The 55,830-nt window shown below is 65.8% G+C and carries 55 protein-coding genes and 1 tRNA gene (1 of these 56 cut by a window edge); 26 read left to right on the top strand and 30 right to left on the bottom strand.

Annotation, left to right across the window (positions count from 1 at the left end; translation table 11 throughout):
- Nucleotides 1-149 carry the 3' end of a DUF2189 domain-containing protein gene (locus tag DFR39_RS16035; protein ID WP_133604770.1) on the top strand. It extends 634 nt beyond the left edge of the window, so only the last 149 of its 783 coding nucleotides appear in the window; its start codon lies beyond the left edge, outside the window; its stop codon occupies nt 147-149.
- The gene (locus DFR39_RS16030) at nt 149-367 is read left to right on the top strand and encodes a DUF2788 domain-containing protein (RefSeq protein ID WP_133604768.1); all 219 of its coding nucleotides are present in this window, start codon (nt 149-151) and stop codon (nt 365-367) included. Before DFR39_RS16035 ends, DFR39_RS16030 begins: the two co-directional genes overlap by 1 nt.
- A 13-nt stretch (nt 368-380) precedes the next feature.
- Here the strand turns inward: DFR39_RS16030 and DFR39_RS16025 are convergent, their stop codons facing one another.
- Nucleotides 381-1,256, bottom strand: coding sequence for an alpha/beta hydrolase (locus DFR39_RS16025; RefSeq protein WP_162849557.1), 876 nt, complete (start codon nt 1,254-1,256; stop codon nt 381-383).
- Nucleotides 1,257-1,441: 185 nt separating this feature from the next.
- Between DFR39_RS16025 and DFR39_RS16020 the strand changes: the two genes are divergently transcribed.
- Nucleotides 1,442-1,517, top strand: a tRNA-Ala gene (locus tag DFR39_RS16020).
- A 462-nt stretch (nt 1,518-1,979) separates the two neighbouring features.
- Here DFR39_RS16020 and DFR39_RS16015 read toward each other — a convergent pair.
- The gene (locus DFR39_RS16015; RefSeq protein ID WP_133604764.1) at nt 1,980-3,161 is read right to left on the bottom strand and encodes a hypothetical protein; all 1,182 of its coding nucleotides are present in this window, start codon (nt 3,159-3,161) and stop codon (nt 1,980-1,982) included.
- Nucleotides 3,162-4,175: 1,014 nt separating this feature from the next.
- Here DFR39_RS16015 and DFR39_RS16010 point away from each other — a divergent pair.
- A complete protein-coding gene (locus DFR39_RS16010; protein WP_133604762.1) occupies nt 4,176-4,493 on the top strand; it encodes a DMT family transporter in 318 nt (105 codons plus the stop codon).
- A 96-nt stretch (nt 4,494-4,589) separates the two neighbouring features.
- Here DFR39_RS16010 and kdgR read toward each other — a convergent pair whose 3' ends face one another.
- The 9 genes from kdgR to kduI all read right to left on the bottom strand — a co-directional run bounded on the left by kdgR (nt 4,590) and on the right by kduI (nt 15,170).
- Nucleotides 4,590-5,405: a DNA-binding transcriptional regulator KdgR gene (gene kdgR, locus DFR39_RS16005; protein WP_133604760.1), complete on the bottom strand. Its 816-nt coding sequence runs from the start codon at nt 5,403-5,405 to the stop codon at nt 4,590-4,592.
- Nucleotides 5,406-5,433: 28 nt separating this feature from the next.
- A complete protein-coding gene (locus tag DFR39_RS16000; protein WP_133604758.1) occupies nt 5,434-7,815 on the bottom strand; it encodes a pectinesterase family protein in 2,382 nt (793 codons plus the stop codon).
- A complete protein-coding gene (locus DFR39_RS15995) occupies nt 7,812-8,975 on the bottom strand; it encodes an oligogalacturonate lyase family protein (RefSeq protein ID WP_133604756.1) in 1,164 nt (387 codons plus the stop codon). The genes DFR39_RS16000 and DFR39_RS15995 overlap by 4 nt, the downstream gene beginning before the upstream one ends.
- A 4-nt stretch (nt 8,976-8,979) precedes the next feature.
- Nucleotides 8,980-10,266: an ABC transporter substrate-binding protein gene (locus DFR39_RS15990; protein WP_133604754.1), complete on the bottom strand. Its 1,287-nt coding sequence runs from the start codon at nt 10,264-10,266 to the stop codon at nt 8,980-8,982.
- A 139-nt stretch (nt 10,267-10,405) separates the two neighbouring features.
- Nucleotides 10,406-11,536 (bottom strand): ABC transporter ATP-binding protein, encoded by a 1,131-nt coding sequence (locus DFR39_RS15985; protein WP_133604752.1) that lies wholly within the window; start codon nt 11,534-11,536, stop codon nt 10,406-10,408.
- Between the two features lie 30 nt (nt 11,537-11,566).
- Nucleotides 11,567-12,529: a carbohydrate ABC transporter permease gene (locus tag DFR39_RS15980; protein WP_133604750.1), complete on the bottom strand. Its 963-nt coding sequence runs from the start codon at nt 12,527-12,529 to the stop codon at nt 11,567-11,569.
- Nucleotides 12,526-13,413: a carbohydrate ABC transporter permease gene (locus tag DFR39_RS15975; protein WP_133604749.1), complete on the bottom strand. Its 888-nt coding sequence runs from the start codon at nt 13,411-13,413 to the stop codon at nt 12,526-12,528. The genes DFR39_RS15980 and DFR39_RS15975 overlap by 4 nt, the downstream gene beginning before the upstream one ends.
- 141 nt (nt 13,414-13,554) lie before the next feature.
- Nucleotides 13,555-14,316 (bottom strand): 2-dehydro-3-deoxy-D-gluconate 5-dehydrogenase KduD, encoded by a 762-nt coding sequence (gene kduD, locus DFR39_RS15970; RefSeq protein ID WP_133604747.1) that lies wholly within the window; start codon nt 14,314-14,316, stop codon nt 13,555-13,557.
- Nucleotides 14,317-14,333: 17 nt separating this feature from the next.
- Nucleotides 14,334-15,170, bottom strand: a complete 837-nt coding sequence (gene kduI, locus DFR39_RS15965; protein ID WP_133604745.1) for a 5-dehydro-4-deoxy-D-glucuronate isomerase — start codon at nt 15,168-15,170, stop codon at nt 14,334-14,336.
- A gap of 234 nt (nt 15,171-15,404) precedes the next feature.
- Between kduI and DFR39_RS15960 the strand changes: the two genes are divergently transcribed.
- The 11 genes from DFR39_RS15960 to DFR39_RS15910 all read left to right on the top strand — a co-directional run bounded on the left by DFR39_RS15960 (nt 15,405) and on the right by DFR39_RS15910 (nt 29,168).
- Nucleotides 15,405-15,761 carry a cupin domain-containing protein gene (locus DFR39_RS15960; protein WP_133604743.1) on the top strand — a complete coding sequence of 119 codons (357 nt, stop codon included), beginning with the start codon at nt 15,405-15,407 and terminating at the stop codon, nt 15,759-15,761.
- A gap of 162 nt (nt 15,762-15,923) precedes the next feature.
- Complete coding sequence (locus DFR39_RS15955) at nt 15,924-18,785, top strand: TonB-dependent receptor (RefSeq protein WP_133604741.1); 2,862 nt, start codon at nt 15,924-15,926, stop codon at nt 18,783-18,785.
- A gap of 2 nt (nt 18,786-18,787) precedes the next feature.
- Nucleotides 18,788-20,815, top strand: a complete 2,028-nt coding sequence (locus tag DFR39_RS15950; protein ID WP_133604739.1) for a GDSL-type esterase/lipase family protein — start codon at nt 18,788-18,790, stop codon at nt 20,813-20,815.
- A complete protein-coding gene (locus DFR39_RS15945) occupies nt 20,812-22,416 on the top strand; it encodes a family 43 glycosylhydrolase (RefSeq protein WP_133604737.1) in 1,605 nt (534 codons plus the stop codon). The genes DFR39_RS15950 and DFR39_RS15945 overlap by 4 nt, the downstream gene beginning before the upstream one ends.
- Nucleotides 22,417-22,456: 40 nt before the next feature.
- Nucleotides 22,457-22,972: a YgjV family protein gene (locus DFR39_RS15940; protein WP_133604735.1), complete on the top strand. Its 516-nt coding sequence runs from the start codon at nt 22,457-22,459 to the stop codon at nt 22,970-22,972.
- A gap of 125 nt (nt 22,973-23,097) precedes the next feature.
- On the top strand, nt 23,098-24,615 hold the full coding sequence (locus DFR39_RS15935; RefSeq protein ID WP_133604734.1) for a methyl-accepting chemotaxis protein: 1,518 nt from the start codon (nt 23,098-23,100) through the stop codon (nt 24,613-24,615).
- Nucleotides 24,616-24,779: 164 nt separating this feature from the next.
- The gene (locus DFR39_RS15930; protein ID WP_133604732.1) at nt 24,780-26,138 is read left to right on the top strand and encodes a hypothetical protein; all 1,359 of its coding nucleotides are present in this window, start codon (nt 24,780-24,782) and stop codon (nt 26,136-26,138) included.
- A gap of 10 nt (nt 26,139-26,148) precedes the next feature.
- Complete coding sequence (locus DFR39_RS15925; protein WP_133604730.1) at nt 26,149-26,586, top strand: phosphate ABC transporter substrate-binding protein; 438 nt, start codon at nt 26,149-26,151, stop codon at nt 26,584-26,586.
- Between the two features lie 145 nt (nt 26,587-26,731).
- On the top strand, nt 26,732-28,591 hold the full coding sequence (locus DFR39_RS15920) for a putative bifunctional diguanylate cyclase/phosphodiesterase (protein ID WP_162849556.1): 1,860 nt from the start codon (nt 26,732-26,734) through the stop codon (nt 28,589-28,591).
- A 99-nt stretch (nt 28,592-28,690) separates the two neighbouring features.
- A complete protein-coding gene (locus tag DFR39_RS15915; RefSeq protein ID WP_133604727.1) occupies nt 28,691-28,873 on the top strand; it encodes a hypothetical protein in 183 nt (60 codons plus the stop codon).
- Nucleotides 28,866-29,168: a cache domain-containing protein gene (locus tag DFR39_RS15910; protein ID WP_133604725.1), complete on the top strand. Its 303-nt coding sequence runs from the start codon at nt 28,866-28,868 to the stop codon at nt 29,166-29,168. Before DFR39_RS15915 ends, DFR39_RS15910 begins: the two co-directional genes overlap by 8 nt.
- A gap of 69 nt (nt 29,169-29,237) precedes the next feature.
- On the opposite strand, the gene DFR39_RS15905 is transcribed toward DFR39_RS15910, so the two are convergent.
- The 5 genes from DFR39_RS15905 to DFR39_RS15885 form a co-directional block, all read right to left on the bottom strand.
- The gene (locus tag DFR39_RS15905; RefSeq protein WP_162849555.1) at nt 29,238-31,484 is read right to left on the bottom strand and encodes a winged helix-turn-helix domain-containing protein; all 2,247 of its coding nucleotides are present in this window, start codon (nt 31,482-31,484) and stop codon (nt 29,238-29,240) included.
- A gap of 123 nt (nt 31,485-31,607) precedes the next feature.
- Nucleotides 31,608-32,897, bottom strand: a complete 1,290-nt coding sequence (locus DFR39_RS15900) for a TRAP transporter large permease (protein ID WP_133604722.1) — start codon at nt 32,895-32,897, stop codon at nt 31,608-31,610.
- On the bottom strand, nt 32,888-33,376 hold the full coding sequence (locus tag DFR39_RS15895) for a TRAP transporter small permease (protein ID WP_133604923.1): 489 nt from the start codon (nt 33,374-33,376) through the stop codon (nt 32,888-32,890). Before DFR39_RS15895 ends, DFR39_RS15900 begins: the two co-directional genes overlap by 10 nt.
- A gap of 50 nt (nt 33,377-33,426) precedes the next feature.
- A complete protein-coding gene (locus DFR39_RS15890; protein ID WP_211343895.1) occupies nt 33,427-34,383 on the bottom strand; it encodes a TRAP transporter substrate-binding protein in 957 nt (318 codons plus the stop codon).
- 46 nt (nt 34,384-34,429) lie between these two features.
- Complete coding sequence (locus DFR39_RS15885) at nt 34,430-35,320, bottom strand: NAD-dependent epimerase/dehydratase family protein (protein ID WP_133604718.1); 891 nt, start codon at nt 35,318-35,320, stop codon at nt 34,430-34,432.
- A 119-nt stretch (nt 35,321-35,439) separates the two neighbouring features.
- On the opposite strand from DFR39_RS15885, the gene DFR39_RS15880 reads away from it, so the two are divergent.
- From DFR39_RS15880 to DFR39_RS15865, 4 genes are all read left to right on the top strand, one after another.
- Entirely contained in the window at nt 35,440-36,357 is a 918-nt protein-coding gene (locus tag DFR39_RS15880; RefSeq protein WP_162849554.1) for a sugar kinase, read from the top strand.
- 118 nt (nt 36,358-36,475) lie between these two features.
- Complete coding sequence (locus DFR39_RS15875; RefSeq protein ID WP_133604715.1) at nt 36,476-37,258, top strand: MipA/OmpV family protein; 783 nt, start codon at nt 36,476-36,478, stop codon at nt 37,256-37,258.
- Between the two features lie 109 nt (nt 37,259-37,367).
- The gene (locus DFR39_RS15870) at nt 37,368-38,129 is read left to right on the top strand and encodes a substrate-binding periplasmic protein (protein WP_162849553.1); all 762 of its coding nucleotides are present in this window, start codon (nt 37,368-37,370) and stop codon (nt 38,127-38,129) included.
- Entirely contained in the window at nt 38,126-38,602 is a 477-nt protein-coding gene (locus DFR39_RS15865; protein WP_133604711.1) for a thioesterase family protein, read from the top strand. The genes DFR39_RS15870 and DFR39_RS15865 overlap by 4 nt, the downstream gene beginning before the upstream one ends.
- 27 nt (nt 38,603-38,629) lie before the next feature.
- Here the strand turns inward: DFR39_RS15865 and DFR39_RS15860 are convergent, their stop codons facing one another.
- Nucleotides 38,630-40,102 carry a sensor domain-containing diguanylate cyclase gene (locus DFR39_RS15860; protein WP_133604709.1) on the bottom strand — a complete coding sequence of 491 codons (1,473 nt, stop codon included), beginning with the start codon at nt 40,100-40,102 and terminating at the stop codon, nt 38,630-38,632.
- A 240-nt stretch (nt 40,103-40,342) separates the two neighbouring features.
- Between DFR39_RS15860 and DFR39_RS15855 the strand changes: the two genes are divergently transcribed.
- The 5 genes from DFR39_RS15855 to DFR39_RS15835 all read left to right on the top strand — a co-directional run bounded on the left by DFR39_RS15855 (nt 40,343) and on the right by DFR39_RS15835 (nt 44,449).
- On the top strand, nt 40,343-41,383 hold the full coding sequence (locus DFR39_RS15855) for an ATP-binding protein (RefSeq protein ID WP_162849552.1): 1,041 nt from the start codon (nt 40,343-40,345) through the stop codon (nt 41,381-41,383).
- Between the two features lie 110 nt (nt 41,384-41,493).
- Nucleotides 41,494-41,973: a protein-tyrosine phosphatase family protein gene (locus tag DFR39_RS15850; protein WP_133604705.1), complete on the top strand. Its 480-nt coding sequence runs from the start codon at nt 41,494-41,496 to the stop codon at nt 41,971-41,973.
- A complete protein-coding gene (locus tag DFR39_RS15845) occupies nt 41,973-42,569 on the top strand; it encodes an RluA family pseudouridine synthase (protein ID WP_211343889.1) in 597 nt (198 codons plus the stop codon). Before DFR39_RS15850 ends, DFR39_RS15845 begins: the two co-directional genes overlap by 1 nt.
- Before the next feature lie 47 nt (nt 42,570-42,616).
- Nucleotides 42,617-43,381, top strand: a complete 765-nt coding sequence (locus DFR39_RS15840) for an SDR family NAD(P)-dependent oxidoreductase (protein ID WP_133604701.1) — start codon at nt 42,617-42,619, stop codon at nt 43,379-43,381.
- A gap of 120 nt (nt 43,382-43,501) precedes the next feature.
- Complete coding sequence (locus DFR39_RS15835) at nt 43,502-44,449, top strand: Tim44 domain-containing protein (protein ID WP_133604700.1); 948 nt, start codon at nt 43,502-43,504, stop codon at nt 44,447-44,449.
- Between the two features lie 129 nt (nt 44,450-44,578).
- On the opposite strand, the gene DFR39_RS15830 is transcribed toward DFR39_RS15835, so the two are convergent.
- The 6 genes from DFR39_RS15830 to rpsP all read right to left on the bottom strand — a co-directional run bounded on the left by DFR39_RS15830 (nt 44,579) and on the right by rpsP (nt 48,576).
- Nucleotides 44,579-45,568, bottom strand: coding sequence for a CobD/CbiB family protein (locus DFR39_RS15830; RefSeq protein ID WP_133604698.1), 990 nt, complete (start codon nt 45,566-45,568; stop codon nt 44,579-44,581).
- A 49-nt stretch (nt 45,569-45,617) separates the two neighbouring features.
- A complete protein-coding gene (locus tag DFR39_RS15825) occupies nt 45,618-46,313 on the bottom strand; it encodes a CoA pyrophosphatase (protein WP_133604696.1) in 696 nt (231 codons plus the stop codon).
- Nucleotides 46,314-46,384: 71 nt separating this feature from the next.
- The gene (gene rplS, locus DFR39_RS15820) at nt 46,385-46,738 is read right to left on the bottom strand and encodes a 50S ribosomal protein L19 (RefSeq protein ID WP_133604921.1); all 354 of its coding nucleotides are present in this window, start codon (nt 46,736-46,738) and stop codon (nt 46,385-46,387) included.
- Nucleotides 46,739-46,898: 160 nt separating this feature from the next.
- On the bottom strand, nt 46,899-47,684 hold the full coding sequence (trmD, locus tag DFR39_RS15815; RefSeq protein ID WP_133604694.1) for a tRNA (guanosine(37)-N1)-methyltransferase TrmD: 786 nt from the start codon (nt 47,682-47,684) through the stop codon (nt 46,899-46,901).
- Nucleotides 47,685-47,724: 40 nt separating this feature from the next.
- Entirely contained in the window at nt 47,725-48,318 is a 594-nt protein-coding gene (rimM, locus tag DFR39_RS15810; protein ID WP_246030867.1) for a ribosome maturation factor RimM, read from the bottom strand.
- A 6-nt stretch (nt 48,319-48,324) separates the two neighbouring features.
- Nucleotides 48,325-48,576, bottom strand: coding sequence for a 30S ribosomal protein S16 (gene rpsP, locus DFR39_RS15805; protein ID WP_133604692.1), 252 nt, complete (start codon nt 48,574-48,576; stop codon nt 48,325-48,327).
- Between the two features lie 260 nt (nt 48,577-48,836).
- Between rpsP and DFR39_RS15800 the strand changes: the two genes are divergently transcribed.
- Entirely contained in the window at nt 48,837-49,370 is a 534-nt protein-coding gene (locus DFR39_RS15800) for a GNAT family N-acetyltransferase (RefSeq protein ID WP_133604691.1), read from the top strand.
- Nucleotides 49,367-49,852, top strand: coding sequence for a TM2 domain-containing protein (locus tag DFR39_RS15795; RefSeq protein WP_133604689.1), 486 nt, complete (start codon nt 49,367-49,369; stop codon nt 49,850-49,852). The genes DFR39_RS15800 and DFR39_RS15795 overlap by 4 nt, the downstream gene beginning before the upstream one ends.
- Nucleotides 49,853-49,942: 90 nt before the next feature.
- Here the strand turns inward: DFR39_RS15795 and gltA are convergent, their stop codons facing one another.
- The 7 genes from gltA to DFR39_RS15760 form a co-directional block, all read right to left on the bottom strand.
- Nucleotides 49,943-51,253 (bottom strand): citrate synthase, encoded by a 1,311-nt coding sequence (gene gltA / locus DFR39_RS15790; RefSeq protein ID WP_133604687.1) that lies wholly within the window; start codon nt 51,251-51,253, stop codon nt 49,943-49,945.
- 9 nt (nt 51,254-51,262) lie between these two features.
- Nucleotides 51,263-51,565 carry an FAD assembly factor SdhE gene (locus DFR39_RS15785; RefSeq protein WP_133604685.1) on the bottom strand — a complete coding sequence of 101 codons (303 nt, stop codon included), beginning with the start codon at nt 51,563-51,565 and terminating at the stop codon, nt 51,263-51,265.
- Nucleotides 51,566-51,590: 25 nt separating this feature from the next.
- Entirely contained in the window at nt 51,591-52,292 is a 702-nt protein-coding gene (locus DFR39_RS15780) for a succinate dehydrogenase iron-sulfur subunit (protein ID WP_133604683.1), read from the bottom strand.
- 24 nt (nt 52,293-52,316) lie between these two features.
- Nucleotides 52,317-54,092: a succinate dehydrogenase flavoprotein subunit gene (sdhA, locus tag DFR39_RS15775; RefSeq protein ID WP_133604681.1), complete on the bottom strand. Its 1,776-nt coding sequence runs from the start codon at nt 54,090-54,092 to the stop codon at nt 52,317-52,319.
- Between the two features lie 5 nt (nt 54,093-54,097).
- The gene (gene sdhD / locus DFR39_RS15770; RefSeq protein WP_133604680.1) at nt 54,098-54,457 is read right to left on the bottom strand and encodes a succinate dehydrogenase, hydrophobic membrane anchor protein; all 360 of its coding nucleotides are present in this window, start codon (nt 54,455-54,457) and stop codon (nt 54,098-54,100) included.
- 26 nt (nt 54,458-54,483) lie between these two features.
- Nucleotides 54,484-54,927, bottom strand: a complete 444-nt coding sequence (gene sdhC, locus DFR39_RS15765; protein WP_133604678.1) for a succinate dehydrogenase, cytochrome b556 subunit — start codon at nt 54,925-54,927, stop codon at nt 54,484-54,486.
- A gap of 104 nt (nt 54,928-55,031) precedes the next feature.
- A complete protein-coding gene (locus DFR39_RS15760; RefSeq protein WP_133604676.1) occupies nt 55,032-55,805 on the bottom strand; it encodes a GntR family transcriptional regulator in 774 nt (257 codons plus the stop codon).
- Between the last annotated feature and the right edge of the window lie 25 nt (nt 55,806-55,830).

Genomic DNA, 55,830 nt, shown 5'->3' with positions numbered 1-55,830 from the left:
ATCCCGCGCCCGTGGCCCTGTGGGCCCTGCTGCTGCTGAGCCTCAGCCTGCTGGGCATGCTCACGCTGATGCTGGGCCTGATTCCCTTGCTGCCGCTGCTGGGTCATGCCAGCTGGCATGCCTACCGCGACCTGGTGCGAGCCCTCTGATGTTTGGTTTCAGCGAAGAGCAGATTGCCACCTTCGGCCTCAGCTTCGGGGTCGGGGCCTTCATGCTCTATATGGTATTTATCATCATCCAGCTGGCGCGCGAGTCCAAGGCGGGCCGCTTCGGCACCTTCATCCTGCTGCTGGGCCTGGGTTTCGGCCTGGTCGGCTATGCCGCCAAGGGCGTGATCAAGTACTTCCTGGGCGGCCTGGAGCACTGAAGCCGGCCCCGGCTCAGAGCAATGCGCTGTACCAGCGCAAATCCAGCAGCTTGCGCGTCAGCTGGTGACTGCGGCCCTGCGGATCCACCAGATCGCGCAGGATGTCGAAGTGATTCAGGCCCGGCAGCTCCTCGCAATGGGGCACCACGCTCTCGCCCCAGGCCTGGCGCAGCAACTGATTCTGGCGCCGGAACTCCTCGCTCTCCTGGGCGCCGACCACGCAGTAGATGGGCGCCTGGGGTGCCGGGAAATGCACCGGCGAGAGCCGTCGCACCGCGCGCGCATCCAGGCCAAGATCGGCCTGCAGAAAAGGCGTGCGACGAATGGGCGCCAGATCATGCAAGCCCGAGATGGACAGCACGCCCTTGACCAGATGCCGCGGCAGATCCCGCGCCACGGCCTTCCAGTCGCAGCAGGCCAGCATCGCCGCCAGATGTCCGCCGGCCGAATGCCCGACCAGGATGATGCGATTGGGATCGCCCCCGTAATCGGCCACATGGCGCCAGGTCCAGGCCAGCGCCTGGCAGAGCTGCAGGGCGATGTGCTCGATGCTCACCGCGGGACAGAGGGCGTAGTTGGGCACGATCACCAGGGCCCCCTCATCGCTGAACACGGGCGCGATGAAGGAGTGGTCCGACTTGTCCAGGGCTCGCCAATAGCCCCCATGCAGGAAGACCAGGACGGGTGCGGGCTGATCGACCTGAGCCGGAAACAGGTCCAGTCGCTCACTCGGCGCCGCGCCATAAGCCAGATCCAGCTTCGCTTGCGGCGAGAGTTCCCGGCTCAGGGCCGAAGCCTCGGTCCAGCGCGCCATGATGCGGGCGCTGTCGGGCACACGAGCCCGGTTGTTGTACTGCTCATCGAACCACTGCGGCGACGCGCCAGACATGGACACCCTCCTTGAGTCGAGCCCTGGGACGCTCTGCATCGTGCGACCGACGCCATGCGTTTTGGCACCAGGCTCGCCCCGAGTGTCGCAAAGCCAAGCCCGCCGGCAGTGGCAGAAAACCCGTAACTCCCATGAGACCGGGTAGCACAAGCTCGATTTCGCAGCGCTATACTGGCCCGCGCCGTGGGGGGGTAGCTCAGCTGGGAGAGCGTCGCGTTCGCAATGCGAAGGTCGGGAGTTCGATCCTCCTCCTCTCCACCAAACTCTTCTAAGGCCTTGATCTTCAAGGCCTTTTTCTTTTGTTCGATCGACTTGGGCCCGGCTCACCGCCAAACATCCAAGCTCATGCATCCGAACACACCACCGTCTGAGTCCATCACTGAGCTTGAACGGAGCCTTCCTGCCGACGATCTTGCCCTTGTTCCAAGGCTCGCGATGAGCCGCATTGGCAAGGGTGCCCATGATGGTCTGCCGTCGAGTTGAGGGCCGGACAAGATGCGCTGATACACCTCTGGGGATGTCGCCCTGGGTCAAGCTCGACGCCATCGCGTTTGGGCTGTGGAGCTGCTTTCCGGCTCGATCAGCAACCCATGGAACCGGCCAGAAGTGTCAGTTCGCGTGCGTGCCCGAAAGCGGCCACTCAGGCGCAGAAAGCACCCTGATCAGCGACTGTCGACGGCAAACTCGGCGACCGGGCAGGACGCGATCGACCGTAGCTTGATCCTATTGGCCGCCAGGCGGCTCTTTGTCCCGTTTGGGCAAGCGAACCGCCACCTTTTCTTGCGCCCAGGCCAGCCCCCTCTTCGCCACATCGGCCGTACGCTCGGCGGCCAAGCCAGCGACCTCGGCCGCTTGCGTCTTCACCTGTTCCGCGCTCGGCAAGCGCTCGCGCGTCAATGCCGCAGCCTTGCGGGCTGCCGCGAGAGCCTGCGCGCTTGCTTCGCCCATGACCACTTTCACCTGATCACCACTCGGCAGCTGATCTCGGGTCCAGTCGGTCGCTTGCCGTGCGGCAACATAGGCCCGCGTCGCAGCTTCACTCGCACCGGCCTTGATCCGTTCTTCGCTGGGCAAGCGCTCCAGCGCCCAGCCGGTCGCATCGGTGAGCACGGTTTTCACCTGCCCGGCGCCGGCGCCAGCAAGCGTCATGGCCCGCGCCCAGGCCTCAGCCATCTCGCCCGGTGGCGCGGTGGCGACCAGTTGCACCGTAGTGGCAAGCGCCTGCTCTTCGGCCTCACTCAGCGGCCCACCGGTTTCCAGCATCGCGCGCAGAAAAGCGCCCAGATCCTTGGCAATGGCCTGGTGCTTGCAATCCGGGTTCAGATGCAAGAACTCGGCGGCCTCCGCCGCCATCGACTCGATCGAGCCCTCCATCAGCCGCGGCTCGACGGCTGCCACGGCCTGCTCAACGAAACGCCGATTCATGCCCCAGTCATCGACGAGATAGCGAATCAGGAATGCGCGTTCCGCGGCCTCGATCTCGCCATCGACCGCAGCCAGCCGAAGCGCGAGCGGCGCAATCATGTCGAAGATCGCCAAGCCCAAGGTGTCCAGCGGCGTGTTGAGGTACTTGGGGATCTCGATGACCCGCTCGCCCTTGGTGTTGCCCAGCAGCCGGTACATGCCGTAGCAGGCGCCACCGGAAGCCAGTGCCGCCAGCGCCACCCATCCGATCGGCGTGGCCGATGCCCCCAGCAGTCCCGCCACCATGCCGGTCTTGGCCACCGCCGCACCTGCGCCAGCAGCGCCCAGCACATCCCACACCTCGCGGGTGCGGTTGATCATGCGCAGCGAGGTATAGGCATCCTCGCCAATCGCCAGCCGGGCTTTGAAGCGCAAGGGCTCGGCGACGACCTGTTCGGCGTCGACGAAGGATGGTGCGCAAAGCAGGGGCGGAGTGTCCATAGGCGGGTGTCGATCGCTGGCAAGGGGCGAGAGAAGACCGATCGCTACAGTCTAGCGACATCGCAGGGCGGGCTTCGTGTTTGCGGCAGCCGGCTGGGCAGGCGCAAGGAGTCGCTCGCGAGCCCCGGCTCGGCTCGGCTCGGCTCGAGGGACCAGAATTGACTTAACGGCGTTGGAGACGCAGCCATCGATGGGGGCTGTGGTCGGTGATCGACTGCTTTGTATGGACGCTATGCGTCCGCGCAATTCATCGCGAACGACGTGCAGGTGCACGCATGCGATTCATGTCTTGTGCCAACCAGCGACTGGTCCATCGCGGCACCCGCCCAGTGGCTGCCACCCAGGCGAACAAGGTCAGCAGGCCTGCAGAAAGGACCAAGTCCGGGACCTCACCTAGGGTCAGAGGCCAGTGGTTCTCGTGAAGTGCTACCAGGACGTTATTGACCACAGCCACACAGCTGAGAAGTACGACGATGGCGGCAAGCACGCGGACCCACGTCCGGACCTTGTAGGGTGGCTTCATTTGCTCCATGCGCAGATTCTCGCCTAGGCGCATTTCGATGTCAGGTCAGTCGAATGCCCGGCATGTCTTCACTGAACACACCTTGACCTTCGGCTTGGCAGACACCCTCAGGCGAACGGCTAAACGCTCTTTGAGGCCCTACGGTCGCTCAAGCTGGCCCACGCGGCCTCATCGCCTAGTGAATCGCCCAGCACGCCCTGCGTGAAATTCAGCTTGCGGGCGTGGTCGTGCGCATGGCCTACTCCTTTGGCCTGAGTCGAGCACGGGTCACGGCCGATATGGCGGAGCGCTTCAACGCCGCATTCGTTGGCTTGTGCAGGACGGGCCGAGTCGCGGAGTTGCTCAGGCCCTTTGGGATGCAGGCCTCGGCTTGCTGAACCGTTCTCGGCGACAGAACACCGAGAATGTCCGGGGCGACGCCATGTTTGGCGGCATAGGATCGCCGCAACGCCAGCGGCCAGCGCCGCAGGCCAATCAGGAAGGTGCTTGGGATGAGTTGGATTTATCTGGTTCTGGCGGGTCTGCTTGAAATTGGCTGGCCCGTGGGCTTGAAGATGGCGCAGGAGCCGCAGACACGGTGGTCGGGCATCGCGATTGCCGTGGCCTTCATGGCGGGCAGCGGATTTTTTCTGTGGCTTGCCCAGCGCCATATTCCCATGGGCACGGCCTACGCCGTCTGGACCGGCATCGGTGCGGCGGGCACCTTCCTGGTGGGCGTCCTGGTCTATGGCGATCCGGGCACGCTGATGCGCTATATCGGCGTGCTGCTCATCGTGGCCGGTGTGGCCACCTTGAAACTGGCGCACTGACGTCCTTGCCCCAAACGCGGCCTCGTGGCGCCGCCAAGCGCCATGCTGGCGCCGGCGGCGTGCCAGGCCTGTCTGGGCTGGCGATGGAAACGAGGCCTAGCCAGCCTTGCTATCAAGCGGGAACTTGCTGCAACCCAGGCGGGCCGAGATATCGCGGCTGGCGTCCTGCAGCATCTTCACCACCTCGGGGGCCTTGGCCTCGTCGTAGCGGAAGGTGGGAAAGCTCACGCTCATGCCGGCGATGGGCTGGCCCAGGCGGTCGAAGATGGGCACACCCAGGCAGCGGATGTGGTCGTCGAACTCCTCGCGGTCCTCGCCAAAGCCCTGGGCCTTGACGCGTTCCAGCTCGGCGGCAAAGGCCGCGGGCTCGACGATGGTCTTGTCGCGAAAGCGCTTGAACTCCGCGCCCTGCAGCACGCGCTGGCGCCGCTCGGGATGCTCCCAGGCCATCAGCACCTTGCCGATGGCCGTGCAGTGGATGGGCGCGCGCCGACCCACGCGGGAGTACATGCCCAGCATATGGCGCGAGTCCACCTTGTGCACATAGATGATCTCGGAGTCGATCAGGGTGCCCAGGTGCACGGTCTCGCCGGTGGCGTCGGCCAGCATCTGCATATGGTGCTTGGCCAGCTCCACCAGATCGGGGTATTGCAAGGCCTTGGCGCCGAGCTCGAAGGCCTTCATGGTCAGGCCGTAGCGCTCGCTGTCGCTCTCCTGGCTGACATAGCCCAGGGTCTTCATGGTCTGCAGAAAGCGGTAGACCGTGGCCTTGGGCATGGCCAGACGCACCGACAGATCGGAGATGCCGGTATCGCGCTGCTCGGACAGGGCCTGCAGGATGGCGAAAACCTTGAGCACCGCCGCCACCGATTCGGGCTGTTGTTTACCGCCCTCGTTCAGATCGTCGTCCATGCCGTTTCGCTTTGTTTGGTCTGGCGTTTCAATTGGACTGGATTATTGCACCGGCGCCGGCACGCACCCGCTGCGCCACGGCCTCGGCGGGGTCCAGCGGGCCGCGCAGCAGCGGGCTCCAGCCCGGCTCTTCGATCAACGCGGCCTCGGGATGGGCCTCGCGCAGCAGGGCCAGCAGATCGATGGGCCGGCCGTTGTGCGCAGAGCCGCTGTCGCGCAAGCCCTGACCCTTGAGCAGGCGCACGAGCTGGCGGCTGGGGATGTCGGACGAGGTCTCGAAGACATTGGCCTCGCTCACGATGCGCGAACGCAGGCCCACGCCGATGGAGTAGCCATAGGCATAGTCCCCGCCGCCGGCCGCGGCGCTGCGGCCCACGAAGAGGTTGTTGTAGAGATGGACCTGGCCGTAGCGCACCCGCGGCGTGCGTTCCTTCACCGCCTCCCAGAGGTTGTGATGGAAAGTCACGCGCAGCCGGCCCTCGTCCTGGCGGTGGGCGTCGCTGCCGCCCACCAGGGTGGTCTTGTCGTGGCGGCTGAAGCGGTTCCAGGACACGGTGACCAGATCGGACTGCTGGGTGATGTCCAGCAGCCCGTCGTGATGCTGCAGGGGGCGGCCCAGGGCCACGCGGGCCTGGCCGTCCACGCGCGGGCCGTCGTCAAAGCTGCAGTGGTCGATCCACACATGGCGGGCGCCGCGCAAGGACAGGGTGTCGTACTCCGAGTTCCACTCGCCCGCCGCGTTGTCATTCGGGTCCCAGGCGGGGAAGAAGTCGTAGGCATCGGCGAAATGCAGGCCGCGCAGGATCAGGTTCTGCACCCGCTCCAGCAGCACCATGCCGTTGATGAAGCCGGCCTCCGGGCCCACGCCGATCAGGGTGGTGTTGGAGGGCAGGCGCAGCACCACGCGCTCGGCCTGGCGCCGCACCGAGCGCTTGCGCGCCTCTTCCAGCGGGCCCTCGGGCGGACGCCGGCCCCAGCGCGCGGGGTCAAAGGTCTGCACATAGGCCTGGAAGTCGAAGTCCGGGTCGCGGTAGTCCTCATAGCCCAACGGCCGGTCCTGCGCGTCGCGGCTGAGGTCGATGCGGCGGTGCAGGCGGATGATCTTGGGCCGGCTGCCCGCCGCCAGCGCCCGCTCCAGCTCGGCGCGGTTGTGGACCTCGTACACATCCTCGGGCGCCGCCGCGCTGCCGCCCGTGGTGCCGCCCTCGGCCGCGGCCCAGCCATCGTCCAGCGCCAGGCGTTCGCGGCCCCAGTCGCGCGGAGCGGCGCGGTTGTTGAATTCGCTCAGGCGGTTGACGCCGGCCTCGAAAGGGCGGCGCGCGGTGCTGGCCGCCCAGGGCCCCAGATGCGGGCCCAGCTCGCTGTCGCGGATCAGGGCCTGGCCATTGGGCCGTGTGCCCTCCGGCAGATCGGCGCGCCAGCTGCCGGGCTTCACGCCCTGGTCCCAGGCGCGGCCCAGGGAGGCGCTGCCGTCCCGCAGGCCGGGCTCGGCCCGCATGCGCACGCCGCTGAGCAAAAAGCCGTAGGGCTCGCTCGTCAGGGTGCTGGGCGCCAGCACATGGCCGGGCTCGCCCGGCGCACGGCGGCCGGCGCGGCTGAGCACGGTGCCGCCCTCGATCACCAGGCTGGCATTGCCGAAGATGAAATCCACATCGCCGGCGATCAGGCTGTCGCGCACATGGACGCGGGCCGGCCCGGGACGCTGGGCCTCGCGGGCCACGCAGAAGGTGTCCTGGTGGCCCAGCAGCTCCAGCTGCTGCAGCTGGTGGCGGTCGCCCTGCAGCAGCAGGGCCACGGCCTGGGCGCCGCCGCGCTCACCCGCGCCAGGTGGATAGCCCTGGCCCAGGCGCACACCGTCCATCGCGTCATTGACGATGCGCAGGTGCAGCAGCTGGATGCCCTCGCCGATCAGGGCCACGCTGGCGCTGCCGGCCGTGCCGTAGCTCGCAGCCTCGGCCGCGCCCACGCAGGCATTCACCGCCTGCCCCACGGGCTTGGGCTGGGCGCTGTAACGCCCCTCCACCAGGGTGGGCCGCGGCGCGGTCGGGTCGCCGTAGAGCGTGAACGGCGCCTTGCCGCGGGCACACAGGGGCTCGCGGTACACGCCGGGCTTGACGAGGATGTAGCGCCGCCGCCCCTCCCCGGCCGCCCCGGCCTTGGCGGCCTCGGCGGCCGGCAGGGCATCGAGCGCGGCCTGCACCGTGCGGTGCGTGCCGCTGCCATCGGCCGCGACGATCCAGTCCGGCCGCCAGGCGCTGGGGTCCAGCGGCTGCGGCTGCCAGCCCTGCAGATAGTCTGCCGCCTGATGGCGCGCGGCCTGCTCGGCCGTCAGCTGCGGCCGCAGCAGGGCCTGGGCCTGTGTGCTCAGTGCCGTGGTCAGCAGGCAGAGCGCCAGCGCGGCTCGCCTCATGCCGGCAGATCGGCCAGGTACAGCGCCGGCTCGCCTTCGGCGTCGCAGCTGTAGAGCACCTGCTTCTCGTCGGGCGTGAAGCTGGGGTGCGGATGCGTGACCTGGCGGCTGTCCTTGTAGACGCCCCAGCTGCTGTCGTGGCGGGCAATCGGGCGGGTGGTGCCGGCCTTGAGGTCGAAGAGATGCAGATAGGGGTCGCCCGTGAGCATCTCGTTGCTGGCGCTGGCGTCGCCGGTGGCCGGCCCGCAGCCATCGCCCACGATCAGGCTGCCGTCATGGTTGCTCATCAGGTGCGAGCACTGCGGCATCGCGGTGAGCAGCTTGTTCTCCAGCGTGACCGGATCCAGGCTGTAGATCCAGCGCTCGGGCGCCTCGTGCTTGTAGCTCACATAGATCATGGCACTGCCGTCCGGCACCCAGAACTCATGGGTGCAGCTCTCGCCCGGCGCGTGTTCCTTGCCGCAGCGGCGGTTGGTGCCGTCCTCGTTGATGAACCACATGCGCGCATCGATCAGGTCGTGCGGCCCCTCGTGGCAATAGGCCACGGTGTTGTCGTCAAAGGGGCGGTACTGCGGATGGCCCAGCCAGCCGCGCTGCTCCAGGATCACGCGGCGCTCGCCGGTGGCCAGGTCCACGCTGAAGAGCCGGCAGCGCGGCTTCTGGTGGAACATCTCATTGAACTTTTGCCAGGTGTTGAGCGGGAACCAATCGTCGGCATGGATCTCGATGCCCACCATCTTGGTACAGGCGCTGTTGCTGACCCAGGTGCCATAGCCCACCCAGCCCTCGGGCACGGTGTAGACCACCTCCTCGCTGAGATCGGCCAGACTCAGGCGGATCAGCCGGCGCTCCTGGCGCACGAAGTACAGATATCTATCGTCCGGCGAGAGAAAGCCGCCAAAGCTGTTCTCACCCGGCTGGTCCGTCAGCTGCAGCGCCACCTGGTTCTGCAGATCGAGCAGGTGGTAGTTCCAGTCCTTGCCGGCCGGATGGTCGAAGCCACCGGCAAAGAGCAGCTTGCTGCCGTCATTGCTGAAGCACTTCTGATAGAAGTAGTTGCGGTGGCAGGTCACGTCCAGGGGCGTGAGGCGGGTGACGCGGGCGCCGGTGTCGGGGTCCTGGCGGCTGAGGAACTTGAGCTGGCGTTCGGTGCGCTTCATGGCTTCACTTGATGCGGTTGAGCAGGGCATTGCCCTCGTCGACCAGGCGCTTGGCAGCGGCCTCGGCCGTGGTCTTGCGGTAGGCGACGGTCTCGAAGACCTCGCGCATAAACTTGTGCAGCCGCGCATGCTCGAACAGCGGCGAGGGCATGGGCACGCGGCCCGCCCGGCGCTGGGCCTGGATCTGCTCATAGGCCGCCAGCTCCAGCGGCGGCAGCTTGCCGGCCTGCTGCAGCAGCTCGAAGCTGTTCTTGGCGGCCGGCAGGCCGCGGGTGCGGCCCAGCAACTGGGCGGCCTCCGGGTCGGTCAGCAGGAAGTTGATGAAGCGCGCGGCCAGGGCCGGCTGGCGGCTGTTGCGGCCCACGGCATACATCAGCGTGGGGCGGCCGAACATGCCGCTGTTTTTCGCGCCCGGCAGGGTGGGGAACTCGCCCAGCACCAGCTTCTGCTGCTTGTCCAGGGTGGAGTTGCGCAGCGCGATCACCGAGTCCCAGGTGTAGTTGCCGGCCCAGCGGCCTTGCACCCAGTCCTGCTGCTGCTCGGTGGGCTTCTCGGCGCCACCCAGGGCCGCGCGCAGCGGCAGCGGCACGGCCACATGCTCGTTCACCAGGCGCTCGTAGACCTGCACCCATTCCAGGGCCGCGGCCGGGCTCATGGCCACGCGCGGCGCCGTGGGGTCCACATAGGGCGTGCCGTACTTCTGCTGCACCCAGCTCTGGGCCAGCAGAATCATGTCGTAGAGCTCGCCATCGATGGGGTAGGCCTTGTCGCCATACTTGGCGCGGAACACCGGGCCGGCGGCAAAGAGCTCGTCCCAGCTGCGCGGCAAGGCCAGGCCGGCGCGCTGGAAGGCGGCCTCGTTCCAGAGCATGACGCGGGCGCTGTAGGACACCGGCAGGGCATTGAGCTTGCCCGCCACGCGGCCCATGGCCAGATCCTCGGCCTCGAACTGGTGCAGGGCCAGGTCTTGCCGGTGGGCCTCGAGATCGGTGAAGCCATTGCCGCGCTTGCTGAACATGGCCAGCCAGGCCCAGTTGATCTGCATCACGTCCGGCTCGGAGCGGCCGGCGATCTGGGTGGTCAGCCGCTCCAGATAGCCGTTGAAGCCCATGTACTCGGCCTTGATCTTCACGCCGGGATGGCGGCGCTCGAACAGGGCGATGGCCTTGAGCGTGGCCTCATGGCGCGCCGCGCCGCCCCACCAGGAGAAACGCAGCACGGTGGGGGCCTGGGCATACGCAGCCAGGGGCAGCGCGGCGGCGCCCAGCAGGAGATGTCGTCGATCTAGCAAGTCAGTTCTCCATGCGGCTTAGCGGCACATGCGACGCAAGCAGCCGCTCGAGCCAAGCGGCGTCCGAGGATCCGGCTTTGCCGGGCCTGCGGATGCGCCCCCTTGAGGGGGCCGGCGGAGCCGGTAGGGGGTGTTTTTTTCACAGCAGGAGATTGGCGCCGCTGGCGGCATCGAAGACATGGGCCTGGGCCAGCTGCAGCCAGAAGGCATGCGGCGTGCCGCGCGGCTGCTCGGCCAGGTCGCCCAGCTGATCGGCCGGCACGCGGGCACTCATGGGCACATCGCCAATATCGAAGTGCACAAAGATCTCGCTGCCCATGTGCTCGGTGAAACGCAGCCTGCCCTGCACCTGGGTGGCGCCCGGGCGCGGCAGCACCGAGACATGCTCGGGCCGTAGGCCGAACTTGATGGAGGCCGCCGCGGCCGGGCGGCCCTGCAGCCTGGCCGCCTTGGCCGCCGGCAGGGGCAGAACCTGGCCGCCCAGCAGCACGGCCAGGCCATCGTCCAGGGCCTGCAGGCGCGCGTCATGGATGTTCATCTCGGGCGAGCCGATGAAGCTGGCCACAAAGGCATTGGCCGGGCGGTCGTACAGCGCGGTGGGCGTGTCCACCTGCTGGATCACGCCTTCCTTGAGCACGCAGATGCGTTCGCCCATGGTCATGGCCTCCACCTGGTCGTGGGTCACGTAGACGGTGGTGGCGGGCTGGCCCGACTCGCGCAGGGTGCGGTGCAGCTCGGTCAGGCGCACGCGCATGCTGGCGCGCAGCTTGGCGTCCAGATTGGACAGGGGCTCGTCAAACAGGAACACATCGGGCTTCTTGACGATGGCCCGGCCCACGGCCACGCGCTGGGCCTGGCCGCCGCTGAGCTGCTTGGGATAGCGGTCCAGCAGATGCTCCATCTCCAGGAGCTTGGCGGCCTGGCGCACGCGCTGGTCCACCTCGGCCTTGGGCGTGTGCGCCAGCTTCAGACCGAAGGCCAGGTTGTCGTAGACCTTCATATGCGGGTAGAGCGCATAGTTCTGGAACACCATGGCGATGCCGCGCTGCTTTGGCGCCAGCTCGTTGACGGTCTTCTCGCCGATCTTGAGCTCGCCACCGCTGATGCTCTCCAGCCCGGCAATCATGCGCAGCAGGGTGCTCTTGGCGCAGCCCGAGGGGCCGACAAACACCATGAACTCGCCGTCGCGTACTTCCAGGTCCACGCCATGCACGGCCTTGAAGCCGTTGGGGTAGACCTTTTCTATCTTGTTGAGGCTCAGTCGTGCCACGTTCTTGTCTCCGTCCTAATCTTTTCTTCGTCAGCCTTTGACGCCGCTGCTGGTGGCACCTTCGATGAAGTGCTTCTGCGCCGCAAAGAACACCAGCACCGAGGGAATGAGGGCCACGACCGAGATCGCGATCACATTGGCCCACTCCACCTCCTCGGTGGCGCCGATGCTCATCTTCAGCGCCAGCGAGACCGGGTATTTCTCCACCGAGGCCAGGTAGATCAGCGGGCCCATGAAGTCGTTCATGGTCCAGATGAACTGAAACACGATCACCGAGATGATGGCCGGCTTGAGCAGGGGCACGATGATGTGCCAGAGCATTTGCAGGGCGTTGCAGCCGTCGATCTGGGCGGCCTCTTCCATATCGCGCGGAATGCCGCGCAGAAACTGCACCAGCATGAACACGAAGAAGGTGTCGGTGGCGAAGGCGGACGGGATGATCAGGGGCAGGTAGCTGTCCAGCCAGCCGATCTCGCGGAACACCAGGTACTGGGGCAGACGCAGCACGATCAGGGGCAGCATCATGGTGGCGATCATGATGCTGAAGAGGAACTTCTTGCCCCAGAACTCGAAGCGCGCGAAGGCATAGGCCACCAGCACGCAGGAGATCACCGTGACGATGATGCGCGGTATGGTGATCAGGAAGCTGTTCAGGAAATAGGTGGCGAAGGTGTACTCGGTGCTGGTCTTCCAGCCCTTGGCATAGGCGCCGAAATCAAAGCGGCTGGGCCAGAAACCCACCTCGGTGAAGATCTCGGCGTTGCTCTTGAATGACGCCCCCACCAGCCACAGCAGGGGGTAGAGCATGAGCACGGCCACCGCGATCAGCGCGAGATAGCGCAGCCAGGCATTGCCGCGGTCGCGGCCCAGCACCAGGCGGGCCCCTCGCCCGACGGCTACGTCGGTCGATCCCCCGAGGGGATGCGGGCCGGCTTGGGAGCGGCCCGGCGCTCGGCCCGCCACTTCGGCCTTGGTGTCGAGAGGTCGGCTCATCGCTTCACCTCCTTCTCGCCCGAATAGAACACCCAGTACTTGGAGCTCCAGAAGGAGAACAAGGCCAGGCCGCCCACCAGGGCAAAGAGCACCCAACTCAGCGCCGCGCCATAGCCCAGATTGAAGAAGCGGAAGCTCTGGTCATAGATGTAGAGCGCCAGCACATAGGTAGAGCTCAGCGGCCCGCCCTCGGTGATGGCATAGGGCCCGTTGAACTCCTGAAAGGCGTGCACCATCTGCATGATCATGTTGAAGAAGATCACCGGGGTGATCAGGGGCACGGTGATCTTCCAGAACTGCTGCCATTTGCTGGCGCCGTCGCACTCGGCCGCCTCGTAGAGCGAGATCGAGACGTTCTGCAGCGCCGCCAGAAAGATCACCATCGCGGAACCGAACTGCCAGGTGAAGAGCAGCACGATGGTCCACATGCTGTAGTGCTCGTCCGCCAGCCAGGCGATGGGCTCCAGGCCCAGCTTGATCAGGACCAGATTCACCAGGCCGTTCTTGGCGAAGATGAAGCGCCACAGCACCGCCACCGCGATGGAGCCGCCCAGGATGGAGGGGATGTAGAAGGCCGAGCGGAAGAAGTTGATGCCACGCAGCTTGAAGTTCAGCACATGGGCGATGAAGAGCGCGAAGCCCACGCGCAGCGGCACGGCCAGGGTGGCAAACAGCAGGGTCACGCCCAGGGACTTGCGGAACAGCGGATCGGCCGTGGCCAGTTCCTGGTAGTTCTGCAGCCCCACGAACTCGGGCGGGTCGATCAGGTCGTACTGCGTGAAGCTGAGCGCGAAGCTCATCACGAAGGGCGTGAGCTTGAACAGCAGCACGCCCAGCACAAAGGGCAGGACGAACAGAAAGCCCAGTTTTTTGTTCTCGTACATGTCACCGTGTCTCCGTCGGTGATTCTTGGGGGCGCCCCTTGAGGGGGCGGCGCCGGGACTCAAGCAGTCCTGGGGACGGTTTGTGCCTGGCGCCGGCCGAGGCCTCTGGCCTCGGCGCGCGCAACGCGTAGGGGGTGGGCCTTATCTCGCCAGCCAGCCACCGTCCACGGCCACGGTGTAGCCGTTGACATAGTCCGAGGCCTTGGAGGCCAGGAACACCACCGGGCCGGCCAGATCGTCAGGCACGCCCCAGCGACCGGCCGGAATGCGCTCCAGGATGGCCGTGTTGCGGCCCTCGTCGGCGCGCAGGGCCGCGGTGTTGTTGGTGGCCATATAGCCGGGCGCGATGGCATTCACATTGATGCCGTGCTGGGCCCATTCATTGGCCATCAGCCGGGTGATGCCCATGACGCCGCTCTTGCTGGCGGTGTAGGACGGCACGCGCACCCCGCCCTGGTAGGACAGCATGGAGGCCACATTGATGATCTTGCCGCCGCCGCCCTGCGAGAGGTACTGACGCGCCACGGCCTGGGAGAAGAAGAACACCGTCTTCAGGTTCAGGTCGATGACATCGTCCCAGTCCTTCTCGCTGAACTTGATCGCGTCTTCGCGACGGATGATGCCGGCGTTGTTGACCAGGATGTCCACGCGCCCGCCCCAGGCCTTGGCCTCGGCAATCAGGCCTTCGATGCAGCTGATGTCGGACAGATTGGCGCGCAGGTCCAGAAAGCGCCGGCCCAGGCCCTCGACCTCGGCGCGGGTCTCGCTGGGCTCGGACACATTGACGCCCACGATGTCGGCGCCCGCCTGGGCCAGAGCGCGGGCCATGCCCTGCCCCAGACCGGTGTTGCAGCCGGTGACGATGGCGACCTTGCCGCCCAGATTGAAGTTCTCAAGGATCACGATGTAGTTCTCCAGGCTCAGCGCAGGGCGCTCATCGGGACATGGTCCATGTCCTTGAAGACCTGGTTCTCGCCCACCATGCCCCAGATGAAGGTGTAGGCCTGGGTGCCCACGCCGGAGTGGATGCTCCAGCTCGGGCTGATCACGGCCTGCTCGTTGCGCACCACCAGGTGGCGGGTCTCGCTGGGCTCGCCCAGCATGTGGAACACGACCGCGTTCTCGTTCATGTCGAAATAGAAGTAGACCTCCATGCGCCGGTCGTGCGTGTGGCAGGGCATGGTGTTCCACAGGCTGCCGGGCTCCAGCTGGGTCATGCCCATCAGCAGCTGGCAGGTGGGCAGCACATCGGGCACCAGGAACTTGTAGATGGTGCGGCGGTTGCTGGTCTCGGGCGAACCCAGGGTCTCGGGCGAGGCCTCGGCCAGGGTCACCTTGCGGTGCGGGTAGGCGGTGTGGGCCGGCGCGCTGTTGAAGTAGAGCTTGGCGGGCTGGGCCGGATCCAGGCTGCGGAACTCCAGCGCGCGGGCGCCCTGGCCGATGTAGAGCGCCTCGCGGGGCCCGATCTCGAAGCTCTGCTCGTCCACCTTGACGCGGGCGGCGCCGCCGATATTGATCAGGCCCAGCTCGCGGCGCTGCAGAAAGAAGTCGGTGCCGGTGTGGCGGCCCAGCTCCGGCGCGAAGCTCAGCGCCTGATTCACGGGCATGATGCCGCCCACGATGATGCGGTCGATCTGGCTGTAGGTCAGCGTGGTCTCGTCGGGCTTGAAGAGTTGCTCGACCAGGAACTGCTCACGCAGGCCCTGGGTGTCCAGCGTGCGGGCATGCGCGCTGTGGATCGGTTGGCGGATTTCCATCGAAAGGTCTCCTTGGCGCCGGCAGCGGGGTGAAACAAGGGGGGAGCGGTGTGCCGGTCTGGATCGAATGCTTGCTAGCCTAGCGCAGGCTAGAACTTTCCCGGAATTATGGTTTCTATTTAGTGAACCGTCGTTTCATTTTTTAATCTCCGCGCTTATAGTCGCTGCAAATCGAGGCTCGCGACCCATCGCGACACCGCGCCCGACGAGCGGGCATGAGACAGCGGAGACCCCATGAGCACCCCACCTGCCAGCAGCAGCCCTCTGTACTTTGACGACGCCAGCACCCCCTGGACCGAGCTGGGCGACGGCATCCGCCGCAAGATCGTCGGCCACACGCCCGAGCTGATGTCGGTGCTGGTGCAGTTCGACCAGGGTGCCGTGGGCACGGTGCATGCGCACGATGCACATGACCAGATCGCCTTCTGCCTCAGCGGCGCCTTTGAATGCGATGTGGGCGGCGTCAAGCGCGTGATCCGCGCCGGCGATGCCTTCGTGGCCCCCCGCCTGACCCCACATGGCGTGCGGGCCCTGGAACCGAACAGCAGCCTGCTGGACCAGTTCTCGCCCCGCCGCGAGGACTACCTCTAAAACCTCATGGCCCGCGGCCGCACTGCAGCGCCCGCGGGTCCCCTTGCTGACGCGGCGCCCTGCGCGCGCCCTCCGACATCGCGACCCAGCCGGGCCGCGACATGAACCGATGCGCCCCAGCCACGTGAGCGGGGCGCCGACCAACACGTAGGAGACAAGATCATGCAAAGCCGCCGTCGGGCCACCGCACCGCGCCTCAACCCCCTCGCCCTGTGCCTGCTGGGCAGCGGCACCCTGCTCGCCTTCGCGCCGGCGGGGGCCCAGAGCCAAGCCGCCGCGCCCCAGACCCAGGCCATGGAAACCGTGGTGGTCACGGGCTTCCGCGCCTCGCTGGAAAGCGCGCTGAACAAGAAGCGCGAGGACCGCGGCATCGTCGACGTGATCAAGGCCGAGGACATCGGCAAGTTCCCCGACACCAATCTGGCCGAGTCGCTGCAACGCGTTCCCGGCGTGGTGATTGATCGTGATGCGGGCGAGGGCCGGAGCATCACCGTGCGGGGCCTGGGCGCGGACTTCACCCGTGTGCGCATCAATGGCCTTGAGGCTTTGGCCACCACCGGCGGTACGGACAGCTCGGGCGGGGCCAACCGCTCACGCGGCTTTGACTTCAATGTCTTTGCCTCCGAGCTGTTCAGCAGCATCACGGTCCGCAAGAGTGCTTCAGCGGATGTCGATGAGGGCTCGCTGGGCGCCACGGTTGATCTGCAGACCGGGCGCCCCTTTGACTTCAAGCGCGGTTGGACGGCGACGGCCTCCGCGCAGGGGCGCTACAACGATCTGTCGGGCAAGACCACGCCGCGTGTTGCGGGCCTGGTCTCGTTCACGGACGAAAGCCGCCGGTTCGGGGCACTGATGTCCGTGGCCTATTCCGAGCGCAAGGTGCTGGAGGAGGGTTTCTCCACGGTTCGCTGGGCCAATGGGGTGAGCAGCCAGGGCTTGTTTGCCACGGCAGGCTCCGATCCGGCCGCCTTGGCCGCCTCCAACAATGCGGCCAACTTCCATCCGCGCCTGCCGCGCTATGGCCGGCTGACGCATGACCAGAGCCGGCTCGGCGTCACCAGCTCGTTCCAGTTCCGGCCCGGTGAGAACACCCTGGTGTCGGCTGACCTGATGTACGCCAAGCTCGAGGCCACCCGCCAGGAAGACTTCCTGCAGGCCATTTCCTTCAGTCGCACCGGCACCAACGGCAAGCCCCAGACCAGCGTCTTGCAGTCCGTCTACGACGCCTCCGGGGAGCTGGTGCGCGGTGTGTACAACGGCGTGGACATCCGCTCGGAGTCCCGGTTCGACGAGCTCTCCACCGAGTTCGTGCAGCCGACGCTGAGCCTGGAGCACGACTTCAGCGACACCCTGCGCATGAGCGTCAAGCTGGGTCAGGGCAAGAGCCGCTTCCGCAACCCGGTGCAGACCACCACCACGCTGGACGCCAACAACGTCAATGGCTACACGATAGATTTCAGCGGCAACAGCCGCCTGCCCGTGATCAGCTATCCGATTTCCGTCACCGAGCTGAGCCCCGGCGGCCTGGGATTCGTCACCGCCGCAGCCGGTGCCGCGACGGTGCCGGCCACCCTGGTGAGCAGCGAGATTCGCATCCGCCCCCTGGGCGCGACCAATCGCAATGACAACGGTCAAGTCGATCTGAGCTGGGATCTGGTGCCCGATCGCTACACCCTGAAGGCGGGGATGAGCTACAAGCGCTTCGTCTTCGACACCTTCGAGTCGCGCCGCACGAATGAGGCCCTGATGTATGCGCCCCCAAGCGGTGTCGCTGCCAGCAGCCTGACGACCACGCTGACGGGATTCGGCAAGGGACTGAACCTGCCGGCCGGCGTGCCGACGAGCTGGATCATTCCCAACCTCGGCGCCATCGCCGCGGCTTACGACATCTATTGCAACTGCCTCAAGAGCGGTCCAGCCGGCGGGCCGGGCGACTTCCGGCTGACGTCCATCAGCAATGGCAGCGCCCGGGGCAACAACTTCGGCGCAAGCGAGAAGGACGAAGGCGCGTATGTGATGCTGGACTTCAGCGAGCGGGTGTCATCGCTGCCGCTGCGCGGCAACGTCGGCGTTCGCTATGTGCGCACCTCGCAGACGGCGTCCGGTTTTGATTCGGTGGGCAATGGCACGCCCACCCAGGAGGCGCAGAGCTACACCGATGTTCTGCCGTCCTTGAACGTGGCCCTGAATCTGTCGCGCGAGCTGATCTTGCGCGCTGCAGCGGCCAAGGTCATGGCCCGTCCGCGCCTGAATGACCTGAACCCGGGCATGTCCCTGAACACGGCCAACCAGACCATCACGGCGGGCAATCCCACGCTCAAGCCCTACCGTGCCAAGACGCTGGACTTCAACGGCGAGTGGTACTTCAGCAAAGAAGGCTTCCTGGGCGTCGGCCTGTTCTACAAGGACATCGACACCTATATCCAGAGCCTGCGCGGCAGCACGCGCTACGGCGATACCGGCCTGCCGTTGTCCTCGCTGCCGAACTCGCAGAACGCCGACACGGTCTACGCGATCACCACGCCGATCAATACCGAGGGCGGTTCGCTCAAGGGCATCGAGTTGAACTGGCAGCAGCCCTTCAAGTTCCTGCCCGGCGTCCTGAGCAACACGGGCATGCAGTTCAACTACACCTATGTGAAGTCGAACGTCGCCTATCGCGACAGCGCGGCAGGCAATGCCTCGATCGTGGACAACTTGATCGGGCTGTCCCCCCGCTCGGCCAACGTGTCGATCTACTACGACGACGGTCGCTTCAGCGCGCGCCTGTCCACCTCCTACCGCTCGGCCTTCCTGACTCGTGTCCCGGGGCAGAACAACAACGATGTGGAGGGCACCAATGCCGCCTTGAATGTGGACATGTCGCTCAGCTACGAGTGGGATGACCGCCTGACCTTCACCTTCGAAGGTACCAATCTGAACAACCGTGCCAAGGACCAGTTCGTCAGCCGCAGCCGCAACAGCCCTGTGGTCTACAACGTCACCGGTCGGGAGTTCCTGTTCGGCGCCCGCTACAAGTTCTGAGCATGCGACACCTCGCGCTGGCGACCCTGCTGCTGGCAGCGGGGCCGGCTTGGGCCGAGCCGCCCACCGTGCTGCTCGTGGGCGACAGCACCATGGCCCCGCAAACGGGCTATGGCGACGCGCTCTGCGAGCGCCTGGAGCCCGCCGCCCTGTGCCTGAACCTGGGTCGCGGCGGGCGCAGCAGCGCCAGCTACCGCGCCGAGGGCTTGTGGGAGCGGGCCCTGGCCCGGCTGCGCGCGCGCCCCGAGGCCTCGCCGGCCTGGGTGCTGATCCAGTTCGGGCACAACGACCAGCCGGGCAAGCCCGGCCGCTCCACCGACCTGCAACGCGAATATCCCGCCAATCTGGCGCGCTACGTCGAGGACGTGCGCGCGCTCAAGGCGCAGCCTGTGCTGGTCACGCCCTTGCGCCGGCGCCAGTTCAGCCAGGGCCTGCTGCAGGACGATCTGCAACCCTGGGCTCAGGCCATGCGGGGCGTCGCCCAGGAGCTGGATGTTCCCCTGCTGGACCTGCACAGGCTCAGCGCTGAGCTGCTGCAGACCCTGGGCGAGGCGGCCGCGCCGACCCTGGCCCAGGCCGCGCCGGGCCAGCCCGGCTATGACCACACTCACCTGGGCGCCCGCGGCGCCTGCTTCTTCGCCGCCCTGCTGTCCGCCGAAGTCGCGCGCAAGCTGCCGGGCTTGGACCTGCCCAGAAGCGCTGCGCCAGACTGCGAGCAGATACCGGCCCCCGCGCTGGCGAGCGCGGACACAGCGCTCGCGCCGCCGCTGAACCCCCACACCCACACCCATGCGGGCTGGGCGGTGGGCACCTTGGGTGGGCGGGGCGGACGCATCATCAAGGTCAGCACGCTGGCCGACCAGGGGCCGGGCTCACTGCGCGCGGCCCTAGAGGCCAAGGGGCCGCGCATCGTGGTGTTCGAGGTGGGCGGCGTGATCGACCTCGGGGGGCGTGAGCTGCAGATCGTCCACCCCTTCATCACCATTGCCGGCCAGACCGCGCCCGCGCCGGGCATCAGCCTCATCAAGGGCGGGATCGCCGTACGCGCCCACGATGTCATCATCCAGCACCTCAGCGTGCGCCCAGGTGCCTACGGACGCGCACCGCGCAGCGGCCATGATCACGATGGCATCGGCACCCAGGCGGGCGCCCACCATGTGATCGTGGACCACTGCAGCCTGTCCTGGGCCACCGACGAGAACCTCTCCGTCGGCGGTCCGCGCTTTCAGGGCCCCGATCCGGCGGCCTGGCGGCTCGCGACCTCGCACCACATCACCTACAGCAACAATCTGATCTTCGAAGGTCTGTCCAATAGCGTGCATGCCAAGGGCGAGCACTCCAAGGGCAGCCTGATCCATGACAACGCCAGCGCCGTGCTGCTGCTGGGCAATGTCTATGCGAGCAACCGCGAGCGCAATGCCCTCTTCAAGGGCGGCGTCCAGGCGGCCATGGTCAACAACCTGATCTACAACCCGGGCCCGCGCGCCGCCCACTACAACCTGCTGGGCAATGAGTGGCAGGGGCAGCCGTATCAGACCGGCAAGATCGCCCTGGTGGGCAATGTGCTGCGCCATGGACCGGACACCCCGGCCGATACGCCGCTCTTCAGCCTGGGCGGACAAGGGGATGTGGAGCTCTACCTGGCCGACAACCTGGCCCATGATCGCCAGGGGGCTGCGGTCCCCCTGACCGGCCGCTACAGCGCTGGAGCGGCGCAGATCCTGCCGGCGGGCGATGCGGCGCGCCCGGCCTACCTCCCGCCCCGGCTGCAGGCCCTGCCCGCCCGCCAACTCGAGGACCGCATCCTGCACACGGCGGGCGCGCGGCCCTGGGACCGGGACCCGATTGACGCCAAGCTGCTGTCCGATGTGCTCGAGGGGCGCGGCCAGATCATCGACAGCGAAACCCAGTCCAGCGGCTTTCCACGCCACGCGCCGCGCAGCCGCCCCTTCGATGCGGCGGCCTGGGACTTGCGGGATATGAGCCCGAAGGCCGGCTGGACATCCTTGCATCGGGACCCCAAGCCATGAGCCCAGCGATCTCGCGCCGAAGGCTCTTGCTCGCCAGCGGGGGTCTGGGAAGTGGCCTGCTGGCCGGCTGCACCGCCTTGCCTACGCCCCGCCCTCCCCTGGTCTGGGCCCGGGGACACGAGGGACAGCGCCGCGCGGATCTGGGGACTGGGCGCTACCTCAATCCGGTGCTGGCCGGGGATCGCCCCGACCCCACGGTGCTCAAGGATGGGCGCGACTACTACATGACCCACTCCTCCTTCGAGGCAAACCCGGGCCTGCTGATCTGGCACTCACGTGATCTGGTGAACTGGCAAGCCCTGGGCCATGCCTTGCACGAGTATCTGGGCAGTGTCTGGGCACCGGAGCTCATCAAGCATGCCGGACGCTATTACCTCTATATCCCGACCAAACACCCCCGGGGCAACGACATCTGGGTCATGCACGCCGGCGACATCCGGGGGCCTTGGTCCAAGCCCCAGGCGCTGGGTATCGACAAGATCGACCCCGGCCATGCGGTGGATGCACAGGGCCGGCGTTTCCTGTTCCTCAGTGCCGGCTTGCGCGTGCGCCTGAGCGACGATGGGCTGCGGACCGTCGGTCCCTTGGAGAAGGTGTACGAGGGCTGGCAGTACCCCGAGGACTGGGATGTGGAGGGCTTCGCCCAGGAAGGTCCCAAGATGCTCTGGCACCGCGGCTGGTGGCATATGACCACGGCTCTGGGCGGCACGGCAGGACCGCCCACCGGCCATATGGTGGTCCATGCTCGCGCACGAACCCTGGACGGGCCCTGGGAGAACTCGCCCTACAACCCCATTCTTCGCACCCGTCATATCAGCGAAGCCTGGTGGTCCCGCGGCCATGGCACTTTGGTGGAGGGACCGCGCCCCGGTGACTGGTACATGATGCTGCACGGCTACGAGAACGGCTACCGCAATCTGGGGCGGCAGACCCTGCTGGAACCCATCGAATGGACGGCGGATGGCTGGTATCGAAGTCCGCTGGCGGACGCAGGATCCGCCCTGCCCATGCCGGCCGGCGGTGAGGCCGTTCCACATGGCATGGCGCTTTCCGATGACTTCGACGCACCCAGCCTGGGTCCGCAATGGAGCTTCTTCCGCGGTGACGCACTGGACGCGCAACGCCTGCGGGTTGGCCAGGGCCAGCTCAGCTTGGCGGGCCGGGGAGACGGGCCCGGCAATGGCGCACCGCTGTGCTTTGTGAGCGGCGATCGCCACTTCCAGGTCGAGGTGGACATGGACTTGGACCCACAGGCCCGCGCCGGCCTGATCCTGTTCTACAACGACAAGCTCTACGCCGGGCTGGGCGTCGACAAGCAGGGCTTCTGGCTGCATCGCTATGGTCAGGATCAGCGACGGGGTTCCCTGCTCCCGGGCCAGGGCCGGCGTCTGCGCATGCGCCTGACCCTGAGGGAGCACATCCTGACCCTGCATACCCGACATGAGGGCGAGTCCGGCTGGCGGAAGTACGGCACGCAGATGGAGGTCTCGGGCTATCACCACAATGTTGCGGGCGGTTTCATGAGCCTGCGGCCGGCCCTCTACGCCGCGGGCCAGGGGCGCGTGCGCTTTTCCAAGCTCCGCTACCAGGCCCTCGACTGAACGCTCTGCGCCGGCCTTGGGCCCTCGCAACGCCGAATCCATGCCCACGATCACGGATCTGCTCTCGCCGGCGCAGCTGGCGGGATATGCCGCCTTCCTGCTGGGCCTGTTGTGCTTCGGGCAGACCGATGACCGGCGCTTCAAGCTGTTCATGGCCCTGGAGTGCCTGGCCTATGCCCTGCACTTCGCCATGCTGGGACACCCGAGCGCGGCTGCCAGCAGCCTGGTCTCGCTGGCACGCTCCATGGCGGCCATACGCTGGCGCCGCCCAGCGGTCGGCGTCTTCTTCATCGCCCTGGGCCTCGGAATGGGCTACGCGCTGTACAGCGGCTGGCTGTCCATGCTGCCCATTCTGGCCTCCTGCATCGGCACGTTCTCCCTGTTCTTCCTCCACGGTCTGGCCATGCGCATGCTGATGCTGGTGGGCACCACGCTCTGGCTCGTGAACAATGTCTGCGTCGGCTCGGTGGGTGGCGTGCTGCTGGAAGCCAGCCTGCTCAGCATGAATCTGTGGACCATCTCACGCCTGTGGCGCCGGCAGCGGCGTTCATCCTAGGGACGCTTGCATGCCGGGAATCCGATGATCAGGAATTGGTCATGGACCGATCATGACGGTATCCAGCCGGCGGCCGAGACTGCGCACCTCTGCAAAAAACGGTGCACCAGCCTTCTCCGGCCATCATGGGATTCAAGAAACGTATCTGGGCTCTGCCTGCCACGGCGGCCGCGATTTTCACCATCAGCGTGGGCATCATTCTCACGGTGGCGAGCCACACGACCGATGACATCGAGGGCCTGGGGAGCAAGGCCTATCCCTACCTCGCCGGCGTCACCCGAGCGCAATCGCTGATCGAGCCCATGTCGACGGCTTTTCAGGCGGCGGTCAGCGAGTCCGAACCGCGTCGGCTGGAGGACGCCGAACGCCTGCGAGCGAGTATCGAGCAGCAGCTGCAGGCCGTCGGCAAGCTTCCGGGCCACACCGAGCTGGACGAAGAACTGGGCGCATTGCTGAACAGCTATGCAGGCGCCGCACGCGAGACTGCGCTGATCCTGCTGGGCGCGGGTGACGGGGAGGCTGCGAGCGCCGTACCCCGCATGCAAGAGAGCCTGAAGGCCCTGCAGACCCGCCTGGACGCGGAAGTGAGCCAGGCTCAAGCAGGATTCGATGCCGTTCTGGACAGCAGCCGCAAAGGTGTCCGAGACATTATCCGGGCCACACTGATCAGTGCCCTGATCGTGCTCGCCGCCCTGATCGTGGCCTCCTGGAGAATCATCGCTGGCGTGTGGTCGCAGCTGGGCGCCGAGCCCGAGTTTGTGCGTGACCTGATGCAAGAGATTGCATCCGGGAATCTCTCGCGAGGCATTGACGCCGACCCGCGAGGCAGCAGCTTGCTGGCGGCAGCCGCAGCGATGTCGAGTGGGCTGCGTGATCTGATCAATCAGCTCAGGGCCGGTGCCAACGAGATCACGCACGCAGCCAGCGAAATCGCCGCAGGAAACATGGACCTGTCCGCGCGCACCGAGCGACAGGCCAACGCCGTAGAAGTCACGACGCAATCGATGCGTCAACTCACCAGCTCGGTTCAGGACAATGCCGGTCACGCCAGAAAGGCAGCCGAGACCGCGGCGCAGGCCTGCATCGATGCCGAAGCCGGCGGCCAGGCTGTGGCAGCAGCCATCACCTCCATGAGCGCAATCAGCGAGTCATCGCAACGCATCAGCGAGATCACGGCGCTGATCGACGGCATAGCGTTTCAAACCAATATCCTGGCGCTCAACGCCGCCATCGAAGCCGCGCGGGCTGGTGAAAACGGCCGAGGATTCGCCGTTGTCGCGGCCGAAGTCCGTCGTCTGGCACGCAGCGCAGCCGACTCGGCCAAGGAAATTGCAGCCTTGATCGACGCCTCCGTGGAACAGGTCGCGGAAGGCAAGTCCCGTGTCCAGGCCGCCGGTGGCGCCATGCAGAGCGCGCTGCACTCCGTCACGGCCACGGCCACCTTCATCCGCGAGATTGCCATGTCCAGCGAGGACCAGGCGCTTCGGATTGCCGAGGCCGGCCACGCCGTGACCGGCATAGACGACAGCACCCGGCAGAACAGCGCGCTGGTGGAAGAGGCCGCCGCGGCGGCCGCCAGCCTGGAGGAGCAGACGAGGCGCCTGTCGGCGCTCGCCCAGCGCTTCCAGACCGCCAGCAGCTGAGGCCTTGTCCTGCCGGCACCGGGGCTGAGCACCAGCCCGATCGCGGCGCAGCCACGCGCTGCATCAGCCGTATTCCTTTTGAGCACCCGCTCAACGCGAGGCCGAACCTTTGGACGGTCGGTTCGATGTCGCGTTCATTGTTCCCTGACCCGACCAGAAGACTCATGAAAAGCACTTCACTTCGCTACAGCGTGCTCGGCATGGCTGTGGCACTGACCTGCGCCACGGCCGCACGCGCCGAGATCTCCAACGAAAGCAAGACCTTGGTGTTGTCGGGATTCGGCACGCTCTCTGCCGTGCAGACCAACAACGAGAACATCGAGTTCCGCTCCGACAACCGTCTGCCCAGCGGCACAGCCTCCAGCCACGAGTTCGACAACGACAGCAAGCTCGGCGTTCAGCTGAGCTATCGGCCTAGCGACAAGCTGCAAGCCGTGGTGCAGCTGCTCTCGCGCCGAAACGAGGACAACAGCTTCAAGCCCTCGGTGGACTGGGCCTACATCGCCTACAAGCCGATCTCCGCCCTGTCCCTGCGCGCAGGCCGCTTTGTAGCGCCCACGCTGATGGGCTCTGACTACCGCAATGTGGGCTACGCCAATATCTGGGTGCGCCCCCCGACCGACGTCTACAACTCCGCGACCATCAACAATGTGGACGGCATCGATGCCATCTACCGCGGCAAACTGGGCGCGGTCTCCTACACGCTGCAGGGCTACTACGGCGGCTATGACCTGAAGTTCGCGGGCGGCTCGGGCATCAAGTTCAACCATATGGCCGGCCTGAACCTCAGCGCCGAGACGGGCAGCTGGACCTTCCGCGTCAGCCATATGGACGCCAGCCACACCAACTACCAGGCCGATGGCCAGGCGGCCCCCAGCACCCTGTTTGCCGTCTCGCAGCCGCAGACCGGTCGCGGCTTCCGCCTCAACCCCGCGGCTGCCAGCTGCGCCAGCTTCAGCGCCAACATCAGCTGCAACCAGCTCTTCACCAACTTCGACTCGGTGTTCAACGCCCTGCGCCGTGACAAGAAGCCCTTCAACATCACCGATCTCGGCCTGGTCTATGACAACGGGAATGTGGTGGTCCAGGCGGAGTACATGAAGCGAAAGTCGGACTCGCAGCTGTCCAACTCCGCGGCCTACTACCTGACAGCCGGCTACCGCTTCGACCGCGTCTTGCCCTATGTGAGCTACTCCGCAAGCAAGACGGACACCCGGCGCTACATCCTGAGCGCGGCGCCGCAGTACCAGAGTCTGGTGGACCAGCGCTTCACCCAGGGCGCCCCCTATGCCCAAACCTCCAACACCGACAACCGAACCCTGTCCATGGGTCTGCGCGTGGATGTGGCGCCCTCGGTGGCCCTGAAGTTCCAGCTGGACCAGTACAAGCCGCGCACCAACAGCTTTGGCGCGACCGATGCCCAGACCATGAGCCGTGTCGGCGCCCTGGCCGGTGCCGCGCAGATGTCGGATTCGGTGGGAACGGTGCGTCTGGCAACGGTCGCCCTGGACTTCGTGTTCTGAGGAGGACAGCATGAACAACGTCAAGACGAGCACCCGCGGCCTGCTCGCCGCGCTGGCATTGCTGGGACTTCACACCGGGGCCACTGCTGCCGAGTGGGTGCTGGTGGCCAGCGCCAAGAGCAGCATGCGCAGCCTGGACATGGCGACCGCCGAGAGCCTGTACATGGGCAAGACATCCGATCTTCCCGGCATTGGCGCCGTGGCCATTCATGACCTGCCGGAAGGCAATGCCGTGCGCGATGCCTTCTATCAGGAGACCAGCAACAAGAACGCCAGCGCCATGAAGGCCTACTGGTCTCGCATGATCTTCACCGGCAAGGGGCAGCCCCCCAAGGTCGTCGACAGCAGTGCTGCTCTGAAGAAGGCCCTGGCGGCCAACCCCGCTGCGATCGGCTATCTGGAGAAGTCCGCCGTCGACGCATCGGTCAAGGTCTTGCTGGCGCCTTGAGCCTAGGCACACAAGCCATCGCGGTTCGGCCTCTTGCACGGGGCTGAACCGTGCCTATCGGCAAGCGCCGTGCCGACCTGCTAGCGTGAGAGAGCAGATGCTTACAGTGAGAACTTCGTACGAGAGCGCGACGCCTGCGGCCGACATGCGCGCAATTGGCCGAGTCAAGCGGCTGCGAATGCCGCGCTGCACAGCAGCCCTGTCGCGCGAACTGGCCGCCATGGTGATTGCCCTCAGCAGCCTGTTGATTCTGCTGGCTTCCGTGCAGTTCCAGGCACTTCGCTCCAGCGCCATTGATGATCTTGGCGCCACGGCTGAGCTGCTCGCTCGGAACTTGAGCGCCGCACTCATCTTTGACAGCCTGGATGACGCGCAGGCCGTGCTGGACGCCCTGATGCAGTCCAGCACCATTTCGACCGCGGAGCTCTATGCACTGGACGGAAGACTCATCGCAAGTCGGACCGTGCAGTCGCCGGAGTGGGGCCACGGCCTGGTGCTGCTGCAGGTCTCACGGGACGTCTACGCCTCGGGCGCCGTGGTGGGCTATCTGACGCTCCAGGCCTCATCCAGCCGCATTGCAATCTGGACCGGGGTGTTTCTCGCGGTAGGCGCTGTGGCCGTGGCCGCCGCATGGCTTGCGTCTTGCGTGAGTGCCAGGCGCGCCTCGATGGCCGCACTCATGGCCCAGCAAAGCTTGTCCTGGATGTCACGGCATGACCCCTTGACCGGCTGCGCCAACCGTGAGGAACTGCGCGCGCAGCTCCAGGCCTGCTTGCAACGGCCACAAGCCAGCCCTGCCCTCTTTCTGATCGACATTGACGACTTCGGACTGATTAACGCAGCGTATGGCACGCAGCAGGGCGATGCCGTGTTACGGGTCATTGCCCAACGCTTGCAAGTCCTGGCGGGGTCGTCCGACTGCCTGGCCAGAATCAGTGCCGACGAGTTCGCCCTACTGATGAATGAAGGCCAAGAAGAGCGCCTGCATGGCATTGCAATGCGCATTCAAGCCCTTGCATCGGAGCCCATACTGATTGGCAACGCCATCGTCCGCGTCTCAGCCTGCATTGGCATGGCCCTGCTACCGGGCGATGGCACAACGGTTGCCTCGGCCCTGGGGGCAGCAAGCGCCGGGCTGGCCGCCGCCCGGGTGACGGGACACGGCAGGATCGCGCGCTACAAACAAGCTCAGGAGCGCTTGTTGCGTGAACGCGCAAGGCTGACCGATGCCCTGAGGCAGGCTCTCAAACGCAGCGAGCTCAGTCTCTACTACCAGCCCATTCACGACATTCGCACCGGACATCTGCGTTACGCCGAGGCGCTCGTGCGATGGAACTCGCCGGAACACGGCCCGATTCCCCCGGATACCTTCGTGCCGCTGGCGGAAACCGCGGGTTTCGCCGAAGACATGGGGCTGCACATCCTCGGCAGACTGCATCGGGACCGGTCCGACTGGCTTGAAGCTGGCGTGGTCCCACCGCCAGTAGCGGTCAATCTGAGCGCCATGCAGTTTGTTCGGGAGGGGGCCAAGGCTGCATTCTTGGACCGCCTAGAAACACTGGGGCTCACGCCTGACGCCATGCAGGTCGAACTCACCGAACGGGCCGCATTTGAGGAGGTCGACGCAGCCGACTCCATCTTGAACAGCCTCCGGGAGCAAGGCTATGAGCTGGCCCTCGATGACTTTGGAACCGGCTACAGCTCGCTGAGCTACCTGCACCGCATTCGCTGCAGCAAGATCAAGATCGACCGCAGCTTTGTCAGGGACATGGACCGGAACGAGGGCGCGCGCAAGCTGGTCAAGGCGATTGTGGACGTGGCACATGCCTTCGGGATACGGACCGTCGCCGAAGGCGTGGAGACCGAGCGCGAACTCGACGTCCTGCGGAGCCTCGGCTGCGACTTCGCCCAGGGCTATCTCCTGGGCAGGCCGATGGCGGCTGCGGCCTTCCTGCAGCTCATCAGCGCCGAGCAGGCGAGGCAGAGCGCCGACTCTCAGACCTGAATCAACAACGCAAACATTGAGGAGGAGCAGCCAGAAGCAAAGCGTCAGTGAGTATCCGTCTCCATTTCATCTACAACTCAAACAAGAATTCTCTGATCAATGAAGTTCTCTACAAGCAGCATCGCCGCAGGTCTCGGCGCCTTGACACTGTCCTTCTGTCTGGGTGCACAGGCCCAAGAACGCGGCAGCAAGCAAGAAGCTGTCGCTCTGGCCGATGCAGCCACCAGCCACGTGAAGCAAGTCGGTGCGGAGCGCGCATTCAAAGACTTCACACATGAATGACAAGGTCCGGTGGGTGCGCAAGGATCTCTATGTGGCCGTCACTGACCTGGAAGGCAAGGTACTTGCCCATGGCGGCAATGACAAGCTTGTCGGCAAGCACATGATGGCGGTCCGCGACGCAAAAGGCTTCGCCTTCATGGCGCGCATGATTGAGATCGCGAAGTCACAGCCGGGGGAAGGCTGGGTCGACTATGAATGGGCCAACCCGCAGACGAAGCGAATCGAGGGCAAGTCCAGCCTCGTGAGCCTGTTGCCCGACGGAAAGTCCGTGCTGAGCGTGGGCTACTACCGCTGATTGCCCGAGCCATGGCGCGGTGCAAGCTGCCGAACTTCACCGTGTCATGGAGCAGCCGCTGAGCAAACTTCAGTCACAAGCTGCGTTGAGCAATAGCGCCATGCGAGGGGGCGCACGACTGAACAGCTCGGCAGACCGCAGATAGGCCAACAAATCCGGAGTATGGCGCTGCAAGGCGGGCAGACGCGCCACCAGTTCATCCAAGGATTTCCGCCATGAAGGATCTGGAGGCTGGCCTTGCTTTCTGGCGGCAAACACCAGTTGCAGCAAGGCTGTTGGGCCGTGCTCGGCACTCATCGCGCTCACCCTGGACATCAACACATCGAGCTCGGTGTCCAGCCCCTCCTCCATCAACAACCAGCCCAAATCCACGGCCAAATCCTGCCCGGGCGCGCCCTCGCTGGATTCGGTCAGCCACACGGTGCGCAGCGTGGCCAATGCCTGTGTCCGCAAGCCTTGCTTCAGCATGACGGCGGCTTGGCATCGGGCCCGCCGCGCCGGATTGCTGTCATCGTCTAGAACATCCAGCACGCTGGCGGCCTTGGCGACCTCACCACGCACGAGATACCAGTTGCAAAGCAGGGAGGCGCTGTTCCAGCGCGAGAACCAGCGACTGCAGCGAGCTATGTGAAGCATGGCCTCCAGCTGGGTGATCGCTGCGAGCTGTTCACCCGTGCGCCACAGCAGATGAGCCTTGGCTCGCTCCAGGCTCTCGCGAGAGTTCTGGGGCATCTCCTCACCAACCTCATCGGCAAATCGCGCGACAAGCTGCGCAGCCTCACTCAGGCGCCCGGACTCGATCAGGGCGAACATGCTCTGCAGCTGGCTGGTGATGTAGCGAACGCGCGATCCCAGGGTCCGGGCCAGCGTGGCAGCACGACTCAATGACTCCAGGGCTGCACCGTAGTGCCGTGAGCCCGTCTCGATGGCCCCCAACGATACATAGGCTTGGAGCTCCACGCGCAGCAGGTCGCGTGACCTTGCCTCCCGGGCCACGCCGCGCAGTTGCTCTCGGGCCCGGGCAAGCTGCTGTGTGGCCATCAGGGCATGGGCCTGCAGGCAGCGCGCAATGAGCTCCCAGTAGACATCGCCCGTGGCCTGCGCGGCGGAGATGGCCCGCTCTGCAGCCTTGGCCGCCTCCTCGCCCTGACCCTTGAATCTGAACTGCTCGCCCCGCCCCACCAGCACATTGGGTAGCGTGGTGATGCTGGCCTTGCCTTGCAGGACCAGCTCAAGCGCCTGGTCGTTGTAGCGCTCCGCCTCGTCCATCTGCCCGGATATCACGGCGCTGCGGCCCAGCTCGGCGAGCAACTCGGCCTGCAGGTCCGCCTGCCCACCCAAACCCGCTTCCGCCAGCGCCGCCTGGGCTACCTCAACCGATTCCTGCATACGCGCCAGGTCCCGCAGCAGGCGGGCCTGAACCAGTCTGAGTCTGAGGTCCGGCCTGATGCGAGGCAGGGACGACTCCAGCAAGGCGAGCGCTCTTTCCGACTCGCCTCGGGCGGCGAGATCAAGGATGCGCGCGCTCTGCTCATCCCAGAATGATTCCTCCTGCGGTGACGGTGTACCGCCACAGGCGGACTCCACTTCGCGGACCAGTTTTTGCGCCAGTGTCAGCAGATCCAAGCCGTCGAAGCTCCGTGACAGTTCCAGCTCTGCTTCGCTACCGAGCAGGAAGTGCAGAGACAGCATGCCATCGCCGCGCCGCGAGACCCTGCCGACCAGGGCCAGGCGGCAGTTGAGCTGCCGACAGGCCAGGGCGGCATCCTGCTCGCTCCAGACCGATCGCCGCGTCCACGCGTCGACCGCCTCGCTGCGCACCAGCCGCAGCTCGGAGCGCATTTGCAATTGGTGGTAGACCAAGCTGGGCAAGCCCAGCTCCACCCAGGAGAGGCCGGGATCGGATGTCTCGTTGAAGAAAGGCAGAACCGCAAGGTCCAGCTTGGGCTCGGTTGCACGGGCGGCGGGCTGCGCCGCACCTACGGCCTGCGAAGGCTGCAGCGGGCGTGATCCAGCGAGCGGCGGGGACAACTCGGTCTCGACGGCTGCATCCAAACGGTAGCCATGACCACGCACCGTGATGATGAACTGCGGGCTGTCCGCGTTGTCCTTGATGGCGCGCCGCGCCTTCATGACGGCCCGAGCCAAAACCGAGTCCGTGACGAAGCTGGAGCGCCAGACAGCGCTCAACAGTTCATCCTTGGTGACCGTTCTACCGGCATGGCGCGCCAGGTAGCACAACAGATCGAAGATGAGAGGTTGTACTTCGACGGTCAGCCCGCAGACCCGTAACTCATGCCTATCGGTGTCGATCAAGCAATCCTGGAACCGATAGCGTGTCATGCGGGCATGAACATGAGCTTCATACCCTCAATTCTAGGGGTTGCGGCCCGCTTGAACCGTACCCAAGCACAAGCGAGCCGGGAGCGCTTGTATCGCTTACTTCATCAGCCCCGGCAGCCACAGCGAGAACGCAGGTACATAGGTCACCAGCATCAGCGTGACGATCAGCGCGCCATAGAAGGGCCAGATGGAGCGCATCACCTCGCCCACCGAGATCTGCCCGATGGCACAGCCCACGAACTGGGTGGTGCCGACCGGCGGCGTGTTCAGGCCCAGCGAGCAGTTGATCAGCATGAGGATGCCGAACTGGGTCGGGTCCATGCCGAACTTCTGGCAGATCGGCAGGAAGATGGGCGTGCAGATCAGGATGGTGGCCGCCATGTCCAGAAAGGTGCCCAGCAGAAAGAGCAGCAGATTGACCATCAGGAAGATGAGCCAGGGCTCGCTGGTCACCCACTGCATCAGCTCGCCGGTCTTCTGCGGTACCTCATACAAGGCCATGAAGTAGCCGAAGGCCGAGGAGATGCCGATCAGGAAGAGCACCACGCCGGTGGTCTTGCAGGCCTTGGCGCAGGCCTTGAGGAAGTGTGCCCAGCTCAGCGAACGGTAGGCCAGCACCGTGATGGCCAGCGCCCAGAACACCGCCGTCGCCGCCGACTCGGTGGCGGTGAAGACGCCGCTGAGGATGCCCACCAGGATGATGACCACCACGAGCAGGCCGGGCAGCGCGGCGCCGAAGGCTTTGAACACCGCGGGCCAGCCCGGAAAGGCGCCGTGCGTCGGATAACCCCGCTTGACGGCCACGCCATAGGCGGCAACCAGATTGCACACCGTCAGCAGCAGGGCCGGAATCAAGGCCGCCAGGATCAGGCTGAACACGCTGACCGAGGCAATGCCAGCCGCCGCGAGCGTGAAGATGATGAGGTTGTGCGAGGTCGGCATCAGCGCCCCCACCAGCGAGGCATGCGTGGTGACGTTGACCGCGTAGTCCGCGTGGTAACCCTCCTTCTTCATCATCGGGATCATCACCGAGCCCATGGCCGAGACGTCGGCCAGCGGCGAGCCGGCCACGCCCCCGAACAAGGTGCAACCCACCACATTGCTCATGCCCAGGCCGCCCCGCACATGACCGACCAGGCTGTTGGCAAAACGGATGATGCGTTCGGCGATGCCGCCATGCAGCATCAACTCACCGGCAAACACGAAGAAGGGGATGGCCAGGAAGCTGAAGACCTGCATGCCACCCACCATCTTCTGGAACACCACGGCCACCGGCAGGCCGGCGGCGATGATGGTGGCCACCGACGCCAGGCCGATGGCAAAGGCCACCGGCACGCCCAGGATGAGCAGCAGCGCGAAGCTGAAGCCAAGAATCGTCAGTTCCATGCGGGCTCCACATGATGGCCGCGCAGCAGCGCGACAATGTGTTCGATCGAGAACAGCACGATCAGCGCGCCGGCGATCACCAGCGGCAGGTAGTCCATGCCTTCGGGCACGCCCAGCATGGGCTTTCTCTCGCTCCACTTGAGCGTGGTCCACAGCCAACCTGCTTTGAGCATGAGTCCGCCGAAGAGCGCCACCAGCAGGTGGATCAGGATCTCAAGCTTTCGGCGCAGGCGCTCGGGCAACAAGACCAGCAGGGACTCCAGCCCAATATGACCGGCATCCCGCACGCCCACCGCCACACCCAGCGCCGTGACGTAGAGCACCAGCAGCATGGCCAGCGCCTCGGCCCAGGTGGGCGTGTCGTTGAACAGATAGCGCCCGACCACCTGGTACTGCACGCACAGCACCACGGCCAGCAGTCCCGCCACCGCGGCCACCAGCGCCAGCTTGGAGAGGCTGGCGCAAAGGCGGGTGAACAGGGCTGCGGGCGAGGATGCCGGTGCTGCCGCTTTGTTCAGCACCGACGCGCTCACTTGGTGTCCTGGACGGTCTTGACCAGGCGTTGCAGGTCGGGCGTGGTCATGAACTTGGCGTAGACCGGCGCCATCACGGACTGGAACGAGGCCTTGTCGACCTCGATGATCTCGGCGCCAGCCGCCTTGATCAGGGCCAGGGACTTGGCTTCCTGCTCATCCCACTTCTTGCGCTGGAACGCAACCGACTCCCGGGCCGCTGCGCGGATCATGTCCTGCTCGGCCTTGCTGAGCTTGTCGAACACCACCTTGCTCATCAGCAGCATGTCGGGCGCCATCGAGTGCTCGGTCCTGGAGAGGAACTTCACCGCCTCGAAATGCTTGAAGCCCTCGTAGGACGGCACATTGTTCTCGGCCGCATCGATCAGGCCGGTCTTCAGGCCGGTGTAGACCTCGCCGATCGGCATCGGCGTTGCATTGGCGCCCATGGCGCCGATCAGCGAGACCCAGAGGTCGGACTGCTGCACACGAATCTTCAGGCCCTTGGCATCGGCCACGGTCTTGACGGGCTTGCGGCCGTAGATGGAGCGCGCGCCGCTGTCGTAGAAGGCCAGGCCGATGAAGCCCTGGGCCTCGCAGCTCCTCAGGATCTCTTCACCGGCCGGGCCGTCCAGACTCTTGCGCATATGCTCCACCGAGCGGAACAGAAAAGGCATGGTCGGTACCTGCGTCTTGGGGCAGATGGCGTTCATCGGGCTGATGTTCACCCGCGTCATCTCCAGGGCACCGATCTTGACCTGATCGATGGTTTCCTTCTCGCTGCCCAGGGCCCCCTTGTTGAAGACCTTGGTCCTGAACTTGCCACCGCTTTTTGCGCTCAGCAGCTCGCCCATATGCCGCACGGCCGCCACGGTGGGGTAGTCGTCGCTGTTGTGAACATCGGCCGAGCGCAGCTCCAGCGCGCCGGCAAGGCCGCACCAGCCCCCCAGGGTCAGCACACCGAAGCAGGCCATCAGTCGTGAACGTACTCGCATCAAAGTCTCCTCGTTGTAGAAGTGATCACTCTTTGGCCGCAAGGCGCGGCGCAGGCACCCCGGCGTCATGCCCAGCCACCGCGTGGGAAAACTCACCCAGGGACAGAAAGCTGCCGCCTTGAAGCCAAGCCATCGGCGTGTCTTCGGGAGGGGCCAGGTCTTGCAGCATGGGCTGCCAGGGATCAGCGCTGTCCTGGGGCTCGTAGCCCAAGGTCTGCCAGCCGCTATCACTCCACCAGCGCGCGGCATTGCCCGACACGCCATAGACCGTGAGGCAGCCCACGCGGGGCGCACGCAGACACGCCAGGACCAGACGCGCGAAGTCGCCATGGCTCAGCCAGGTGGAGAGGGCTCGACGGTCCTGCGGCGCCGCGGCCACCGTCCCCAGGCGCAGGTTGACCGTTTCAATGCCGCAGCGATCCCAGTACAGCTGCGCCATATGTTCGCCAAACAGCTTGCTGACGCCGTAGAAGCCATCCGGCCGCGGCCTGTGGATGCAGGGGTCCAGAAGCTCGCCCTGGCGGTAGCAGCCCGTCACATGGTTTGAACTCGCGAGCACCACCCGGCGGGTCCCCGCGAGTCGCGCCGCTTCATAGAGGTGGTACACGCCGCGCACATTGGCTTCGAGGATTGGCTCGAACGGCCCCTCCCCTGCCACGCCGCCCAGGTGCACCACGGCGGAAACGTCCCCTAGCAGCGCCTGCATCGCCGCGCCATCAGACAAGTCGCAGCGAATGAACTGCTCATGCCGGTCCAGCACCCCGGGCAAGGCCTGCCGGTCACTCAGGCGGATGCCGGAGAAGCCCTCTTCTTGACACAAGGATCCCAGCGCTCCCCGCAGGACCTGCGCCAACTGGCCTGCGGCTCCCGTGAGCAACAAGTGGCCTGTGGACGTCAAAGGGTGCGGGCTTCTCATGGCGATGCTCAGATCAGGGTGAGTACCGTTTCAAAATCAATCATCGTTCGATGAGAATATCGAAACCGTGTTTCATTTCGATAGGGGCTTTCATGGGGGCGGGTCAGCAAAAAGTTGCCATGCTGGGCGAGTGCATGCTCGAGTTGCAGGGCGAACCTTTCGGACAGTTCAGCCAGGCCTATGGCGGCGACACCTTCAACACCGCCATCTACCTGGCGCGCTGCATACAGCCCCAGGCCGCGACGGTGAGCTTTGCAACAGCGCTGGGCTGCGACCCCTTGAGCGGGGGCCTGCTGCAGCGTTGGGCCCAGCAAGGCCTGTCGCTGGAACTGGTACGCCAGATCCCCGGCAAGCTGCCGGGCCTCTACATGATTGAGCTGGATGAAAAGGGGGAGCGCAGCTTTCACTTCTGGCGCGACAGCAGCGCGGCACGCCGCTATTTCGATGTGCCGCAGACGCCTTTGGAGGCGCGATGCCACGAGTTCGATCTGCTCTATCTCAGCGGCATCAGCCTCGCCATACTCTCGGCCGCCGCGCGTGAGCGCGTATTCGCGCTGATGGCCCAGATGCGCGCCTTGGGCGCACAAGTCGTCTTCGACAACAACTACCGCCCTGCCCTCTGGACCGACCCCTTGAGCGCCTATGCCAGCTTCGCCCGTGCCTACGAGTTGGCGAGCATGGCCCTGATCACCCTCGACGACCATCAGCAGATGCTGGGTGTCCATGATGCAGAAGCCGCGCTGGCACATGCCCAGAAGCTGCCGACACCGGAGCTCGTGATCAAGCGTGGTGAGGCGGCGACCTTGGTGCGCCAGACGCCCGATGCCTCGTGGCAGTCGGTCCCGACGGTGCCGGTGCCACGCGTCGTGGACACCACGGCCGCGGGCGACTCCTTCGGGGCCGGCTACATCAGCCGCCGGCTCAGGGGCGAATCTGCACCAGAAGCCGCGGCCTTCGGCAATCGGCTGGCGGCCCGAGTCATCCAACATCGCGGCGCCATCATCAAGAAGGCCTATATGCAGGATCTGCTGTCCTGAGTCGCTCCAAAGTTCAGACCCGGCGGACAGAAATTAAACCCGTTAGTTCACAAAAACTACTTCATGGTTTATAAACACGGGCATTCCCCGCTACCGGCTGTGTCCCAGTCTTTGCACCATGAGTCCATCCCTGTTCCGCTCCGCGCTTGCGGGCGTCGCCCTTCTCAGCAGTGTGGCAGCCCAGGCCCAGGTGGGCGATTTCTTCCGCAATGTGCTGCCGCCCGGCGTGGAGCAAGGCGGGGTGGCGGGCGCGGTCATGCTCCACGCCCCCCGCTACGCCGGCTCCGATCAGGAGCGCTTGCGGGTGCTGCCCAGCGTGGACTACCAATGGCGCGAGGGCTGGTTTGCCGGCGTGGTCAATGGTCTGGGCTACCGGGTGTCCGGCGGCAGTGGCCAGGTTTACGGCCTGCGGCTGAGCATGGATTTCGGCCGCGAGGAAGACGATAGCAGCGCGCTGCGCGGCATGGGTGACCTCAAACCTCGGCTGCTGGCAGGCGCCTTCTACAACCAGGAACTGGGCGGCGGATTCAATCTCAGCTCCTCCCTGCGCACTGGGCGCGGCACCTTGCTGGACCTGGGTGTGAGCTGGGGTCACGCCCTGAGGCCCGATCTGCGTGTGGCCGCTGGCGTGGCCATGAGCTGGGCCGATGCGCGCCACACCCAAAGCTATTTCGGCGTCAATGCCGCCCAGTCCCAGGCCAGCGGCTACCCGGTGTTCAAGCCCGGCGCCGGCTTGCGCGATGTGCGGGCATCCGCTTCGGTGATCTACCGCCCGCTCCGCGACTGGTCGCTGACGGCAACCCTGGGCCAGGGCAGCCTGCGCGGGGATGTCCAACGCAGCCCGCTGGTCCGGGACGCCAGCCCTCAGAGCCTGATCCTCACCGTGGGGCACCATTTCTAAGCGCCGTGGTGCGATCTGTGAAGCGCGCAAGATGTGACAGGCTGCAGTATTGCGGGTTGATGCCGCTTCACAAATGCTGGTGTCATGGCATGCTGCCATGATGTGCCGCATGAACATGCTTCGCCGCATTTTGGCTCTGAGTCTGCTGAGCTACTGGCTGCCGGCTGTACAAGCGCAACCCCAGGTCCTGCAAGCCTTCACCGAGGAATGGGCGCCCTACAACTACACCGAGGGCGACAAGCTGCGCGGCATCGCCACCGACACGCTCCGGGCGCTATGTGCGGAGACAGGACTGCGCTGTGTGATGGAGTCCGTGCCCTGGGCGCGAGCCTATCGCAGCGCCCAACTGCACCCCAATGTGATGGTCTTCACCACCGCCCGGGTGGCTGAGCGTGAGCAGGAGTTTCTCTGGATCGGCCCGCTGCTGCCCCGGGTGACCTGGGTCTACGGGCGGCATGGCACCAAGCGCTTGCACGATGCAAAACAACTCGCGCAGATACGCTATGCCGTGGTGCGCGGCGAGGCGGCTGCCAAGGATTTGCAGGCCGCGGGCGTGCCCGCCAGCGCCTTGCTGGAGCAGTCCAACAACGCCTCGGCCCTGCGCAGCCTGCTGGCCGGACATGCTGAGGCCTTGGTGGACACCGAGGTCGGCATGGCCTGGAATATGCGTCAGCTGGGTGCCGACATGTCCGAGGTCCAGCCGCTGTGGCGGCTCAGCGATCGGGGCGCCTACTACTTCGCGCTGAACAAGCAGTCCGACCCCGGGCTGGCCGAGAAGCTGCAAACGGCGCTGGACAAGCTCAAGCGCCAGGGCACGCTGGACGAGATCCGCCGCAACTACCTCCATGCACCGGCAGGCGAGGCCCGATGAGCGGGGCACGTTCCGCCCTGTTTGAGCCGGAGTTCGTGCAGGCCTTGTGCGAGCTTTTCGAAACGCGCATCTGCTTCAACCAGGTCCTGGGCCTGACGGTGGACAGCCTGGAGGCCGACACGGTACAGGCCCATGTGCTCATGCGCCCGGAACTCATCGGCCACTACCAGCATCACCGCCTGCATGGCGGGGTGATCAGCGCCACGCTGGACGCCATGGGCGGTCTGGCCGTCATGGCCGCCATCGGGGCACGCCATCTGGACGAGGCGCCGGCCACCCGGCTTGCACGCTTCAGCAAGCTGGGCACCATCGATCTGCGGGTGGACTATCTGAGGCCTGCCACCGGGCCGCGATTCACCGCGACCGCCCAGGTGCTGCGCCTGGGCAGCCGGGTGGCCAGCACCCGCATGGAGTTTCTGGACCACAGCGGGCAGCTGCTCAGCGTGGGCGCCGCGGCCTACATCGTCTCCTGAGTTCCTGAGGACTCGGGCGCACCCAGCTCAGGGAGGTGCCGCACCGGCGCGCCGCTCATGCTCACGGGTCTGGTAGTAGCGACGCTTGTGCTCATACATCAGGGTGTCGGCGCGGTGCAGGCTCGCTTCCAGGCGCTCACCCGGGCGCCAGACCGCCAGGCCCAGCGACAGATCCAGCGGCTCACCGCCATGAAACTGGTTGTTGAGCTCCAGCAGTTCCCGCAGCTGTTGCAGCAGCTGCTCGCCGGCCTGCTCGTCCGCGCCCGGCATCAGCAGCACGAACTCGTCGCCGCCAATGCGTGAGGCCGTCATCGGCGCCTCCACCGCCTTGGCCAGCACCTCGCCCGCACGCCTGAGCAGGGCATCACCCGCCGCATGGCCACAGGCATCATTGACGGCCTTGAGCCCATTGACATCCACCACCAGCACCGCCACCGGTCCCAGGCCACGCCGCTCCAGACGATTGAGCTCATCGTTGAAGAAGCTGCGATTGCGCAGCTTGGTCAGGGCGTCGTGCTTGCCCAGGAACTCAAGATAGGCCTCGGCTTTCTTGCGGGCACTGATATCGGTCAGCGCCACCTGCACCAGGGACCAATCCTGCTCATGCCCCGGCAGGACGGAGAACTGCAGATGCACATGCAGCATCTCGCCATCGCGGCTGTAGTTCACCGTCTCGCGCTGCTGCAGGAGCTGACCATTCCAGAGATCGATCAGCTGCTCGGTAAAGGGGCGGCGCATCTCGTCGCGGAAGATCAGCGGCAGGGCCTCGATCAGGGCCGCCTTGTCGGGCACGCGGAACATGCGCAGGGTCTGCCGGTTCACGTCCAGCACGCGGATCTGCGCCATGCAGCGCTCCACGAAATCCGGATGCACATCGGTAAAGGTCCGGAAGTCCGTGATGCCCTGCTCACGCACCTCGTCCAGCAAGCGCTTGACGCCGCTGAAGTCTTCCACCCACAGCGAAACCGGCGAGTGCTCAAACAGCCCCTGGGCATAACGCTCGCTGCCCAGCAGGGCTCGCCGGGCCCACTCGCGCTCGCTCACGTCCTCGAGGGATAGCAGCACGCGGCCCCAGTCCTGTTCATGCCCGGGCAGCACACGCACATGCAGCAGCACATCAAGCCGGCGCCCATCCAGGGTGTAGTTCACCGTCTGACTCCGGTACTCCAGCGCACCGTTCCACAGGCGCACCATGTCCTCGGCGTGGTGCACCAGCATCTCGTCGCGAAAGATCTGCGGCAATCCTTGCAGCAAGGCCTCCAGATCCTGGGCGCCGAACATCTGCAGGGTCTGGCGGTTGACCTGCAGCACCCGCAAGGCCGCACTGCACTGCCGCAGGCGCTCGGGGTCGGCGGCCAGATGCGCGTGCAAATCACTCACGCCTTGCTCACGCCAGCGCTGAAACAGCTGCCTCAGGGCGCTGAAATCTTCCAGCCACAAGGACACCGGTGCCAGCTCGAAGAGCTGGGCCCAGTCTTGTTCCGCTGTCATGTCGGCCATGCTCGCATCCCTCTCCATGCCCTCGTCATGCCGGCTCCTGCCTCGGATGTCCGGCGCATTCTTGTGCAGTCTCGCACAGCCCGGAGCCGGCCCATGCGGGATAGCCCCCTGCATGGCTCCCATGGAATGGGCCGATAAATCGGTATCGGCAGAACCGGACAGCGGCAGGCCATGACGATACAGACTCACAAGCCGCAGCTTTGCCCCCTACACGCAAGCGATGCGCATGCGCCCCAGCTCATGCAGATCAGACAGGCGCTGCAAGCCCGTTGCTGGCAGCGCGCCCAGCAATTGGCCGAGGCCGCCCTGGCTGCGGCCGGCGTGGACACCCCGAGTGGCGAACTGCATCTGCTGCTGGCGCAGGCGCGCTGGTGGCAAGGCCAGCTGGAGCGTGTGCACCGTCCGGCCCTGCGCGCGGCGGTGCTGGTCAATCCTCCGGCGCAGCGCATACAGGCGCTCAATCTGGCCGCCCTGGCCCTGGCCGAGCTGGGCCTGGCCGATGAGGCCCTGCCCCTGGTGACTCAGGCCCTGGATCTGGCGCGAGAGCCCGAGCTGCATGCCCAGCTCTCCCGCACCCTGAGCTGCGCCGGCCATGTCTATGCCAGGCTGGGCGATGTGGAACACGCGGTGCCCCTGCATATGCAGGCCCTGTCACTGGCGCGCGACGGCCGCGAGCTGGAGCCTTTGCTGCAGGCCTATGCCAATCTGCTGCTCAGCACCGCCATGGCTCACGAGGAGTTGCTGGAGCAGGGTGAGCGGGAAGCCGCCCACGCGGCCTTGCTGCGCGGCATGCTGCATCTGAGCTACGCACGGGGTCTCTTGCGCGATGAGCGTCTGCGCGAGGAGCAGCGCTGCATCCTGAGTCTGATGCTCGGACGGGTGCTGATGCTCTCGGAGCGTGCCGACGAAGCCGAACCCCTGCTGCGCTCGGGGCTGGCGCTGGCCGCCACCCTGGGCAGTCACTACTACGGACGCGGCGGCCGACTCAGCCTGGCCGAGCTGCTGCGGCGACGCCAGCAGTGCGAGCAGGCCCTGATGCTCTTGCCCGAGCCGGTGGACGGCGATGGGGGCTGCCTGCGGGTGGCCGAGCTGCGCTGCCGTCTGGCCTGCCACCGGCAGCTGGCGCAGGAGGATGCCGCCCGGCTCAGCGAGCAGCAGCTCCATCAGGCCTTGGCCCGTCGCGACGCGACACGTGAGCAAGCGCGCCGGCTGCGAGCCGCGAGCCCCTCCCAGTTCGGCGATCTCGCCGAGCCTTCCGGCTTCGGCCAGCTCTCGCGCTGAGTGTGCACCGCCCGCCGGGCCGCCATCTGCGGGCCATCGGGGGGGCATCGGCGGACCAAGTGCGGATCATGTGCAGGCCATCTGCGGCCGCTCTGGTCGACAATAGCGGCATGCCGTTCCGCCCTCTTTCCCTGCCCGATACCAGCCTGCCCGGCCGGCTCTGGCTGCAATCCATGCCCGGCCGCCTGGAGAGCTGGGGCGCCTTCCTGGACGAAGCGCGACTGCGCCAACTCAGCCTGCTGGTCTGCCTGAACCCGCTGGAAGAAGTCGCCCAGCTCTCGCCCGCTTATCACAAGGCCATCACGGAAGGACGCCTGCCCTTTCGCTGGCTGCACCTGCCCATGCGGGATTTCGGCCTGGGCAGCGATCCGCTGGCCTTCCGCACGGGTGTGGAGCAGATTGCCCATGGCCTGCGCCTGGGCGACAAGGTCCTGCTGCACTGTGCGGCCGGCATCGGGCGCACCGGCACGGTGGCGGCCTGTGTGCTCAAGAGCCTGGGCCAGGACAGCGAGTTGGCGCTGCGCGAGGTGCGCGCCGCCGGATCCAATCCGCAGTCGGCCCTGCAATCGGGCTGGATCGACCAGTTCTGATGCAGCTGCTGCATGTGGACGCCGGGCTGGCCGTGGTCAACAAGCCCAGCGGCCTGCTTTCCGTGCCCGGTCGCCAGGAAAGCGACTGCGCCTGGGCCCGTCTGCGCGAGATATTGCCCGACGCCCTGGTGGTACACCGTCTGGACATGGCCACCTCGGGCCTGCTGCTCTTTGCCCGCGGCCCCGAGATGCAGCGCGCCCTGAGCCTGGACTTTGCCGAGCGCCGGGTTGAAAAGCGCTATGTGGCCCGGGTCCAGGGCCGGCTCGACGGCCCCCGGGACGAATGGGCCGAGATTGACCTGCCCCTGATCGCCGACTGGCCCAACCGTCCGCGCCAGAAGGTGGACCATGCCCAGGGCAAACCCTCGCGCACGCGCTGGCGGGTGCTGGACCATGAGGGCGACAGCACCCGACTGGAACTGGAGCCGGTGACCGGCCGCTCCCACCAGCTGCGCGTGCATCTGCAGGCCCTGGGCCACCCCATCCTGGGCGACAGCCTCTACGGCGGCGCCCCCGCGCCGCGCCTGATGCTGCATGCCTGCGCCCTGGCCCTGCCCACACATGGGCTGGCCTTGGACTGCCCCGCCGATTTCTGAATCTGCTTGCCCTCACGAACGCCCAGCCCTCCCCCCCAAGGACAGACATGAACACCCCAGCCAGCACCCAGCTCTTCATCATCACCGGCTCGTCCCGAGGCATGGGCGAGGCCATGGCTCGCCAGCTGTTGGCGCCGCAGCACCAAGTCATCGGCATCGCGCGCGCCGAGAGCGCGGCCCTGGCCCAGGCGGCCACACTCGGCGGCCTGGAGCAATGGCGCTGCGACCTGAGCGATCCGCTGCCCGTGGCCGAGCGCCTTCAGTCCTGGCTCATGGACCAGGACGCCAAGCGCTTCGGCGCCGTCACCCTGATCAACAATGCCGGCGTCGTGACGGAGCCGGGGCCGGTGGACGGCGTCTCTCTGGCCGAGCTCTCACGCGCGTTGCGCGTCGGTCTGGAAGCCACCCTGCTGCTGTCCAGCGCCTTTCTCAGCGCCACCCGCGACTGGGCCGTGCCGCGCAAGATCCTCAATATCTCCTCCGGCCTGGGCCGGCGCGCCATGGCCGGCAGCGCGCCCTACTGCGCGGCCAAGGCCGGCATGGACAACCTCTCGCGGGCCATGGCCCTGGACGAGGCCGAGCGCGCCAACGGCGCCCGCATCGTCTCGCTGGCGCCCGGCATCATCGATACCGATATGCAGCTGCAGCTGCGCAGCGGCGATCCGGCCCGCTTCCCCGATCAGGCCCGCTTTGCCGGCTTCAAGCGCGATGGCCAGCTCGACAGCCCAGAACAGGCTGCCGCCAAGGTGCTGCGCTACCTAGCTCGCGCCGACTTCGGCAGCAACGTGCTGGCCGATGTGCGCGACGCCTGACAGGCCCTCGCCTGCAGGCTCTTGAAGCTGGCCCCGGCGCCCCAACATCCCCATACGGCTTAAGGGCTTAAGTGATCGTTAAGCTGCGAGCCACACGTACAACAGCAAGGAGCAACGCACGTGAAGAATCTCTCCCTCGGTCTGCTGGCCGCCACGGTCAGCCTCAGCCTGATCGCCGGCGACGTGCAGGCCAAGCGCCTGAGCGGCGGCGGCATGAAGCGAGATGTTCCCGCTCAGTCTGCCCCCGCTCAGCCGGGCAAGCCCGCGACACCCGCGCCTTCCAATGCTCCGGCACAGAACAGCGCGGCGCCGCAGCAGGCTGCCGCCCCCGGCGCCACGGCCGCTGCCGCCGGGACCGCCGCAGCCGCAGCACCCAAGCGCAGCTGGATGGGCCCCGTGGCCGGTCTGGCCGCTGGTCTGGGTCTGGCCGCTCTGGCCAGCCACTTCGGTTTCGGCGAGGCACTGGCCAATATCATGACCATGGTCCTGCTGGGCCTGGTGCTGATGCTGGTGATCGGCTTCGTGATGCGCCGCTTTGCCGCCAAGAAGATGGCCGCTCAGGGCGGCATGCAGTTCGCGGGTGCCGGTGCGCCCTTCCCCGGACAGAACCCGTCCCCGGTGCAGCAGCCCCAGTCGGCCTGGCAGCCTCAAAGCAGCGGTGCCGCGCCGGTGGCCGCCGCCACAGCGCCCGCCGTGCCCGCCGGCTTCGATGCCGCGGGCTTTGAGCAGATCGCCAAGCAGGTTTTCATCCGCATGCAGGCCGCCAACGACGCGGGCGACCAGAACGATCTGCGCCGCTTCACCACGCCGCAGATGTACGCCGCAATCCAAAGCGAGCTGTTGGAGCGCAAGGGCGCTGCGCAGCGCACCGATGTGCTGCAGCTGGATGCCCAGGTGCTGGAGAGCGTGGAAGAGCATGGCGAGCAGATCGTCAGCGTGCGCTTCTGGGGCCTGATCCGCGAGCAGAGCGAAGCCGCCGCACAGAACTTCGATGAAGTCTGGCATCTGGTTCGCCCGCTGGACGGCAGCCGCGAGTGGGCTATTGCCGGCATCCAGGCCACGGCCTGAGACGCGCTCGCACACTGAGCTCCATCAGTGCAAAGGCCGGTTGCAGATGCTGCAACCGGCCTTTTTCATTGGCCTGTGGATCCGCACAAGCCCTGTAAGCCGTAAATCCTGAGGCCGTGGCGAGACCGCTCAGCCCACCAGGTTCGCAAGGGTCAGCAGCGCCAGCAGCAGCATCCAGAGCACGACGGAACGCCAGACCAGGCCCACCACGCTTTGCAGATGCCCCAGCACCGGAGCCTGGCCAGGCGTGGAGCCCTGGGCGCTGGTGGCTTCGGCATCACCACCGGCCTCGAAGGTCTTGCTGCGATCCGGCGTCACACCGGGCGCAGCCGAGCCGCCCAGCTGCACACCCAGGGCGCCCGCGGCGGCGGCCAGGATGATGCCCTCATTGGCATGCAGCCACAGCCGGGCATCGCGGCGCCAGCCGTTCACCGCCTCCTCGAAATTGCCCACGATGGCAAAGCCGGTGGCGGTCAGGCGCGAGGGCAGATAGTCAATCCAGCCGAAGCTCTGACGCGAGAGCTGCATCAGTCGCTCATTGGTGGGCGCATCCAGGGTGCGGCTCTTGAAGGCCCAGTAGCGGCTGGCGAATTCGGCCATGCGGTAGAGCACCGCGCCCGCCGGACCCAGGCCCAGGGTGGAGAGCAGCACGAACCAGAAGAACACGCCGAACACATGGCGATGCGCCGCGAGCAGGGAATGCTCAATCACATGGCGCAGCAGCTCCGTGCGCGGCAACTCGCTGGCATCCAGATGGCGCCACTCGGCCAGCAGGCGACGCGCCTCCAGCTCGTCCCCACGCTCCAGCGCGTCACGGATATCGGTGAAATAGTGGCTGAACTGCCGGAAGCCCAGGGTGAGATAGAGCAGCAAGACATCGAAAGCCAAGGCCAGCACCACACTGAACTGGCGCAGGGCGATGTACACGGCCGCGGTGAGCAGGGCCGGCCCGATGACGGTAATGGCCCAGACCACGCCGGCATGGTGCTCCCGGCCGGCGTCGAAATTGCGACCGGTCCAGCGGACCCAGGAGATCACGCCGTCATGGATGCGATTGCCATGAGGCAAGGGCTTGAGTTGCTCGCAGATCAGGGCGAACAAGACCGCAAAGAAGTTCATGGGCGGGGATGATAGCCGCGGCCCAGCCCTTGTCGTGAGCGGACGGGACTCAGGCGCTCAGGAAACGGTAGAGATTGCGCAGCATGGCCGCGGTGGCGCCCCAGATGAAGTACTCGCGCAACACCCCTTGGGCGTCACGCTGATGCCAGGGCATGGAGAGGAACTGACGTTCGCCGCCCTCCCACCGGAAGGTATGACGCTGGTGATGGGCCGGATTCATCAGAAAGTCCAGCGGCACCTCGAAGGCCTCATCCACTTCGCCAGCATCGAGTGTGAGCGTGAAGCCGGGCCGCAACAGAGCGACCACGGGCGTGACCTCGAAGGCGGTGACGGTGGTGTAGATGGGGAGCTGGCCGATCACCTCGATCTGCGTGCGATGCAGGCCGATCTCCTCGGCCGTCTCGCGCAGCGCGGTCTCCACCACCCCACCATCCTCGGACTCAACCCGGCCACCGGGAAAGCTGATCTGGCCGGCATGCGAGCGCAGATGTGCGGTGCGCCGCGTCAGCAGCAGACGCAGGCCGCTCTCATGCATCACCAGGGGCACCAGCACCGCGGCCGCGGCCGGCTCGCGCTGGGCAAAGCGAGCGCCATCGCCGGCGATCTCGGGCTGCCAGGCCGGCTGTGCCGCGAAGCGCTGCCGCAGGGCGGCCGGGCTCAGGACGGCGGCAGGCACGGCGGGAAGGTGGGTGTCGACGCCCGTCACGGGCACGGCTTGCGGATTCAGAATCGGCGGGCGGGACATGGGCTGCAAGCTTAAGGCGGAAAACAAAAAACCGCCCCGAGGGGCGGTTTTCTGCGAAGGGAAAGCGGCAATTAAGCCAGCTTCTCCTTGATGCGAGCCGACTTGCCCGAACGCTGGCGCAGGTAGTACAGCTTGGCACGGCGCACATCACCGCGGCGCTTGACTTCGATCGAAGCGATCAGCGGGCTGTACAGCTGGAAGGTACGCTCAACGCCTTCGCCGCTCGAGATCTTACGGACGATGAAGCTGCTGTTCAGGCCGCGGTTGCGCTTGGCAATCACGACGCCTTCGTAGGCCTGCACGCGCTTGCGGGTGCCTTCAACCACGTTGACGCTGACGATCACGGTATCGCCAGGGGCGAAGGCCGGGATGGTCTTGTTCAGGCGAGCGATTTCTTCTTGCTCGAGGGTCTGGATCAGATTCATGGGGTTTTCACTCCAGGCGATCATGCCGGCGCGGAATTTAAGCCAGGTTGAGGTGGACAAGCCGTCGGGCACGAAGCCCGCCATCTGCTCACCGTTACTGACCTTGTCGCACGCTTGAAACTATAGCGCGCAGCCCGGTAGAGGATCGAAAAGCCCACCATTATAGCGGGCTGTCGGGCTTCGTCAAAGTGGCCAGAAATTTCTCGTCCGCCCGGCTCAGGCGGCCGGCCTGGCGAGCCGCCTCGATCAACTCGGGGCGACGGGCCCAGGTCAGGGCCAGGGAACGCTCGCGGCGCCAGCGCGCGATCTGGGCGTGGTGCCCGGAGAGCAGCACCGGCGGCACCGGCAGGGCCTCGCCTTCGGGCGTGTGCAGCAGCTCGGGACGGCTGTAGTGCGGGCAGTCCAGCAGGCCGTCCGAGAAGCTGTCCTGCTGGTGTGAGGCCGCGTCATTGAGCACCCCGGGCTGCAGGCGCGCGATGGCGTCCAGCAGAGCCAGGGCCGGCAGCTCGCCGCCGGAGAGTACGAAATCGCCCAGGCTCAGCTCCAGCGTGACGTGGCGGTCCAGGAAGCGCTGGTCCATGCCCTCGTAGCGACCGCACAGCAGCACGGCACCGGGGCTGGACGCCAGCTCCTGCACCAGGGCCTGGTCGATGCGACGGCCCGTGGGGCTGAAATGGATGATGGCGGGCGCTGCCTCAGCACTCTCGGCCAGGCGCTGCGCCTTGACCGCCGCCAGGGCGCGCTCCAGCGGTTCGACCAGCATCACCATGCCGGGGCCGCCGCCATAGGGGCGATCGTCGACGCGGCGGTAGTTGTCTTCGGCGTAGTCGCGCAGCTGCCACAGGCGCACATCGACCTGGCGGCTCTCGAAGGCGCGGCGCGTCACGCCCACGCTGAGATGCGGCCCGAAAAGTTCGGGGAAGAGCGTGATCAGGTCGAAGCGCATCGCGACGGCAGACCGGCGGCCGCGGTCAGCGGCGCGGGCTTCAGTAGTCCAAGCCCCAGTCGACGGTGATGCGCCGCTCGGGCAGGCTCACCTCATCGACAAAGGCCGAGACAAAGGGCACCAGGCGCTCCTGGTCGGGCTTGACCGGCTGGGGCAGGCCCGGCGGCGCGATGCGCAGCACGCTGTGAGGGCCGGTGTCCAGCAGGCCCACAACCTCACCCAGCAGCTCGCCCTGGCGGTTGTGCACGGCCAGGCCGATCAGATCGACCCAGTAGTACTCATTCGGGTCGGCCTTGGGGAAGGCGGAGCGAGAGATAAAGATGCGAGCGCCACGCAGGGCTTCGGCCGCATTGCGATCCGCGACGTCTTCGGCCTGGGCCACGATGCCCTCGCCGTGTTCGCGAACCGACAGAATCTTGAGAACCGATGGCAAAGGCTTTGCCACCGGCTTGCCCTCGGGCGGCTGGAGAAACCAGCGCCGGGAGGAGAACAGCGCCTGGGCATCGGTGGAATAAGACTGGATCTTGACCCAGCCCTTGATGCCCCAGGCATCAAGCACGCGCCCGACTTCGACAGCGTCCTCGGGCCAGGCCAGAGGATCGCGCTCTTGGGAGGATGCGGCTTGCTTCAGCACCGTGATTTAGGCGGCAGCCTTCTTGGCCTGCTCGACCAGACGAGCGGCGGTGGGCGACAGCTGGGCGCCGACGCCGGTCCAGTAGCTGACGCGATCCAGGGCCACGCGCAGGCTTTCGGCGGCGCCGGAAGCCACGGGGTTGTAGAAGCCCACGCGCTCGATGAAGCGGCCGTCACGGCGCTGCTGGCTGTTGGCCACGACGATGTTGTAGAAGGGGCGCTTCTTGGAGCCGCCGCGTGCGAGTCGAATCACGACCATGATGAATCCTTTGATGATCTCTAAAGCGTTCCACCGCACCAGGAGACACTCAGGGCGAGCAGATCGAAAAACCCGGGGCCGAAAAATACCCCAAGCAAGGTTTGGCACCGTAGATACGCCTCTCGCCCACAAGACTCGCGCCAGCCGAAATACCCTGGGATGATTCCCCGCATCCGGCTTTTTGACCGCGGCCTGCGAACAAGCGACCAGCACCAAAACCCGGCATTATAAACTCAGACAACCCTAACGCCAGAGTCTTTATGACGCCCCCAGCCCTGCTGATACGGTCCAGCACTGCGGCCGACCTGCCCGCCATCCAATCCATCTATGCCCACGCGGTACTTCACGGCACCGGCACCTTCGAAACCGAGGTGCCGGACGAGCAGGAAATGGCTCGTCGCCGCCAGGAGGTGCTGGGGCGCCAGCTGCCCTGGCTGGTCGCCGTGCGCGGCGAGCAGGTGCTGGGCTATGCCTATGCCAACTATTTCCGTCCCCGCCTGGCCTACCGTTTCTGTGTGGAGGACTCGATTTACCTGCACCCCGAGGCCCAGGGCCAAGGCGTGGGCCGCCTGCTGCTGGCCGAGCTGATCAGCCGCTGCGAGGCTGCCGGCGCGCGCCAGATGCTGGCCGTCATCGGCGACGCCGAGAACAAGGGCTCCATTGGCGTGCACACCGCACTGGGCTTCGAGCACACCGGCGTGCTCAAGAGCGCAGGCTGGAAGTTCGGCCGCTGGCTCGATGTGGTGCTGATGCAGCGCCAGCTGGGTCTGGGCGACCAGAGCAGCCCAGAATGAGCGGCCACAGCGTGACGGGCTACAAGTCCAAAACCGTCAGCACCTGGCTGGCTTTGCTCTTGGGCAGCATGGGTCTGCACCGCTTCTACCTGTACGGCTTCAAGGACCTGGGAGGCTGGTTGCACATTCCGCCGACCTTGCTGGGCTTGCAAGGGCTGCAACGCATGGAAGCACTGGGCCAGGATGATCGCCTGAGCTGGCTGCTGATGCCCATGCTCGGGCTGAGCCTGGTTGCGGCCATGCTCAGCGCCATCATTTACGGCCTCACCCCCGACGAGAAGTGGCAGCAGCGGCACAACCCCGGATTGCCGGAACGCCCGAGCGGCTGGGGCGCCATCATCGCTGTGGTGCTCAGCCTGCTGATTGGCGGCGCCGTGCTGATGAGCACCATCGCCTTCAGCGCACAGCGCTACTTCGAGCTCCAGGCCGAAACGGCGGAGCCATCCAACGACAGCCAACCGCCAGCCCCCACCCCGAAATGAAACAACCCGCAGGCCGACACGCGGCTTGCGGGTTGTAGTGCGGCAGCGCCGGCAAGCGGATCATGATCCGCTTGCCGCAGGCCTGAAGCCTCAGCGCTGGGCGATGGGCTTGACGTCGCGCGCAGCTGCACCGACGAAGAGCTGGCGCGGACGGCCGATCTTGTACTCGGGGTCGCTGATCATTTCGTTGAGCTGGGCGATCCAGCCGACCGTGCGGGCCAGGGCGAAGATGGCGGTGAACAGCGGCACGGGGATGCCGATGGCGCGCTGCACGATGCCCGAGTAGAAGTCCACGTTCGGGTAGAGCTTGCGGGCCACGAAGTACTCGTCTTCCAGCGCGATCTTCTCCAGCGACATGGCCAGCTTGAACAGCGGGTCGTTCTGCAGACCCAGTTCGTTCAGCACCTCGTGGCAGGTCTCGCGCATCAGCTTGGCGCGCGGATCGTAGTTCTTGTAGACGCGGTGACCGAAGCCCATCAGCTTGACGTTGCTGGACTTGTCCTTGACCTGCTTGATGAACTCACCGATCTTGGCCTCGCCACCCATCTGCTGGATGTCGGCCAGCATGTTCAGACAGGCCTCGTTGGCGCCACCGTGAGCCGGGCCCCACAGGCAGGCGACACCCGCGGCAATGGCCGCGAAGGGGTTGGTACCCGAGGAGCCGCACAGACGCACGGTCGAGGTGCTGGCGTTCTGCTCGTGGTCGGCGTGCAGCGTGAAGATGCGGTCCATGGCGCGCACCAGCACGTCATTGGGCTTGTAGTCCTCGCAGGGCGTGGCAAACATCATGCGCATGAAGTTGCCGGCGTACGAGAGATCGTTCTTCGGGTAGATGTAAGGCTGGCCGATGGTGTACTTGTAGGCCATCGCGACCAGGGTCGGCATCTTGGCGATCAGGCGGATGGCCGCGATCTCGCGATGCTCGGGGTTATTGATGTCGGTGCTGTCGTGGTAGAAGGCCGACATGGCACCCACCAGACCGGTCATCACGGCCATGGGGTGCGCGTCGCGGCGGAAGCCACGCAGGAAAAACTGCATCTGCTCGTTGACCATGGTGTGCTTGGTCACGCGCTCGACGAAACTGTCCTTCTGGCTCTGGTTCGGCAGCTCTCCGTACAGCAGCAGATAGCAGGTTTCCAGATAGTCGCAGTTCACGGCCAGTTGCTCGATCGGGTAGCCGCGGTACAGCAGCTCGCCCTTGTCGCCATCGATGTAGGTGATGGTCGAGTTGCAGGACGCCGTCGACAGGAAGCCCGGGTCATAGGTGAACTTGCCCGTCTGCGCATAGAGCTTGCGGATGTCGATCACATCCGGGCCCACCGAACCCTTGTAGATGGGCAGGTCCATGCTGGGGCTGCCGTCCGTGAACGACAGGGTGGCTTTGACGTCAGAGGGGGTCATGGGCATTCCTTATGACTTCTTGGGATTCGTTGACGAAGGCGTCCTGAGCAAGCCCAGGACTTCTTGCACATCGGGACGGTCGAGCTCGCCCTCGGGTTCCTTGCGGCGCAGCAGCAGATCCATCAGATCGTTGTCCGACAGTTCCATCAGCTGGCGCAGACCCTCGGCCTGGAACACGGTCAGGCTGCTCTCGTGCTTCTGGAAGAAGCGCTCGATGAAGAGATCGTTTTCCAGCAGGCCGCGGCGGCAGCGCCACTTGAGCTTGGAAAGCGAACGCTCGTCGATGAGCGCGTCGGGAGCAGCGTGATCCATGTGAGCGGGGTGCAATGCGACAGGATCAGACGGCGCGACGCACCATCAGTTCCTTGATCTTGCCGATGGCCTTGGTGGGGTTCAGACCCTTGGGGCAGACATCGACACAGTTCATGATGGTGTGGCAGCGGAACAGACGGTAGGGGTCTTCCAGATTGTCCAGACGCTCACCCGTGGCCTGGTCGCGGCTGTCCGCGATGAAGCGGTAGGCCTGCAGCAGACCGGCAGGGCCCACGAACTTGTCGGGGTTCCACCAGAAGCTGGGGCAGCTGGTCGAGCAGCTGGCGCACAGGATGCACTCGTACAGACCGTCGAGCTCCTCGCGCTCCTCGGGCGTCTGCAGACGCTCCTTCTCGGGCAAGGGGTTGTCGTTGATCAGGAAGGGCTTGATCGAGTGGTACTGCTTGAAGAACTGGGTCATGTCGACGATCAGGTCGCGCACGACCGGCAGACCCGGCAGCGGCTTGAGCACGATGGTGCCCGGCAGCGTGCGCATATTCGTCAGGCAGGCCAGACCGTTCTTGCCGTTGATGTTCATCGCGTCCGAACCGCAGACGCCTTCGCGGCAGCTGCGGCGGAAGCTCAGCGTGGGATCCACGGCCTTGAGCTTGACCAGGGCATCCAGCAACATGCGTTCATGGCCATCGAGCTCGATCTCGATGGTCTGCATATAGGGCTTGGCGTCCTTGTCGGGATCGTAGCGGTAGATCTGGAAAGTGCGCTTCATGTCTTGGCTCTCAATCCTTGCTGCTTAGAACGTGCGGACCTTGGGCGGCACGGACTCGACGGTCAGCGGCTGCAGGTTCACCGGCTTGTACTCGAGGCGATCGCCTTCGGAGTACCACAGGGTGTGCTTCATCCAGTTCGCATCGTCGCGGTTGGGGTAGTCGTTGTGGGCATGGGCACCACGCGACTCCGGACGGGCAGCGGCCGAGATCATGGTGGCCTTGGCAGCCTCAATCAGGTTCTCGACTTCCAGCGCCTCGACGCGGGCGGTGTTGAAGACCTTGGACTTGTCCTTCAGGCCGATGCTCTTGACGCGCTCAGCGACTTCCTTGATGCGCACCACACCTTCGTCCATGCTGGCCTGGGTGCGGAACACGCCGGCGTGCTTCTGCATGGTCGAGCGGATGTCATTGGCCACATCCTGGGCGTACTCGCCATTGCTGGCCGACTCCAGGCGCGCCAGGCGGGCCAGGGTCTGGTCGGCGGCGTCCTTGGGCAGTTCCTTGTGCGACTTGGTCTTGAGGTTGAAGTCGACGATGTGGTTGCCGGCCGCGCGGCCAAACACCACCAGGTCCAGCAGAGAGTTGGTGCCCAGGCGGTTGGCGCCGTGCACCGACACGCAGGAGCACTCACCCACGGCGTAGAGGCCGTTGATGATGTCGTTGTGCTTGCCGTTCTTGGGCACGACCACCTGGCCGTGCACATTGGTCGGAATGCCACCCATCTGGTAATGGATGGTCGGCACCACGGGAATCGGCTCCTTGGTGATGTCGACGTTGGCGAAGTTGTGACCGATCTCGAACACCGAGGGCAGACGCTTCATGATCGTCTCGGCGCCCAGGTGGGTCATGTCCAGCAGCACATAGTCCTTGTTGGGACCGCAGCCGCGACCTTCCTTGATCTCCTGGTCCATGGAGCGCGAGACGAAGTCACGCGGCGCCAGGTCCTTCAGGGTGGGCGCATAGCGCTCCATGAAGCGCTCGCCATTGGCATTGCGCAAGATGGCGCCTTCGCCGCGGCAGCCCTCGGTCAGCAGCACGCCCGCGCCGGCCACGCCGGTGGGGTGGAACTGCCAGAACTCCATGTCTTCCAACGGGATGCCGGCGCGCGCCGCCATGCCCAGACCGTCACCGGTGTTGATGAAGGCATTGGTGGAGGCCGCGAAGATGCGGCCGGCGCCGCCGGTGGCCAGCAGCACGGTCTTGGCCTGCAGGATGTGGACCTCGCCGGTCTCCATCTCCAGGGCCGTCACGCCCACGGCGTCGCCATCGGCGTCGCGGATGATGTCCAGCGCCATCCACTCGACGAAGAACTGGGTCTTGGCCTTGACGTTCTGCTGGTACAGGGTGTGCAGCAGGGCGTGGCCGGTGCGGTCGGCCGCGGCGCAGGCGCGCTGCACGGGCTTCTCGCCATAGTTGGCGGTGTGGCCACCGAAGGGGCGCTGGTAGATCGTACCGTCGGCGTTGCGGTCGAAAGGCATGCCGAAGTGCTCAAGCTCGTACACGACCTTGGGCGCCTCACGGCACATGAACTCGATCGCATCCTGGTCACCCAGCCAGTCCGAACCCTTGACGGTGTCGAAGAAGTGGTAGTGCCAGTTGTCTTCCGACATATTGCCCAGCGAGGCACCGATACCGCCCTGGGCGGCCACGGTGTGCGAGCGGGTCGGGAAGACCTTGGAAAGCACGGCCACATTCAGGCCGGCCAGCGAGAGTTGCAGCGAGGCGCGCATGCCGGAGCCGCCGGCCCCGACGATCACGACGTCAAATTTGCGCTTTGCAAGCGTGGTCCCAATTTGCATTTTTCTCAAAGCCTCCAAAGCACCTGGATCGCCCAGCCGGCGCAAGCCACCAGCCACACAAGCGAGAACACCTGCAGCGCCAGGCGGATACCCACCGGCTGCACATAGTCCATCCAGATATCGCGCACACCCACCCAAGCGTGGTAGGCCAGTGCAATGATGGTCACAAAGGTCAGCAGCTTCATCCACTGCGGCGCGAAGATGGCAGCCCAGTGGTCATAGCCCAGCTCGCCAGGCATCAGGAAGCGAGCCAGCAGAACCAGGGTGAACAGGGCCATCAGCACGGCGGTGATGCGCTGGGCCAGCCAGTCGCGCAGCCCGTAATGGGCGCCGACCACCAGGCGTTTGGAGCCGAAGGTACTCATTTGGGTAGACCTCTCGTTTCTTGAAATCAGTACAGGCCGAACAGCTTGGCGGCCACCAGGGCCGTCAGCGCCAGGCTCAGAGCCAGGGTGAACACGGCCGAGGACTTGCCCTGCTGCTTGCTCACGCTGTGGGTGGCGTCCATCCACAGGTGGCGAACACCGGCAATGAAGTGGTGCAGATACGCCCAGGACAGGGCCAGCACCACCAGCTTCACGAACCAGGCAGGCACGAAGCCGATGCCGGCCACGAAGGCATTGGTGAAGGCCTCGTAGGAAATCTCGGAACTCAGGCTGTTGTCAAACATCCAGAGGATGAAGGGCAGCAGCAAGAACATCAGCAAGCCGCTGACGCGGTGCAGGATGGACACAAAACCGGCTGCCGGAAGGCGGTAGGTTCGGACATCGGTAAAGAGGTTGATGTTCCGATAGACCGGTCGCTTTTTTGTAGCGCTTTGGGTGGCGTTCGTCATGTCCGACCTTGTGTAATCAACGTGAAACCAATCAATTTTATTGCAATGCAATACAGATCCTGGCGGTCGCGTGCGCCATGCACACACCGCAACTGCCGCAAGACTCAGTTCAGCTCATTGCGGTAGAAGTGGGTAGCAGTGCTGTAAAGCCCGCGCCTGAATTCCACCGGCTTGTCCCCATAAGTGAAGGAAAGACGCTCCACGCTCAGCAAAGGCGCGCCAACCGCCACTTTCAGCAACTCCGCCGTCTCGGCATCAGCCGCAACGGCCCGTATCTTCTCCTGGGCACGAATCATGTGCACCCCAAACTCCGCCTCGAACAGACCGTAGAAGGGGCCGCGATGCTGCTCCAGCCGCTCGGCCGTCAAACCCTTGAACAAGGCACCCGGCAGCCAGATGTCATCCAGCACGACCGGCTGCCCCTTGCTGTGCAACAAGCGACGCACTTCAATCATCGCATCGCCCGATCTCATCTGCAGCTGTCGGGCTATTGCCGCAGGCGCGCGCTGTCGGCGGCAATCCAGCAACTGCCGCCCCAGCGACTCCGCCCCCTCGTCCGGCACGAGACGCAAAAAGCGGTATTGAATCTTTTGTTCGGCGTGAGTGGCGACGAAGGTGCCCTTTCCCTGACGCCGCACCAGCACGCTCTCGGCGGCCAGTTCGTCCACAGCCTTGCGCACCGTGCCCTGACTGACACCGAAGCGCGCCGCCAGCTCCAGTTCGCTGGGAATGGCTTCCCCCGCCTTCCACTCACCCGCCTGCAAGCCGCCAATGATCAGCCCCTTGATCTGCCGATACAAGGGACTGAAAGATGGGGCACCCTCCGCACGCGCGGTGTCGCGCGCAGTGTCGGCAGGGAGTTGCGGGGAGGCTGGCATGGCGCGAATTGCAACACAGGCCAGC

This window comes from Roseateles asaccharophilus (assembly GCF_004362405.1).
Classification (GTDB): domain Bacteria; phylum Pseudomonadota; class Gammaproteobacteria; order Burkholderiales; family Burkholderiaceae_C; genus Kinneretia; species Kinneretia asaccharophila.
Note: the sequence above shows the minus strand (reverse complement) of the source record. Positions and strands in the feature narration are given on the sequence as shown.

Bases quoted from the DNA above. Each gene is read 5' to 3' on its own strand.
- DFR39_RS15910 (WP_133604725.1), top strand. From the start codon at position 28,866: ATGAATGACAAGGTCCGGTGGGTGCGCAAGGATCTCTATGTGGCCGTC.
- DFR39_RS15975 (WP_133604749.1), bottom strand. From the start codon at position 13,413: ATGTACGAGAACAAAAAACTGGGCTTTCTGTTCGTCCTGCCCTTTGTG.
- DFR39_RS15900 (WP_133604722.1), bottom strand. From the start codon at position 32,897: ATGGAACTGACGATTCTTGGCTTCAGCTTCGCGCTGCTGCTCATCCTG.
- DFR39_RS15960 (WP_133604743.1), top strand. From the start codon at position 15,405: ATGAGCACCCCACCTGCCAGCAGCAGCCCTCTGTACTTTGACGACGCC.
- DFR39_RS15940 (WP_133604735.1), top strand. From the start codon at position 22,457: ATGCCCACGATCACGGATCTGCTCTCGCCGGCGCAGCTGGCGGGATAT.
- DFR39_RS15995 (WP_133604756.1), bottom strand. From the start codon at position 8,975: ATGAAGCGCACCGAACGCCAGCTCAAGTTCCTCAGCCGCCAGGACCCC.
- sdhD (WP_133604680.1), bottom strand. From the start codon at position 54,457: ATGAGTACCTTCGGCTCCAAACGCCTGGTGGTCGGCGCCCATTACGGG.
- DFR39_RS15920 (WP_162849556.1), top strand. From the start codon at position 26,732: ATGCGCGCAATTGGCCGAGTCAAGCGGCTGCGAATGCCGCGCTGCACA.
- DFR39_RS15935 (WP_133604734.1), top strand. From the start codon at position 23,098: ATGGGATTCAAGAAACGTATCTGGGCTCTGCCTGCCACGGCGGCCGCG.
- DFR39_RS15870 (WP_162849553.1), top strand. From the start codon at position 37,368: ATGAACATGCTTCGCCGCATTTTGGCTCTGAGTCTGCTGAGCTACTGG.
- kduI (WP_133604745.1), bottom strand. From the start codon at position 15,170: ATGGAAATCCGCCAACCGATCCACAGCGCGCATGCCCGCACGCTGGAC.
- kdgR (WP_133604760.1), bottom strand. From the start codon at position 5,405: ATGGACGACGATCTGAACGAGGGCGGTAAACAACAGCCCGAATCGGTG.
- DFR39_RS15850 (WP_133604705.1), top strand. From the start codon at position 41,494: ATGCCGTTCCGCCCTCTTTCCCTGCCCGATACCAGCCTGCCCGGCCGG.
- DFR39_RS15915 (WP_133604727.1), top strand. From the start codon at position 28,691: ATGAAGTTCTCTACAAGCAGCATCGCCGCAGGTCTCGGCGCCTTGACA.
- trmD (WP_133604694.1), bottom strand. From the start codon at position 47,684: ATGCGCTTCGACCTGATCACGCTCTTCCCCGAACTTTTCGGGCCGCAT.
- DFR39_RS16010 (WP_133604762.1), top strand. From the start codon at position 4,176: ATGAGTTGGATTTATCTGGTTCTGGCGGGTCTGCTTGAAATTGGCTGG.
- DFR39_RS15955 (WP_133604741.1), top strand. From the start codon at position 15,924: ATGCAAAGCCGCCGTCGGGCCACCGCACCGCGCCTCAACCCCCTCGCC.
- DFR39_RS15980 (WP_133604750.1), bottom strand. From the start codon at position 12,529: ATGAGCCGACCTCTCGACACCAAGGCCGAAGTGGCGGGCCGAGCGCCG.
- DFR39_RS15780 (WP_133604683.1), bottom strand. From the start codon at position 52,292: ATGAAGCGCACTTTCCAGATCTACCGCTACGATCCCGACAAGGACGCC.
- DFR39_RS15825 (WP_133604696.1), bottom strand. From the start codon at position 46,313: ATGTCCCGCCCGCCGATTCTGAATCCGCAAGCCGTGCCCGTGACGGGC.
- DFR39_RS15925 (WP_133604730.1), top strand. From the start codon at position 26,149: ATGAACAACGTCAAGACGAGCACCCGCGGCCTGCTCGCCGCGCTGGCA.
- DFR39_RS15865 (WP_133604711.1), top strand. From the start codon at position 38,126: ATGAGCGGGGCACGTTCCGCCCTGTTTGAGCCGGAGTTCGTGCAGGCC.
- DFR39_RS15930 (WP_133604732.1), top strand. From the start codon at position 24,780: ATGAAAAGCACTTCACTTCGCTACAGCGTGCTCGGCATGGCTGTGGCA.
- gltA (WP_133604687.1), bottom strand. From the start codon at position 51,253: ATGACCCCCTCTGACGTCAAAGCCACCCTGTCGTTCACGGACGGCAGC.
- DFR39_RS15945 (WP_133604737.1), top strand. From the start codon at position 20,812: ATGAGCCCAGCGATCTCGCGCCGAAGGCTCTTGCTCGCCAGCGGGGGT.
- DFR39_RS15800 (WP_133604691.1), top strand. From the start codon at position 48,837: ATGACGCCCCCAGCCCTGCTGATACGGTCCAGCACTGCGGCCGACCTG.
- DFR39_RS15855 (WP_162849552.1), top strand. From the start codon at position 40,343: ATGCAGATCAGACAGGCGCTGCAAGCCCGTTGCTGGCAGCGCGCCCAG.
- sdhC (WP_133604678.1), bottom strand. From the start codon at position 54,927: ATGACGAACGCCACCCAAAGCGCTACAAAAAAGCGACCGGTCTATCGG.
- DFR39_RS15845 (WP_211343889.1), top strand. From the start codon at position 41,973: ATGCAGCTGCTGCATGTGGACGCCGGGCTGGCCGTGGTCAACAAGCCC.
- DFR39_RS15950 (WP_133604739.1), top strand. From the start codon at position 18,788: ATGCGACACCTCGCGCTGGCGACCCTGCTGCTGGCAGCGGGGCCGGCT.
- rplS (WP_133604921.1), bottom strand. From the start codon at position 46,738: ATGAATCTGATCCAGACCCTCGAGCAAGAAGAAATCGCTCGCCTGAAC.
- DFR39_RS16030 (WP_133604768.1), top strand. From the start codon at position 149: ATGTTTGGTTTCAGCGAAGAGCAGATTGCCACCTTCGGCCTCAGCTTC.
- DFR39_RS15795 (WP_133604689.1), top strand. From the start codon at position 49,367: ATGAGCGGCCACAGCGTGACGGGCTACAAGTCCAAAACCGTCAGCACC.
- DFR39_RS15785 (WP_133604685.1), bottom strand. From the start codon at position 51,565: ATGGATCACGCTGCTCCCGACGCGCTCATCGACGAGCGTTCGCTTTCC.
- DFR39_RS16000 (WP_133604758.1), bottom strand. From the start codon at position 7,815: ATGAGGCGAGCCGCGCTGGCGCTCTGCCTGCTGACCACGGCACTGAGC.
- rpsP (WP_133604692.1), bottom strand. From the start codon at position 48,576: ATGGTCGTGATTCGACTCGCACGCGGCGGCTCCAAGAAGCGCCCCTTC.
- DFR39_RS15885 (WP_133604718.1), bottom strand. From the start codon at position 35,320: ATGAGAAGCCCGCACCCTTTGACGTCCACAGGCCACTTGTTGCTCACG.
- sdhA (WP_133604681.1), bottom strand. From the start codon at position 54,092: ATGCAAATTGGGACCACGCTTGCAAAGCGCAAATTTGACGTCGTGATC.
- DFR39_RS16025 (WP_162849557.1), bottom strand. From the start codon at position 1,256: ATGTCTGGCGCGTCGCCGCAGTGGTTCGATGAGCAGTACAACAACCGG.
- DFR39_RS15760 (WP_133604676.1), bottom strand. From the start codon at position 55,805: ATGCCAGCCTCCCCGCAACTCCCTGCCGACACTGCGCGCGACACCGCG.
- DFR39_RS15830 (WP_133604698.1), bottom strand. From the start codon at position 45,568: ATGAACTTCTTTGCGGTCTTGTTCGCCCTGATCTGCGAGCAACTCAAG.
- DFR39_RS15880 (WP_162849554.1), top strand. From the start codon at position 35,440: ATGCTGGGCGAGTGCATGCTCGAGTTGCAGGGCGAACCTTTCGGACAG.
- DFR39_RS15875 (WP_133604715.1), top strand. From the start codon at position 36,476: ATGAGTCCATCCCTGTTCCGCTCCGCGCTTGCGGGCGTCGCCCTTCTC.
- DFR39_RS15860 (WP_133604709.1), bottom strand. From the start codon at position 40,102: ATGGCCGACATGACAGCGGAACAAGACTGGGCCCAGCTCTTCGAGCTG.
- DFR39_RS15890 (WP_211343895.1), bottom strand. From the start codon at position 34,383: ATGGCCTGCTTCGGTGTGCTGACCCTGGGGGGCTGGTGCGGCCTTGCC.
- DFR39_RS15840 (WP_133604701.1), top strand. From the start codon at position 42,617: ATGAACACCCCAGCCAGCACCCAGCTCTTCATCATCACCGGCTCGTCC.
- DFR39_RS16015 (WP_133604764.1), bottom strand. From the start codon at position 3,161: ATGGACACTCCGCCCCTGCTTTGCGCACCATCCTTCGTCGACGCCGAA.